The sequence below is a fragment of the Pseudaquidulcibacter saccharophilus genome (assembly GCF_019455445.1).
GTDB classification, from domain to species: Bacteria; Pseudomonadota; Alphaproteobacteria; order Caulobacterales; family Aquidulcibacteraceae; genus Pseudaquidulcibacter; species Pseudaquidulcibacter saccharophilus.
In genome coordinates, this window is the sequence record NZ_JAHWUS010000002.1 from 230,687 (window position 1) to 288,357 (window position 57,671).

Annotated in this window: 57 protein-coding genes and 1 tRNA gene (2 of these 58 running past the window's edge); 35 read left to right on the forward strand and 23 right to left on the reverse strand. The window is 39.7% G+C overall.

What is annotated here, in order from left to right:
• The 3 genes from ychF to KXV15_RS06830 all read right to left on the reverse strand — a co-directional run.
• Nucleotides 1-965 carry the 5' portion of a redox-regulated ATPase YchF gene (gene ychF, locus KXV15_RS06820; RefSeq protein WP_240007762.1) on the reverse strand. Its footprint begins 136 nt before the window's first position, so 965 of the gene's 1,101 nt are visible here — the first part of the coding sequence; its start codon is at nt 963-965; its stop codon lies off the left edge, out of view.
• A 29-nt stretch (nt 966-994) separates the two neighbouring features.
• A complete protein-coding gene (locus tag KXV15_RS06825; protein ID WP_240007425.1) occupies nt 995-1,606 on the reverse strand; it encodes a methyltransferase family protein in 612 nt (203 codons plus the stop codon).
• A gap of 118 nt (nt 1,607-1,724) precedes the next feature.
• Complete coding sequence (locus tag KXV15_RS06830; protein WP_240007426.1) at nt 1,725-2,234, reverse strand: porin family protein; 510 nt, start codon at nt 2,232-2,234, stop codon at nt 1,725-1,727.
• Between the two features lie 302 nt (nt 2,235-2,536).
• On the opposite strand from KXV15_RS06830, the gene KXV15_RS06835 reads away from it, so the two are divergent.
• Both KXV15_RS06835 and KXV15_RS06840 read left to right on the forward strand, forming a co-directional pair.
• Nucleotides 2,537-3,532, forward strand: coding sequence for a hypothetical protein (locus KXV15_RS06835; protein ID WP_240007427.1), 996 nt, complete (start codon nt 2,537-2,539; stop codon nt 3,530-3,532).
• An 85-nt stretch (nt 3,533-3,617) separates the two neighbouring features.
• Nucleotides 3,618-4,376 carry a serine protease gene (locus KXV15_RS06840; protein WP_240007428.1) on the forward strand — a complete coding sequence of 253 codons (759 nt, stop codon included), beginning with the start codon at nt 3,618-3,620 and terminating at the stop codon, nt 4,374-4,376.
• On the opposite strand, the gene msrB is transcribed toward KXV15_RS06840, so the two are convergent.
• Together msrB and KXV15_RS06850 are read right to left on the reverse strand one after the other, a co-directional pair.
• Nucleotides 4,373-4,735: a peptide-methionine (R)-S-oxide reductase MsrB gene (msrB, locus tag KXV15_RS06845; RefSeq protein ID WP_240007429.1), complete on the reverse strand. Its 363-nt coding sequence runs from the start codon at nt 4,733-4,735 to the stop codon at nt 4,373-4,375. The genes KXV15_RS06840 and msrB overlap by 4 nt on opposite strands.
• A 1-nt stretch (nt 4,736) precedes the next feature.
• Nucleotides 4,737-6,008: a DNA polymerase IV gene (locus tag KXV15_RS06850; protein ID WP_240007430.1), complete on the reverse strand. Its 1,272-nt coding sequence runs from the start codon at nt 6,006-6,008 to the stop codon at nt 4,737-4,739.
• 62 nt (nt 6,009-6,070) lie between these two features.
• Between KXV15_RS06850 and KXV15_RS06855 the strand changes: the two genes are divergently transcribed.
• Nucleotides 6,071-6,460, forward strand: coding sequence for a response regulator (locus KXV15_RS06855; protein ID WP_420830571.1), 390 nt, complete (start codon nt 6,071-6,073; stop codon nt 6,458-6,460).
• A 94-nt stretch (nt 6,461-6,554) separates the two neighbouring features.
• Entirely contained in the window at nt 6,555-7,919 is a 1,365-nt protein-coding gene (locus tag KXV15_RS06860; protein ID WP_240007431.1) for a PleD family two-component system response regulator, read from the forward strand.
• Between the two features lie 100 nt (nt 7,920-8,019).
• Here the strand turns inward: KXV15_RS06860 and rpmG are convergent, their stop codons facing one another.
• The 3 genes from rpmG to KXV15_RS06875 all read right to left on the reverse strand — a co-directional run bounded on the left by rpmG (nt 8,020) and on the right by KXV15_RS06875 (nt 10,401).
• Nucleotides 8,020-8,187 carry a 50S ribosomal protein L33 gene (gene rpmG, locus KXV15_RS06865; protein ID WP_240007432.1) on the reverse strand — a complete coding sequence of 56 codons (168 nt, stop codon included), beginning with the start codon at nt 8,185-8,187 and terminating at the stop codon, nt 8,020-8,022.
• Nucleotides 8,188-8,257: 70 nt separating this feature from the next.
• Nucleotides 8,258-9,439, reverse strand: coding sequence for an MFS transporter (locus KXV15_RS06870; RefSeq protein WP_240007433.1), 1,182 nt, complete (start codon nt 9,437-9,439; stop codon nt 8,258-8,260).
• A gap of 38 nt (nt 9,440-9,477) precedes the next feature.
• Nucleotides 9,478-10,401, reverse strand: coding sequence for an isopenicillin N synthase family dioxygenase (locus tag KXV15_RS06875; protein ID WP_240007434.1), 924 nt, complete (start codon nt 10,399-10,401; stop codon nt 9,478-9,480).
• A 106-nt stretch (nt 10,402-10,507) separates the two neighbouring features.
• Here KXV15_RS06875 and KXV15_RS06880 point away from each other — a divergent pair, with 106 nt between their 5' ends.
• Nucleotides 10,508-11,227 carry a glutathione S-transferase N-terminal domain-containing protein gene (locus KXV15_RS06880; protein ID WP_240007435.1) on the forward strand — a complete coding sequence of 240 codons (720 nt, stop codon included), beginning with the start codon at nt 10,508-10,510 and terminating at the stop codon, nt 11,225-11,227.
• Nucleotides 11,228-11,295: 68 nt separating this feature from the next.
• Here KXV15_RS06880 and KXV15_RS06885 read toward each other — a convergent pair whose 3' ends face one another.
• Complete coding sequence (locus KXV15_RS06885) at nt 11,296-11,838, reverse strand: copper chaperone PCu(A)C (protein ID WP_240007436.1); 543 nt, start codon at nt 11,836-11,838, stop codon at nt 11,296-11,298.
• A 574-nt stretch (nt 11,839-12,412) separates the two neighbouring features.
• On the opposite strand from KXV15_RS06885, the gene KXV15_RS06890 reads away from it, so the two are divergent.
• The gene (locus KXV15_RS06890; protein ID WP_240007437.1) at nt 12,413-12,613 is read left to right on the forward strand and encodes a hypothetical protein; all 201 of its coding nucleotides are present in this window, start codon (nt 12,413-12,415) and stop codon (nt 12,611-12,613) included.
• A 102-nt stretch (nt 12,614-12,715) separates the two neighbouring features.
• Here the strand turns inward: KXV15_RS06890 and KXV15_RS06895 are convergent, their stop codons facing one another.
• Nucleotides 12,716-13,414: an HAD-IA family hydrolase gene (locus KXV15_RS06895; RefSeq protein ID WP_240007438.1), complete on the reverse strand. Its 699-nt coding sequence runs from the start codon at nt 13,412-13,414 to the stop codon at nt 12,716-12,718.
• 89 nt (nt 13,415-13,503) lie between these two features.
• Here KXV15_RS06895 and glmU point away from each other — a divergent pair, with 89 nt between their 5' ends.
• From glmU to gor, 3 genes are read left to right on the forward strand one after another with little or no spacing between them, the layout of a single operon-like run.
• Nucleotides 13,504-14,865: a bifunctional UDP-N-acetylglucosamine diphosphorylase/glucosamine-1-phosphate N-acetyltransferase GlmU gene (gene glmU / locus KXV15_RS06900; RefSeq protein ID WP_240007439.1), complete on the forward strand. Its 1,362-nt coding sequence runs from the start codon at nt 13,504-13,506 to the stop codon at nt 14,863-14,865.
• Nucleotides 14,866-14,895: 30 nt separating this feature from the next.
• Entirely contained in the window at nt 14,896-15,597 is a 702-nt protein-coding gene (gene rpiA / locus KXV15_RS06905; RefSeq protein WP_240007440.1) for a ribose-5-phosphate isomerase RpiA, read from the forward strand.
• 36 nt (nt 15,598-15,633) lie between these two features.
• Nucleotides 15,634-16,977 (forward strand): glutathione-disulfide reductase, encoded by a 1,344-nt coding sequence (gene gor, locus KXV15_RS06910; protein ID WP_240007441.1) that lies wholly within the window; start codon nt 15,634-15,636, stop codon nt 16,975-16,977.
• Nucleotides 16,978-17,370: 393 nt separating this feature from the next.
• Here the strand turns inward: gor and KXV15_RS06915 are convergent, their stop codons facing one another.
• Entirely contained in the window at nt 17,371-18,579 is a 1,209-nt protein-coding gene (locus KXV15_RS06915) for a BaiN/RdsA family NAD(P)/FAD-dependent oxidoreductase (protein WP_240007442.1), read from the reverse strand.
• 60 nt (nt 18,580-18,639) lie between these two features.
• Here KXV15_RS06915 and ppk2 point away from each other — a divergent pair, with 60 nt between their 5' ends.
• The 4 genes from ppk2 to KXV15_RS13545 all read left to right on the forward strand — a co-directional run bounded on the left by ppk2 (nt 18,640) and on the right by KXV15_RS13545 (nt 22,520).
• Nucleotides 18,640-19,818 (forward strand): polyphosphate kinase 2, encoded by a 1,179-nt coding sequence (gene ppk2, locus KXV15_RS06920; protein ID WP_240007443.1) that lies wholly within the window; start codon nt 18,640-18,642, stop codon nt 19,816-19,818.
• 83 nt (nt 19,819-19,901) lie between these two features.
• On the forward strand, nt 19,902-20,426 hold the full coding sequence (locus KXV15_RS06925; protein WP_240007444.1) for a cysteine hydrolase family protein: 525 nt from the start codon (nt 19,902-19,904) through the stop codon (nt 20,424-20,426).
• A gap of 101 nt (nt 20,427-20,527) precedes the next feature.
• On the forward strand, nt 20,528-22,303 hold the full coding sequence (locus KXV15_RS06930; RefSeq protein ID WP_240007445.1) for an inorganic phosphate transporter: 1,776 nt from the start codon (nt 20,528-20,530) through the stop codon (nt 22,301-22,303).
• Nucleotides 22,304-22,355: 52 nt separating this feature from the next.
• Entirely contained in the window at nt 22,356-22,520 is a 165-nt protein-coding gene (locus tag KXV15_RS13545) for a DUF7230 family protein (RefSeq protein WP_420830572.1), read from the forward strand.
• Between the two features lie 3 nt (nt 22,521-22,523).
• Here KXV15_RS13545 and bglX read toward each other — a convergent pair whose 3' ends face one another.
• Nucleotides 22,524-24,797 (reverse strand): beta-glucosidase BglX, encoded by a 2,274-nt coding sequence (gene bglX, locus KXV15_RS06935; RefSeq protein ID WP_240007446.1) that lies wholly within the window; start codon nt 24,795-24,797, stop codon nt 22,524-22,526.
• A 160-nt stretch (nt 24,798-24,957) separates the two neighbouring features.
• Between bglX and gatC the strand changes: the two genes are divergently transcribed.
• Genes gatC through gatB form a run of 3 tightly spaced genes read left to right on the forward strand, consistent with a single transcriptional unit; the run spans nt 24,958 to nt 28,230 of the window.
• Nucleotides 24,958-25,245: an Asp-tRNA(Asn)/Glu-tRNA(Gln) amidotransferase subunit GatC gene (gene gatC, locus KXV15_RS06940; protein ID WP_240007447.1), complete on the forward strand. Its 288-nt coding sequence runs from the start codon at nt 24,958-24,960 to the stop codon at nt 25,243-25,245.
• Nucleotides 25,246-25,254: 9 nt separating this feature from the next.
• On the forward strand, nt 25,255-26,715 hold the full coding sequence (gatA, locus tag KXV15_RS06945; protein ID WP_240007448.1) for an Asp-tRNA(Asn)/Glu-tRNA(Gln) amidotransferase subunit GatA: 1,461 nt from the start codon (nt 25,255-25,257) through the stop codon (nt 26,713-26,715).
• A 9-nt stretch (nt 26,716-26,724) separates the two neighbouring features.
• Nucleotides 26,725-28,230 (forward strand): Asp-tRNA(Asn)/Glu-tRNA(Gln) amidotransferase subunit GatB, encoded by a 1,506-nt coding sequence (gatB, locus tag KXV15_RS06950; protein ID WP_240007449.1) that lies wholly within the window; start codon nt 26,725-26,727, stop codon nt 28,228-28,230.
• Between the two features lie 83 nt (nt 28,231-28,313).
• On the opposite strand, the gene KXV15_RS06955 is transcribed toward gatB, so the two are convergent.
• From KXV15_RS06955 to KXV15_RS06970, 4 genes are all read right to left on the reverse strand, one after another.
• A complete protein-coding gene (locus KXV15_RS06955; RefSeq protein ID WP_240007450.1) occupies nt 28,314-29,156 on the reverse strand; it encodes a putative phage abortive infection protein in 843 nt (280 codons plus the stop codon).
• Between the two features lie 157 nt (nt 29,157-29,313).
• A complete protein-coding gene (locus tag KXV15_RS06960) occupies nt 29,314-30,876 on the reverse strand; it encodes a S10 family peptidase (protein WP_240007451.1) in 1,563 nt (520 codons plus the stop codon).
• Nucleotides 30,877-30,984: 108 nt separating this feature from the next.
• Nucleotides 30,985-31,632 carry a lipoyl(octanoyl) transferase LipB gene (gene lipB / locus KXV15_RS06965; RefSeq protein WP_240007452.1) on the reverse strand — a complete coding sequence of 216 codons (648 nt, stop codon included), beginning with the start codon at nt 31,630-31,632 and terminating at the stop codon, nt 30,985-30,987.
• On the reverse strand, nt 31,632-32,048 hold the full coding sequence (locus tag KXV15_RS06970; protein ID WP_240007453.1) for a L,D-transpeptidase: 417 nt from the start codon (nt 32,046-32,048) through the stop codon (nt 31,632-31,634). The genes lipB and KXV15_RS06970 overlap by 1 nt, the downstream gene beginning before the upstream one ends.
• A gap of 183 nt (nt 32,049-32,231) precedes the next feature.
• On the opposite strand from KXV15_RS06970, the gene KXV15_RS06975 reads away from it, so the two are divergent.
• The 4 genes from KXV15_RS06975 (at nt 32,232) to KXV15_RS06990 (ending at nt 35,420) form a co-directional block, all read left to right on the forward strand.
• Entirely contained in the window at nt 32,232-32,477 is a 246-nt protein-coding gene (locus KXV15_RS06975) for a FliM/FliN family flagellar motor switch protein (RefSeq protein ID WP_240007454.1), read from the forward strand.
• Between the two features lie 106 nt (nt 32,478-32,583).
• Nucleotides 32,584-32,668, forward strand: a tRNA-Leu gene (locus tag KXV15_RS06980).
• Between the two features lie 172 nt (nt 32,669-32,840).
• Nucleotides 32,841-34,268 (forward strand): magnesium transporter, encoded by a 1,428-nt coding sequence (gene mgtE / locus KXV15_RS06985; protein ID WP_240007455.1) that lies wholly within the window; start codon nt 32,841-32,843, stop codon nt 34,266-34,268.
• A gap of 90 nt (nt 34,269-34,358) precedes the next feature.
• Nucleotides 34,359-35,420 (forward strand): lysozyme, encoded by a 1,062-nt coding sequence (locus tag KXV15_RS06990; protein WP_240007456.1) that lies wholly within the window; start codon nt 34,359-34,361, stop codon nt 35,418-35,420.
• On the opposite strand, the gene KXV15_RS06995 is transcribed toward KXV15_RS06990, so the two are convergent.
• The 3 genes from KXV15_RS06995 to KXV15_RS07005 all read right to left on the reverse strand — a co-directional run bounded on the left by KXV15_RS06995 (nt 35,417) and on the right by KXV15_RS07005 (nt 38,640).
• Complete coding sequence (locus KXV15_RS06995) at nt 35,417-36,133, reverse strand: hypothetical protein (RefSeq protein WP_240007457.1); 717 nt, start codon at nt 36,131-36,133, stop codon at nt 35,417-35,419. The genes KXV15_RS06990 and KXV15_RS06995 overlap by 4 nt on opposite strands.
• A gap of 102 nt (nt 36,134-36,235) precedes the next feature.
• Nucleotides 36,236-37,945, reverse strand: a complete 1,710-nt coding sequence (locus KXV15_RS07000) for a patatin-like phospholipase family protein (RefSeq protein WP_240007458.1) — start codon at nt 37,943-37,945, stop codon at nt 36,236-36,238.
• A gap of 29 nt (nt 37,946-37,974) precedes the next feature.
• Nucleotides 37,975-38,640 (reverse strand): hypothetical protein, encoded by a 666-nt coding sequence (locus tag KXV15_RS07005; RefSeq protein WP_240007459.1) that lies wholly within the window; start codon nt 38,638-38,640, stop codon nt 37,975-37,977.
• Nucleotides 38,641-38,780: 140 nt separating this feature from the next.
• Here KXV15_RS07005 and KXV15_RS07010 point away from each other — a divergent pair, with 140 nt between their 5' ends.
• From KXV15_RS07010 to dxs, 7 genes are all read left to right on the forward strand, one after another.
• Nucleotides 38,781-39,575, forward strand: coding sequence for an enoyl-CoA hydratase-related protein (locus tag KXV15_RS07010; protein WP_240007460.1), 795 nt, complete (start codon nt 38,781-38,783; stop codon nt 39,573-39,575).
• Nucleotides 39,576-39,639: 64 nt separating this feature from the next.
• The gene (locus KXV15_RS07015; protein WP_240007461.1) at nt 39,640-40,725 is read left to right on the forward strand and encodes a hypothetical protein; all 1,086 of its coding nucleotides are present in this window, start codon (nt 39,640-39,642) and stop codon (nt 40,723-40,725) included.
• Between the two features lie 110 nt (nt 40,726-40,835).
• A complete protein-coding gene (locus tag KXV15_RS07020) occupies nt 40,836-41,654 on the forward strand; it encodes a division plane positioning ATPase MipZ (protein WP_240007462.1) in 819 nt (272 codons plus the stop codon).
• A gap of 128 nt (nt 41,655-41,782) precedes the next feature.
• Nucleotides 41,783-42,457 carry a histidine phosphatase family protein gene (locus KXV15_RS07025; protein ID WP_240007463.1) on the forward strand — a complete coding sequence of 225 codons (675 nt, stop codon included), beginning with the start codon at nt 41,783-41,785 and terminating at the stop codon, nt 42,455-42,457.
• Nucleotides 42,458-42,534: 77 nt separating this feature from the next.
• Nucleotides 42,535-42,786, forward strand: coding sequence for an exodeoxyribonuclease VII small subunit (locus tag KXV15_RS07030; protein WP_240007464.1), 252 nt, complete (start codon nt 42,535-42,537; stop codon nt 42,784-42,786).
• A 25-nt stretch (nt 42,787-42,811) separates the two neighbouring features.
• Nucleotides 42,812-43,699, forward strand: coding sequence for a polyprenyl synthetase family protein (locus tag KXV15_RS07035; protein WP_240007465.1), 888 nt, complete (start codon nt 42,812-42,814; stop codon nt 43,697-43,699).
• Between the two features lie 29 nt (nt 43,700-43,728).
• Nucleotides 43,729-45,669, forward strand: coding sequence for a 1-deoxy-D-xylulose-5-phosphate synthase (dxs, locus tag KXV15_RS07040; protein WP_240007466.1), 1,941 nt, complete (start codon nt 43,729-43,731; stop codon nt 45,667-45,669).
• A 2-nt stretch (nt 45,670-45,671) separates the two neighbouring features.
• On the opposite strand, the gene KXV15_RS07045 is transcribed toward dxs, so the two are convergent.
• Together KXV15_RS07045 and KXV15_RS07050 are read right to left on the reverse strand one after the other, a co-directional pair.
• On the reverse strand, nt 45,672-46,562 hold the full coding sequence (locus KXV15_RS07045; RefSeq protein WP_240007467.1) for a peptidylprolyl isomerase: 891 nt from the start codon (nt 46,560-46,562) through the stop codon (nt 45,672-45,674).
• A 71-nt stretch (nt 46,563-46,633) separates the two neighbouring features.
• Nucleotides 46,634-47,725 (reverse strand): glycoside hydrolase family 5 protein, encoded by a 1,092-nt coding sequence (locus KXV15_RS07050; RefSeq protein ID WP_240007468.1) that lies wholly within the window; start codon nt 47,723-47,725, stop codon nt 46,634-46,636.
• Between the two features lie 188 nt (nt 47,726-47,913).
• Between KXV15_RS07050 and KXV15_RS07055 the strand changes: the two genes are divergently transcribed.
• From KXV15_RS07055 to KXV15_RS07065, 3 genes are all read left to right on the forward strand, one after another.
• Nucleotides 47,914-48,345 (forward strand): ion channel, encoded by a 432-nt coding sequence (locus tag KXV15_RS07055; RefSeq protein ID WP_240007469.1) that lies wholly within the window; start codon nt 47,914-47,916, stop codon nt 48,343-48,345.
• Between the two features lie 100 nt (nt 48,346-48,445).
• A complete protein-coding gene (locus tag KXV15_RS07060; protein ID WP_240007470.1) occupies nt 48,446-50,476 on the forward strand; it encodes an acetyl-CoA carboxylase biotin carboxylase subunit in 2,031 nt (676 codons plus the stop codon).
• A 216-nt stretch (nt 50,477-50,692) separates the two neighbouring features.
• Nucleotides 50,693-51,349, forward strand: coding sequence for an acetate uptake transporter (locus KXV15_RS07065; RefSeq protein ID WP_240007471.1), 657 nt, complete (start codon nt 50,693-50,695; stop codon nt 51,347-51,349).
• Between the two features lie 58 nt (nt 51,350-51,407).
• Here KXV15_RS07065 and KXV15_RS07070 read toward each other — a convergent pair whose 3' ends face one another.
• The gene (locus KXV15_RS07070; protein WP_240007472.1) at nt 51,408-52,031 is read right to left on the reverse strand and encodes a uracil-DNA glycosylase; all 624 of its coding nucleotides are present in this window, start codon (nt 52,029-52,031) and stop codon (nt 51,408-51,410) included.
• A 28-nt stretch (nt 52,032-52,059) separates the two neighbouring features.
• Between KXV15_RS07070 and folK the strand changes: the two genes are divergently transcribed.
• A complete protein-coding gene (gene folK / locus KXV15_RS07075; protein WP_240007473.1) occupies nt 52,060-52,605 on the forward strand; it encodes a 2-amino-4-hydroxy-6-hydroxymethyldihydropteridine diphosphokinase in 546 nt (181 codons plus the stop codon).
• Between the two features lie 3 nt (nt 52,606-52,608).
• On the opposite strand, the gene KXV15_RS07080 is transcribed toward folK, so the two are convergent.
• Nucleotides 52,609-54,603 carry a TonB-dependent receptor plug domain-containing protein gene (locus KXV15_RS07080; RefSeq protein WP_240007474.1) on the reverse strand — a complete coding sequence of 665 codons (1,995 nt, stop codon included), beginning with the start codon at nt 54,601-54,603 and terminating at the stop codon, nt 52,609-52,611.
• A gap of 69 nt (nt 54,604-54,672) precedes the next feature.
• Here KXV15_RS07080 and KXV15_RS07085 point away from each other — a divergent pair, with 69 nt between their 5' ends.
• From KXV15_RS07085 to KXV15_RS07100, 4 genes are all read left to right on the forward strand, one after another.
• Nucleotides 54,673-54,831 (forward strand): hypothetical protein, encoded by a 159-nt coding sequence (locus tag KXV15_RS07085; RefSeq protein WP_240007475.1) that lies wholly within the window; start codon nt 54,673-54,675, stop codon nt 54,829-54,831.
• Nucleotides 54,832-54,947: 116 nt separating this feature from the next.
• The gene (locus KXV15_RS07090) at nt 54,948-55,310 is read left to right on the forward strand and encodes an EF-hand domain-containing protein (protein WP_240007476.1); all 363 of its coding nucleotides are present in this window, start codon (nt 54,948-54,950) and stop codon (nt 55,308-55,310) included.
• Nucleotides 55,311-55,380: 70 nt separating this feature from the next.
• Nucleotides 55,381-55,734 carry a DNA-directed RNA polymerase subunit omega gene (gene rpoZ / locus KXV15_RS07095; RefSeq protein ID WP_240007477.1) on the forward strand — a complete coding sequence of 118 codons (354 nt, stop codon included), beginning with the start codon at nt 55,381-55,383 and terminating at the stop codon, nt 55,732-55,734.
• An 83-nt stretch (nt 55,735-55,817) separates the two neighbouring features.
• Nucleotides 55,818-57,671, forward strand: the 5' portion of a protein-coding gene (locus KXV15_RS07100) for a RelA/SpoT family protein (RefSeq protein ID WP_240007478.1). 333 nt of this gene lie beyond the right edge of the window; the window shows 1,854 of its 2,187 coding nt (coding positions 1-1,854); it begins with the start codon at nt 55,818-55,820; the stop codon falls past the right edge of the window.

Below are 57,671 nucleotides of genomic sequence, written 5' to 3' on the forward strand. Positions count from 1 at the left end.
GCACGAATAAAGCCTTTTTCAAAGTCACCGTGAATAACTCCGGCTGCCTTTGGCGCAGTCCAATTTTTGTGAATTGTCCATGCACGTGCTTCTTTTGGGCCAACTGTGAAATAAGTTGCAAGGCCAAGAAGCTCGTATCCTGCGCGAATAAGGCGATTTAGTCCCGGTTCTTCAAGACCAACTGTGTCGAGATATTCTTTTGCCTCTTCATCATCTAAAACTGCAAGGTCAGCCTCCATTTGCGCACAAATGGTTACGCATTCGGCGTTATGGGTTTTTGCATATTCTTCAACGCGGCGTGAATAATCATTTCCACTTGCGGCGGCATCTTCATCAACATTACATACGAAAAGCACTGACTTTGAAGTCAAAAGTTGAAGCATGTCCCAAGCTTTTTTATCTTCATTGTCAGGTATATAAAGGCGGGCAGGTTTACCTTCATCCAGCAATTTTTTTGCCTCTAGGCATAATTCGAGAGTTTTTTTAGCCTCTTTATCTCCGCCAGACTTCGCCTTTTTTTCAAGGTTTGTGATACGTTTCTCAACGCTTTCAAGGTCGGCAAGCATTAGTTCGGTTTCGACAACTTCCATATCGTCAAGCGGATCAATTTTTCCAGAAACATGGGTGATGTCATCATTGTCGAAGCAGCGCAAAACATATGCAATAGCATCACATTCGCGGATGTTTGCAAGGAATTGGTTGCCAAGTCCTTCGCCTTTTGATGCGCCTTTAACAAGACCAGCAATATCTACAAAGTTCATACGTGTTGGGATTATTTCTTTTGAACCAACTATTTTGGCAAGTTCGTTAAGGCGTGGCTCTGGCATAGCAACTTCGCCAACATTTGGCTCAATTGTACAAAATGGATAATTTGCCGCTTGTGCTGAAGCTGTTTTAGTCAAAGCATTGAATAGCGTCGATTTCCCAACATTTGGTAAGCCAACAATCCCACATTTAAAGCCCATAATAATCTTCCCATCTGGCTGTGATAAACTTATTTCATCGCCTTTAGACAATTAATGGTAAGATTTAAAGTGCTATTGATGCTAAAGCCCAAAACTTCTAGGCCCTCAAGTAAAAGACCTGTACCAAACCAAAATAGTAATTCCAAAATTGCCATTAATAATTCATTTTTATCAAGGCGCCGTGGTGAGCCTTTTTCATATTTTGAAAAATTTGGTATGACGCGAGGAACTTTCTTTTGATATTCACGGAATTCGTCGCCATAAATTAATATCATCAAGTTTTCTTGACGATTAATAATATAGGTAAAGATAACACCCGCCATTATAGGCAAAAAAATCATTAATTGAATACGTGCAGAAATTATGCTTAGGCCAATCATCGCAATATATGCCATTAAGCATTTCGGATGGCGCACTATCGAATACGGGCCCTGTGTACTAATTTGGTCGCGGTAAAAATAAAACTTTGAAAAAAATCTACCGATTGCGCCAATTGCAATTAATAAAGCGCCAATCATATCCATTGTATCGTGTAATATGCTATTATCACGGTAAAGCGGTGCAAAAGCAAAGAATACAACGGTGCTTAATAGCGCACATAGCCAAAATTCTTTAAAACTAAATTGCCTTATTTGATTCATGGCCAATCCCGAATTATCTTCGTTTGCGCTTTATTGTTATGATATTACAATATTATGACAATAAAAAGCCCCCACAATTATGTGGGGGCTTAATTTGTATTAATTTAATCGATAAATATTAGAATTTATGGACATATGAAACGCCAAAGTTGTCAACTTTTTGCTCTGTGTAGCGTGTATAATCTGCACGAATACCGTTATTTGTATCTAGCATATATTGTGCGCCAACACCTGCTGCAAAGCTACCATCGTCATTTTTAACTTTTAGGCCAGCAGCTTTTGCTTCTTCCCATGTGTGGTGGTAGCCGATACGTCCCAAAACGCTAAATTTATCATTTACCGGTGCGGTACCAACCGCATATGCGCCAAGATCGCCTTTGTTTTTATATTTTACGCCTTGATAAGTATCTTCATTAACACCAAAACCACCTTCTGCTTCAACACCAAAGTATGGGTTAATTTGAGTGCCTACTTTACCAGTAATAGATGCGGTGTCAGTATTTTTGGTGTGATGCTGAGTTACACCTGCATTCACATATACATTTTCTTGTGCAGAAGCTGCGCCTGCAACAAGTAAAGTTGATGAAATCAATGCACCGACCATGATTGTTAGTTTGTTATTTTTCATTTTCATTCTCCTTAAAATCGTGGACTTTTCATCCGCGCAAATTGAATTTAGGATTAGTATTTGCACAATTCAAATTGCAATGTGGTAATGTTAAGAGGTGAAAAAGTGTGTGTGGTCAACAAGTTACACAATGTGTCTTAATTGTGTTCTTAAGATAAACAGGAGGTAAATATGCCGTATTTGTGACACAAGTATGGAAATATTTTAATTGTTGAAACGTGCACAATGCAATAAATTCAAGAATTAACGATAGTTACATTTTTAGAAAAGGATTCTTAAAACTTTTCTGATAATCTGTTGTAATGGCATTAAAGATAGCGGTTCCGAAATTAGATAATCCAAAGCTCCAAGCAGTTGGGGCGAAGCTTCGCGCATGGTGGAATGGCGAAGAAAGTATTCCTGTCGAAACTAATGAAGAGGCCACTGAAATAAAGCATGAGCAAAATGAGGCTGCGCCTGAAGAAGCTTTAACCGTAAGCACTGATACAGAAAAAAAAAGCGAAAATAAAAAAGATAATTCTGCTAAGCAGGCTGAACTTATTAAATATGCTGTTTTAGAAAAACTGTTTGGCGAAGGACGTGCCGCGCCTGCTGATGGTGAAGTTGATAAATCAATTATTGAAGGTATGCCATTTACTTATGCCGATAAAAAACAAAAACTATATCTATTTGGTACTGAGCCATGCGCTGCGATTTTTGGTTGGTTGAATCGCTACGAGCTAGAAATTGAAGCTTATGAAGCCAATCCTGTTATATTGCAGCGTGCAAAAGACTTTTTGTCTAAAAAGGGAATAGGATCAAAAATTAAATTTCATTCTTATGATAAAAGCCCAAAATCTCTACCTAAAAATAAAGCATCGCAATTATTAATTTATGCCCAGGCCACAAGCTTTGAGGCAATGGAAGCAATTGCGTTTTCACTTGCACGTATTTTAAAGCCGGGTGGCGAGGCAATATTATTTGACTATTTTGCAAAAGATGGTGAGTCTGAAATTGCAAACGACAAACAATATGGCCGTAGCTTTATGTATGAAAGCGACATTGCACCTTTAATGGATGCTGCTGGCGTTGTTATTGCTGAACAAGAAGATATTGGGGCGCACCTTTTAAATTCTTATAGACAAAGACGAATTAAAACCATTGAAAGCTGGGATGCGATTCAGGCGGATTTGATTAAACTTGGTGGCATTGAGGTTGCAAATCAGGCTCTTGAGGCAACTGCAGCTTGGAATAAGCGTATTGAGGCAATTAAAAAAGGCAAAATGGTTGTAAAAAAATTCAGGCTTATGTTGGACTAGCATAAATTCTGTATTTGTTGAGTTTTTTGCTTTAAAATGTCTATTATATTTGCCAAAAGAAAATAAATTACCTTTTGGTGGGCAAATGGCTGAAGATTTGAATATTGCTGTCCTTAATGCAACTTATAAATTAGAACAAAGCGATAATGAGGGCAGGCGGGTCGTTGGAACGGTTTGGTTGGTCAATCTTGGGAGTAAATCCAATCCCAAAATTGCACTTGTTTCCGCGCACCACGTTCTTGATGGTATGAAACGCAATGAAGCAGTTGTTCATTGGCGTGCCCAAGATGATAATGGAAATTGGCATCGTTATCCAACCCCAATTACAATTCGCGATGATAATGGAAATGGAATATGGCTTCATCATCCTGAAAAAGATATTGCCGTAATGTGGATTAATGCCCCCGAAAGTGTCGTAAATAATGCAATAATGTACGAGAATTTGGCAGGCGAAAGAACCATATCAGACCTAGATATAAATCTTGGTGATGAGATGTTGGCACTTGGGTACCCAAAAGGATTAAGTGCAAATGATCTTGGGTTCCCAATATTGCGTTCTGGTAAAGTGGCGTCTTACCCAATTGTGCCTATCAGGCAATTTCCGAGCTTTTTGATGGATTTTTCTGTGTTTTCGGGTAATTCTGGCGGGCCTGTATATATGTCCGACAAAATATTAAGCCGTACCAAAGACAATAAAAAAGATAAGAGATTTATTGCGGGTCTTTTGACACAGCAGGTCAATATAGACTCTGAACGCCTTGAAATCGGAATTGTACTTCATGCAAGCTTTATCAAAGATATGCTAAAAGAGCTTGAAGGTGATGAAGATGACTTAATCAGTTAGTCTGGTTTAAAGTCTAAAACTGCACCATTTATGCAGTATCTTAATCCCGTTGGTTTTGGTCCGTCTTCAAATACATGCCCTAGGTGAGCACCGCAATTGTTGCAATGTACTTCTACGCGTTCATAGCCAATGTCATAGTCAGTGGATGTGCCAATTATTTCCTTTTTTGCTGGTTTAAAAAAGCTTGGCCATCCAGACCCAGAATCGTATTTTGCGTCACTTGAAAACAATTCGGTATGGCAGGAAGCGCAATAATATATTCCAGCGCGCTTTTCGTAGTTTAAAGGTGATGAAAATGGGCGTTCAGTAGCGCCTTCAAGGGCGATTTTTTGTTGTTCTTTGCTAAGCTTCTTTGTCATTTCAGAACCTTTTAAATATATCTCTACCAAATTTATCAGAAATTTTATCAATAGCACGTTCAAGTTCTAAATTCTTGTCCACTTCCATAAATAAGTCATAATTATTTTGTGAATTTTCATCTAAAAGTTCTGATAAACCTATACCAATGAGGCGAAATGGGGATCTTGCCATTTCTTTTTTCAACATCTCATCTGCAAATTTAAATATCGTCTTTGCGGTTTGAGTTGGGGCTGTACTTATTTGGCGCGTAATGGTTTTAAAGTCATGTGTTTTAAGTTTTATATTTATCGTTTTACCAACTAGCTTTTTAATTCGTGCAGTTCTGGCAAGTTTTTCGCATAGGTTTTTCAAAGCCGTTCTAATATATTCATAATCTTTTACATCTTCAACGAATGTAGTTTCTGTTGAAATACTTTTGGTATTATGTTCACTTTCCACCTTGCGATTATCATTGCCGTTGGCGATGTTATATAACCATTCGCCATGTTCCCCGAATTGGCTGATGAATTTGAATTTATTGGCCTTGGCGATATCTCCAATTAGTTTATAACCTAATTTATTAAATCTTGCAGCCGTTGCTTTGCCTACACCATGTAGAAAGCCTATTTCACGATTCCATAAAAGTTTTGGAACCTCTGCCTTGGAAATAATATAAAAGCCACGTGGTTTATCCATATCTGATGCGGTTTTTGCCAAAAACTTGTTTTCAGATAGGCCTATTGAAATCGTAATTCCAATTTCATCTTCAATTCTATTTGCAATTTTAGCCAAAAGTTGTGCTGGGTTAAGACCATGAAGTTTTTGGGTTCCAGATAAATCTAAATAAGCCTCATCAATAGACACTGCCTCAACTGACGGGGTTATTTCTTCAAAAATTGAACGTATTTTCCTTGCGTTTTCACTATACAGCTTCATATCAGGTTTTATAAAAACCGCATTCGGACATAGTTTGCGTGCCATAAATGTTGGCATTGCCGATTTTACACCGTAAGAGCGCGCAATATAGCATGCAGTTGAAACCACACCACGTTTTCCACCGCCGATAATGACGGGCACATTCTTTAATTCTGGGTTCTCGCGCTTGTGAAGGGCTGCATAATATGCGTCACAGTCAATATGTGCGATATATAGATTATTAAGTTCGTTATGTGAGACTACCCGCCTAGAATGGCAATTTGGGCATTGTTCGGCATAATATTCATGTTTATTGGGGCCTTCATTTCTGTTTTGGCCTTCAAATATGTTAATGCAGTCTCGGCACAGGTTCGGCAATGTAAATTTAACCCAATTCTAATAAAACTGTCTTATAATGTTTTATAATTTGGAGATAGTGTTTGGTGGGCGAGCAAATCATAAAAAATAAGAAAAAAGTTATGATTGTTGAAGACAATGAGCTTAACATGAGGCTTTTTCGTGATTTGCTGCATGCATTTGGCTATGATACTGTTGAAACCAATGATGGTTTAAAGGCATTAGAACTTGCAAAAGATGAGATGCCAGATTTGATTCTAATGGATATTCAGCTTCCACATGTTTCGGGGCTTGATGTTACCCGTTGGATGAAGGCAGACAGTGAGACAGAGCATATACCGATTATTGCCGTGACTGCTTTTGCAATGCGCGGTGATGAGGAGAGAATTAAGGAAGGTGGATGCCAATCGTATCTGTCAAAACCAATCTCTGTTAACACTTTTATAGCAAAGATAAGAGAATTTATTGGTTGATAGTAGATTATGATTCTTTTAATTTATTCTAGCTAGAATAAAACTGGTTTTCTGGGGGTTTATTAGAAGCTTTTGGATGCCATCAGGGTGATGAATGACCGCGCGTGTATTGATTGTTGATGATGTTGCTACGAATGTTCGTTTACTGGAGGCAAAACTCCAGCACGAATATTATACCGTCATTTCAGCAACGTCAGGCGAAGAAGCAATTATGCGCGCCATCGAAGAAAATCCTGACGTTATTTTACTAGACGTTATGATGCCGGGGCTTGATGGTTTTGAAACCTGCCGTCGGTTAAAAGAAGACCCAAAAACTCACCATATACCTGTTGTTATGGTTACTGCTCTTGACCAAAAATCGGATAGGATTCGTGGTCTTTCTGTTGGCGCAGACGATTTTTTATCTAAGCCCATTGACGATACTTTATTGCTTGCACGCGTTCGCTCTTTGGCCAAGTATAAAAGTATTGCAGATGAACTGCGCTCGCGAGAGGCAGTTGGTCGTAGGATTGGCGTTATTGATGAAATGCAACAAGGTGAAAATGGTCTTGGTGCTAGGGTTATAATACTTGAAGATGATGCAAAGCGCGGTGAACGGTTAAAAAGAATCTTAAATGAAGAGCAGCGCGCGCTTTTGATGGAGGAATCTAATCAACTGGGTCCAGACGGTCATTCGTCTGTTGAGCTGTTGATTGTTTCTGCATCAGGAAAGACATTTGACGGCCTACGCTTGGCTGCCCATATTCGTTCACAATTTAATACCCGTAGTCTTCCAATTTTAGCGATTGTTGATGCAGAAGATCGTACAAGGTCCATTAGGGCGTTGGAAATTGGCGTAAACGACATTATTAATCGTCCATTAGATGAGGATGAATTAAAGCTTAGGGTTCGCACTCTAGTGCGTCGTAAACGTTATATTGAGAATTTACGACTTAGCGTGGACGCGACTATGGAAAAAGCTGTCACTGACCAGCTTACTGGACTTCATAATCGTCGTTATATGGAAACACAGCTTAAAGCATTGCTTGAACGTACAAAACGTGGTGGTGCACCGGTATCAGTTATAATTGCAGATATTGACCACTTTAAACGCGTTAATGACCTTTTTGGTCATGATGCAGGGGATGAGGTTATCCGCCAATTCTCAGAAAGGTTAGCATCTAACTTCCGTCCACGTGACCTTGCTTGTCGTTTTGGCGGTGAAGAATTTGTAGTTATTATGCCGGATACTTCTGCGGAAGATGCATACATAATTGCAGAACGGCTTCGGGTTGCCGTATCTGGTGATCCATTCCATATTGGTTCAAATAAAGACCCGCTTGAGGTTACTGTTTCTGTGGGTGTTGCAATCGGCAACCGTGCAGATGATGATACTGATGTGGTTATAAAACGCGCTGACCAGGCGCTATATGCGGCGAAACAAAGAGGTCGTAACCGCGTTATTGCCAACGTGGCATAAATTTAGAATTCAGTGATAATTTAAGAATATTTTTTGTGAAAGATTAAATAAACAAAAAGCCCGCCATTGGCGGGCTTTTCGTATTTAAGTAATGGTAAAATTACTTGATTTTACCTTCAACGAATTCAACGTGCTTACGAGCAACTGGATCGTATTTGTTCATACGAAGTTTTTCGGTTTTAGTACGAGCGTTTTTCTTGGTAACATAGAAAAAGCCTGTGCCAGCTGAAGAGTTCAAACGAATTTTAATAGAGGCCGGTTTAGCCATAATAATCCCCTCCGCGGTTGCGGTGTTGTTAAAACTGAAGGTGCGCGTTGACCATAATTGAGAGCCTGTGTCAAGGTGAGGTTGCAGTGTTTTTAGTGAAAAAGTTTAAAAACAATGGCAAAAGTCCTATAATTGAAAGGATTAGCATAAATCCACTATTGCCAAATGCGTCCATTATATAGCCACCAACTGAAGGCGTTAGGGTCTGTGAAATGCAATATGTTGTGCCAAATGATGCATTTGCGGTGGCGATTTTGTCACCTTTAAAGTTTTCTGCGATTCCCACAAGGCCCATAGTATAAAACCCCGTTATAATTCCCGACCATAAGCATACGATTGCCAATATAAATAATTTTGAGAATGGAAACATAAGGCCAATTGGCAAAACAAATGCAATTATTGCAATTATGTTCAAAACGTTCTTTCGACCGATTCTATCACCCAACATGCCAATTGGAAATTGAAGAATAACATTTCCAATTGCTGCCGCGGTCAATATATGCCCTGCAAATGCATCATCAAAACCTTGTTTGCGGCTCCAGACGGGGAAAAGATTGAATGCTGATGTCTCTAGGCCGCCAATTGCGAACGCAGGCATGAATAGCGCAGGGAATAAGAATATTAGCTTATATATACTGCTAAGGCGCTCCCCAGCATGTGGTTTTGAAGGTTGGAGTGTTTTTAAGAAGAATAATGGCGTACATAAAAAATTTAATATAATTGCGACCAAAATCACATTGTTGCTTTGGTAACCTAATTGGGAGATTAATATGCCTCCAAGTCCAATTCCACCATAAAATATTACGGCATAAAGCCCAAATATCTTCCCGCGAATCGATGGTGGCGATATTTCTAATATCCAACTTTCTGATGCAATAAATAGGAAGGTACCCGTAATCGCGAACCCAATTCTTACAGATGTCCAAATGGTTGGCGTATGGGCAAAAAATAGCGTCACATATAGTAACGCATTTAATATCATTACTATAATCAAAGCTTTTTTTGTAGGAATTATATTTAAAATTTTTGGAATAAATGGCGTCATAAATAATGGGGCAATGCCGATTATTGTTACCAATGCGCCAATTTCTTTTGGTGAAAGCCCATAATCATCCATTCTCAACGCAAATAAAGGCGCCAGAAGGCCGAAGCCAATAGATGATACAAAGCCCGCTGATAGCGCAACAACTAGTCCTGCAATCACGGGAAACGATATTTTTTCTAATTTTGGCTCATGTGTTGTTAAAGGCAATTTAAACTCCTAAAATTGCCTTTAACAAACCTAAGTAATTACATCAATTTTATTTCACTTAATCGTTGTTCTAAGAATGCCTGGGCTGTTATTGGCGCAAACTGGCTATTGCCACATGATGGCAATGTTTCAATTAGATAGTCCGGATTGAAATGTAAGAAGAACGGCGTTGAATATCGTGCAAACTTTGCCCGTTCGGGTTGAGGGTTGATAACGCGATGAATTGATGACGGTAAAACACCATTTGTTAGGCGTGAAAGCATATCACCAACATTAATCGCAAGGCAGCCTTTGGGCGCGGTAACATTTTGCCAATTTGCTTCTTTGTCAAGAAGTTGAAGGCCTGGTTCATCTGCACCTAATAACAATGTTATTACGTTAATATCGCCGTGCGCACCGGCACGAATTGCACCTGGTTCAATATCGCCAGTAACTGGTGGATAATGTAAAAGGCGCAATACCGAATTCCCATTGTCAACCTTGCTTTCAAAGAAATCGGCTTCAAGGTTTAGATAAATGGCGACAGATTTCAAAATTCTTTTACCTAGATCGTCAAATGCATTATAGAAAGTATCAACTGCGTCATTGAAATCATTGACGGCATCAACAATTATGTTTGGCGGCATATATTTTTCATATTTATGATTTTTAGGTAAGTTTCTGCCTTGGTGCCAGAATTCTTTTAAGTCGGCCTTATCGTGACCAACTGCAGTTTCAATACCAAACGGAACATAACCGCGGGCGCCGCCCAAGGTGGCCTTATATTTCATTTTGACTTCTTCAGGTAAGGCAAAGAAAGTTTTAGATTTTTCTAAAACATTATCAATGATAAGTTGATCGACACCATGGTCGGCAACGACCGCAAATCCATATGTTTCAAACCATTTGCCAAGTTCTTGTGCAAAATCTTCCGGGCTTTGTGCCCATGTTTTCATTGAAACTGGTGGAATTATTGAATCCATATTTATCCCCAAAATTGTTTATCTGATATACGGCAATTATTATTTATGATTTAAGGTAAATCTTATAATAAATTATTACATAATAAAACTAGAGAGGTTAGGGTAGATGTCAAACGAGATTGAATTATTCTTCTGGGCAACACCAAACGGTTGGAAAATTTCAATTGCGCTTGAAGAAATGCAATTGCCGTACAAACTTAATTTGGTTGATATTTCCAAAGGTGATCAATTTAAACCAGAGTTTTTGAAAATCAGTCCGAATAATAGGATGCCGGCAATTATTGATCCTACATTCATTGATGGTGCGCCAATATCAGTTTTTGAATCTGGTGCAATTTTACAATACCTAGCTCGCAAGACGGGCAAGTTTTATGGCAAGAATGATCGTGAACGCATTTTAATTGACCAGTGGCTTTTTTGGCAGATGGCAGGGCTGGGGCCAATGGCGGGACAGGCATCACATTATAGGAATTATGCACCCAATTTGGTTGATGACCAAAAGCTCATTGAATATGGGCGAAATAGATATTTTAATGAAGTTAGGCGCCTTTTTGGTGTCCTTGATAACCAGCTTGCGAATTATGAGTTTATTGCGGGCGAATATTCAATTGCTGATATGGCATGTTTCCCATGGATTAGAGCGTATGAGTTTGTCGGACAAGATTTGAAAGAGTTCAAAAAATTGTCAAATTGGTATGAAATCATAAATTCACGCCCAGCCGTTCAGAAAGGGCTTGCAGTTGGAAAAGAGAGTAAGCGTGACCAAACAAAACTCAATAAAGAAGAAATTGAGGAACAGGCGCGCAATTTATTTGGCAAAAAATAACTCCCCCCATTTTCAATAGAGGGAGTGTTTGGCGGGTTTATTTAGTTGATGCGTTGGTGGTGTCCGGGTTAATGGCCGGATTTTTCCATGCCTTTCATGTCACCCATTGTCGCAGATTGACCTGGGTCAACAACTAATGGTGCTTCAAATTTAATTTTTTTGCCATCCGTAGTATTTAGCGTGATTTTAGCAACATCGCCCTCTTTAAGACCTGGTTTAATTTCAAACATCATTATGTGTTTGCCCATAGGTTCAAGCACAAGGTCGCCGCCAGCAGGAACTTCAAAACTGTCAACTTTGCGCATTTGCATCATACCGTCGGCACTTTTTTCGTGAGTATGTAGTTCAGTTCTTTTTGAAAGATCATTTTCACCGCCAACAATCACAACTGCTTTATCGGTTGAATTATGTATTGTTACATAAGCGGCAGTTTTATCTGTGCCACCCATTGGTACTCGAACGCGAGGGTTTTCGAGTTTTAAGCCATCGGTTTCAATTGCAGCTACTTCATTCGTTGCGATTTCATTTGATTGTGTTGCTGGTGAATTAGCTTTTTGTGAACAAGCGCTAATAAATGCTATGGCAGATATTGCTATAATTACTTTTTTCATGAAAACTCCGCTATAATAATTATATCTTATATGCGGCATTAAATAACATGGTGTTATAAAAAGAGCTGTGAATCAGTTTTAATGCAGCAGCTAATTAATCAGTCTTAATGTATGTAATTTAAAGGCATATTATTATAAATTAATATAAAACACATTGCTTTATTATAAAAATGGACAAAATGTCATAGTATGCAAAAATGCAACGCAACTATCTATTTTTGCATTTATTGCTAAATGGTTATAATAAAATGCAACAATAATAGCATTGCGAGGCATAAAATGACTATTATCTATTCATACTTTATCTGCATTGAAAAAATATTTCAATATAATGTCAAAAATGTGAATAATTTGTCCTGAGGTATGTGGAAGCGTTTTCATTTTTTTTATTATAGTCAAATTTTTTTTTATTTTTATGCTTGATTTTATTTTCGATATGCTGTTTAAGCCGCCACCGCACTTAAACATACTGTGATTTGCGACAAGTTTGCAATTTTTTGCAATATGCAAGCACATTATTTTTCAAAAATTGGACTAAGTTAAACTTAGACAATTCACTATTACGAGGATAAAAATGGAAGGTGATTTCTGCACTAGCGAAGGCGCGCGCCGCCTTAAAACCAAAATTCAAGAATACTGGCGTGACCGTGGTTATGACGTAACTGTTGATTTGGTTGATGAAGGCTTTGTTCCTGCAATGCGTTCTGGCAGAACAGATGTTCGTTCAGATATGATAAATGGCTTACCGCGCCGTCGCATCCAACAGGATAGCTAATTTTGCGTTTACTAGCTTTTATTTTTACGCTTAAATTTTTCTAAGAAATTTACATACTAAAAAATTTATGCCACCGTCTCATAAAGATGGTGGCATTTTTTATTATGCAAAATTTTGCAATTTTTGACTTAGTTTAATGATTATATCAAATAATTCATCATAATGATTGAAAAATGCATCGGCGCCAAGGTCGTGTACTTTAATCTCTGTATAACCAAAAGAAGTTACTACAACAGGGATTTTAGCGGACTGCGCGGCAAGAACGTCATTTTCACTATCTCCAACCAAAATTGCCATATCGCGATTGCCACCAACGCCATCAATTGCTGTTAGCAAGTGGATAGGGTCTGGTTTGGTTTTCTTAGTGGATTCTGGCCCATATATGCCGATAAAATCGTCCAGAATTCCAAGCTCTTGCATAACCAATTCAGAAAGGTGTGTAGGTTTATTTGTGCAAACAACAAGTTTTGCACCAGATTCCTTTAGGACCTTGAGGCATTCTTGTACGCCTTCGTAAACCTTACTTCTTAGGGCGATACCTGCCTTATAGGTTTCAAGGAAAAATGGAACGTGCAAATCTAGTTCATCTTCAGTAATTTCATAGCCAGCAACCTTTGCAGCCCTTTTAACTGCAAATCTTGCACCACGACCAATAATCCTTCTCATGTCATCTAGTTCTACATGCGGTAGTCCTAGTTTATCCATCACTTCATTGGTCGCGCGCACCAAATCAGGTGCGGTATCAATTAAAGTACCATCAAGGTCAAAGGCAATTGTAAAATTATCTAAAGGTTTTGACATGATTGTCTTATAGATTTTTGAATAAATAATTGCTAGCAGACAAAATGTAATTTATCGGTCTGGAATCAGACTTGAACAAAGGGCTTACCATGACAGTTTCTAAAGCGCGCGCCGCAATAATTCTTGCAGCTGGTCAAGGCACAAGAATGAAATCTTCATTATCTAAAGTACTTCACAAAGTTGCTGGACGAGCGATGTTGGATTGGGTGATTGCTTTGGCACGTGATTTAGATTGTGAAAAAATTGTCGTTGTAACTGGGGCGCATAACCAAGATGCAACCAAGAAAGTTATAGCGCAATTAGGTGAGGGGGCGCATGCGCTTCAAGAGCCACCAATGGGAACCGGTCACGCTGTTAATTGTGCAAAGGATGCAATGAGCGGTTTTGATGGAAACGTTATTGTTCTTTACGCTGATACACCATTAATCACTAGGGAAACTGCCGTAAAAGCTTTTGAAGCAGTTGAAAATGGCGCTAGCGTTTCAGTACTAGGGTTTGAAGCAAAGATACCTGGCGCATATGGTCGATTAATTGAAAATAAAGATGGCGATTTACTTGAGATTGTCGAAGCAAAAGAAGCTACTGCCGATCAACTTGCAATTAATCTATGTAACTCAGGTGTAATGGCGGCAAATGCAAAGGATTTATTCGCACACCTTGAAAATGTTACTAATGAGAACGCCAAAGGTGAATATTACCTAACTGATGTTGTTGGGCTTGCGGTTAATGCAGGGCAAAAATGTAAAGCGGTTCGCGGCACAGAAGATGAAGTTATGGGGGTCAATTCACGCCTTGAATTATCGCAAGCAGAGGCCGCATTCCAAAGTAAAAAACGTGTTGAGATGATGGAAAAGGGTGTAACTTTAATTGCACCCGAAACCGTATTCTTTAGTCATGACACTGAAATTGAAAACGACGTCACAATTGAACCAAATGTTGTATTTGGAGAAGGTGTTGTTGTTAAAAGCGGTGCAACAATCCGTGCCTTTACCCATATCGAAGGTGGCATAATTGGCAATGGTGCAATTATTGGCCCATATTCACGTATTCGCCCAGGTTCTGAAATTGGCAAAGATGTTCATATCGGAAACTTTGTTGAAACCAAAAATGCCAAGCTTTCAGAAGGGGTAAAAGCAAACCACCTTACATATCTTGGCGATGTTACAATTGGTAAAAAAACCAATATTGGTGCCGGTACCATTACTTGTAACTATGATGGTTATTTCAAATATAAAACTGAAATTGGTGAAGGTGTCTTAATTGGTTCTGACACTATGTTGGTTGCGCCGTTGAAAATTGGCGACAAGGCCATGACCGGTTCAGGTTCAACTATTACTGAAGACATTCCTGCGGGCGCATTATCTTTTGAACGTAATGCACAAACAATTAAGGAGAAATGGGCGGATAATTTCCACGCCCTAAGTTCCGCAAAAAAAGCGCAAATGAAATAATATTAGCAAATTAATATAGGCAAGATGATTATGGATGCAGATACACAAAAGGCGCAAGCTGCTGCCAAGGCAATTGAGTATGTTAAAGAAGGAATGTTGCTTGGGCTGGGAACTGGCTCAACTGCCGCACATTTTGTCCGCCAATTGGGTGAAAAGGTGGCAAATGGCTTCAAGGTTGCCGGTGTTCCAACGTCTATTGCCACCGAAACACTTGCCAAAGAAGTCGGCGTGCCACTTTTGAATATTGATGAAGTAACAACACTTGATTTGGTTGTTGATGGTGCTGATGAGGCCGATGGTGCTTTAAATCTGATTAAAGGTGGTGGGGCGGCGCTTTTGCGTGAAAAGGTTATTGCGCACGCTTCTAAGCATATGATTGTCATTGCTGATGAGAGTAAATTGGTGAATACACTTGGTACATTTGCTTTACCAATTGAGATTATTCAATTCGCAACCTCCATTACAATCCATGAAATTAAGAATTGTTTGAAAACATGTGGTGTTAAAGGGGACGAGGTTGCAATTCGTCAAAAAGACGGTGCGCCATTAATTACTGATAATGGTAATTTCATTCTTGATTGTAAGTGCATTGAAATACCTAACCCTGAATTACTTTGCTTTGAACTAAATAAAATCCCAGGCGTTGTTGAGAACGGCATTTTCCCGAACTTCAAAAACGCAAAACGTACTTTGGTATTGGGAACGCCAAACGGTGCAAAAGTTGTCGAATAGATTGAAATCTTTAACTCAAGTCATTATTTGTAAGTAATGACTTATGATTTTGATTTATTCGTGATTGGTGCCGGTTCAGGCGGGGTTCGTGCGGCGCGTATGGCAGCAAGCTATGGCGCAAAGGTTGCCATTGCAGAGGAATATCGGATTGGCGGAACCTGTGTAATTCGTGGCTGTGTTCCCAAGAAGTTCTTGGTTTATGCTTCTGAATTTACACATAATTTTACGGAAATTGCCCCTTCGTATGGATGGTCAATTGGTGACATAAGTTTTGACTGGAAGACGTTGCGCAATAAAGTGCAGGATGAGGTTGCAAGGCTTTCGGCAATTTATAACCGCAACCTCGGTAATTCGGGGGTTGAAATTTTTGAAACCCGTGCCGAAATTTTGGATAAAAACCATATTAAGCTATCAGATGGGCGTGTGCTAAGTGCCAAATATATTCTTATCGCAACAGGCGGCGCGCCATATATTCCAGATGAAATAATTGGTTCCGAGCATGCCATAAGCTCGAACGAGGTTTTCTTATTAGATAAATTGCCTAAATCAATTGTGATTAATGGCGGTGGTTTTATTGCGATTGAATTTGCCTTTGTCCTAAAGGGGCTTGGCGTTGATGTTACGCTTGTTTATCGTGGTGAAGAAATCTTGCGCAGTTTTGACGATTGTATTCGTGCCGAAGTTCACGAAAATATGAAGAATCGCGGAATTCGTGTTATCACCAAAGCAAACATAAATGAAATAAGCCCGATTGATGATGGGTTTAATGTGCATCTATCAAATGGCGAGATTATATTTGCAGGCAAGGTTCTGCTTGCATTGGGTCGTAAACCATATGTCAAAGGGCTTGGCCTTGAAAATGCGGGTGTCGAAATTGAAAATGACGCCATAAAGGTTGATGAGTATTCAAAAACCAATATTGATAATATTTATGCCGTTGGTGATGTTACCAATCGCATAAATCTTACGCCTGTTGCAATCCGTGAAGGTGCTGCATTCGCGGCAACTATTTTCAATAATAAACCAACCAAAATGAATTATGAAAATGTTGCCAGCGCAGTGTTTTCCCAACCACCTGTTGGCACTGTTGGTTTGACCGAACATGATGCGCGTGCAAAATTCGGACAAATTGATGTTTACAGAACTCGTTTCCGGCCAATGCGCATTGCATTATCAAATGATCAAACGCGGGTAATGATGAAATTGGTGGTGCGTGCATCCGATAATATTGTGGTTGGCGTGCATATCGTTGGCGATGATGCCCCAGAAATGATTCAAATGGCGGCGATTGCGGTTAAAGCAGGGCTTACCAAAGAGCAGTTTGACGAAACCTGTGCAGTTCACCCGACAATGGCGGAAGAATTGGTGACGCTTAAATAAGGAAGTTGAACACAAGTGGACGGAAGGGCGTTTTTACCACCCCGATAACCAAAATATTTTTCAATTAATGTGAACATTTTTAAACAATATTTACAATGTGTAACAGCGATTATTTCTAAAAAAAACAATTGATAATCAATTTGTTAAACCGATTATTAGTGCTTATTTTTTGAATTGCCCCAAAATGTTGACATTTGTTGACATCCACCAAATTTAATACCGGCAAAAACCCTGACATTTCCTGATATTTATCAGGAATGTGTCAAGACTTGTAAAAAATATTATAAGGGCAAAATTGGGGACGGTAATAGTGTTTTTGCTCCCCCACGAATGACCCTATTAGCTTTGGGGCGGTTAGTGTTTTAGATATTTGTTTTTGATTGGTATGGCAATTTAATTAATCCCGTTCGCACACGCCCAAGCGCTTGACCATGCCCATTGGAAATTATATCCGCCCAGCCATCCGGTGATGTCGATACATTCACCAATGAAATAAAGACCGGGAACTTTTTTGCTTTCCATAGTTTTTTGATTCAATTCATCGGTATCAATGCCGCCCTTTGTGACTTCTGCCTTGTAATAACCTTCATTACCGGCGGGCGTAAGTGGGAATGATTTGAGGCGTGTAATGAAATCAGTTATTTCATGGTTTTTAAGGCTATGAAGTTTTCGTTCGCCTAAATCCCCAACTAATTCTTTTGCAAGCCTGCTAGGTAATAATAAGGAAAGCGTGTTTACAAAACTTTGATTTGGGTGCTTTTGCTTGGTGGATAGGATTTTCTTTTCAAAATCATGCCCTGCCGTAAAATCGATATATATTTCTTCGCCTTGATTTATATAGCTAGAGATTTGTAAGATTGCTGGCCCTGACATTCCTTTATGGGTAAAAAGAATTGCCTCTTTGAATGATGCGGATTTACTTGAAACAATCGCTTCACAAGAAACCCCGCTAAGTGATTTAACCCAATCATATTTTTGCCCGCTAAAAACAAGCGGGACGAGGGCGGCGGATGGTTCATTGACGGAAATGCCAAATTGCTTGGCTATATCATATGCAAATCCTGTCGCACCAATTTTGGGAATTGATTTGCCACCGGTTGCTATAATTACATTTCTTGCGAGATATTCACCTTCTGGGGTGGTTATTTTAAAATCTTCATTTTTTTCAATTGAGGTTATTTCAACGCCAGTTTTGATTTTGATGCCTTTGCATGCCTCAGTAAGCATTTGTAAGATATTATTTGCCCCGCCTTGGCGATCAACAAATAATTGCCCCAAAGTTTTCTCTACATATGGAATGTTTGCGCGCTTCACCATTTCAATGAAATCAGCGTTTGTAAATTGCAATAATGCCGAACGCGCAAATTGTGGGTTCTTTCCGTGAAAGTTCTTATAAGACACCTCTAAATTGGTGAAATTGCACCTTCCTCCACCAGATATTAATATTTTTGTGCCAATCTTATCAGATGCTTCAAGCACGAGGGTCTTTTTGCCTTTTTGCCGAAGTTGTCCCGCGCAAAACAGACCGGCAGCACCCGCACCGATTATGATTGCGTCAAAAACTTTAATAGTTTCAGATAGTTTTAATATATTACGCGACATTTTGCCCCAGTGCTACAATTTGTCTCAAAATTTGGCGGGATAAAAAGTTCGATATGTGATATGAATTATCCATTACGAACGCCAAAAAATAAGGATTTATACATGGTTGCAACTACCACAAAAACAAAGACAAATGCCACTAGGACGCGCACTAATGCTGTTACTAGACGCACAAATGCTGCAAAAACTGTTGCACAGGCTGATATCACCGAGAAAGCAGTTGAAGAAAGCGCGGTTACACAAAGCATTGATGCCGCGGTTGATGCTAAACTTGCTGCTACACAGGATATAGTAAAAAATACTAAACCGACGCCTACGGATTCCGACGGCGCATTAAAAGCAATTGAGGCGATTTTGAAAGGGGCATCAGAGGATGATGCAATTGCAATTCGTGCAAACCTTTTAAAGTGGGACAAGTTGGAACGTGGTATTCCAAAAAGCCCGGATGATGATTTGGTCGATGATTGGCGCAATGCAGTTTACCCATATAAAAACCGCATGCTTAGAAAGAATTATGAGAAGCAGAAATATAAGCTTCAAGTAGAGCTTTTAAAGCTTCAGGCATGGGTTAAAGAAACCGGGCAAAAAGTTGTTATCGTTTTTGAAGGACGTGATGCCGCCGGTAAAGGTGGAACTATAAAACGCTTTATGGAGCATCTTAATCCACGTGGTGCGCGTACCGTAGCGCTAGAGAAGCCAACCGATGAAGAAAAAGGTCAGTGGTATTTCCAACGATATGTAAAGCATCTTCCAACACGTGGTGAAATCGTTCTTATGGACCGTTCATGGTACAACCGTGCCGGTGTTGAACGAGTTATGGGTTTTTGCTCAGAGCCGGAATACCGTGAATTTTTGCGTCAAACACCAGAATTTGAACGTCAATTAGTTAACAGCGGCATCCATCTTTTTAAATTTTGGTTCAGTGTTTCCCGTGAAGAGCAAAGAAGAAGATTTAAAGAGCGTGAAATTCATCCATTGAAACAATGGAAACTCTCACCAATTGATAAGGCATCTTTGGATAAATGGGATGATTATACAGCGGCAAAAGAGTCTATGTTCTTTCATACCGATACCTCTGAATGCCCTTGGATTGTTATAAAGTCTGATTGTAAAAAGCGTGCGCGTCTTAATACCATGCGTTATGTCTTAAATAAATTACCGTATAAGGGGCGTTCACAAAATAACATTGGGCACCCAGATCCGCTAATTGTTGGGCGCGCAAGCTTTAATAATGGCTAAAAATGCGGCGGGGAAACCCGCCGTTTTTATTTTAAATGCGATTGTTACTTGCAATTTGATTTCTTTTTTCGTCATAGAGAGGCATGACAAAAGCACTCTTAGTAATTGATGTACAAAAAGCCCCTTTTATTTCTGAGCGGTTTCAGGTTTATCAACCTAAAGAAACATTAGATAATATTAGACTATTAATTAAAAACGCCCGCAATGCAGGTGTCGAAGTTATTTTTTTCCGGCATATTGATAATCGGTTTCCGCATCTTTCAGAAAATTCAGAGGGTGTCGAATTTGTTGAAGGAATTGCGCCTGAAAATGGTGAAAAATCATACTCAAAAGATGTGATTTCGTGTTTCGGTGGAACCAATGTTCATGAATATCTTCAATCAAAAGGTATTGATGAACTTGTTGTTTGCGGCATTCAAACTGATTTTTGCGTTGATACATCCGTTAAAGTTGGTGTTGATTTAGGTTATAAAATCATTGTTGCGTCTGATGCACACACTACATTTGAAACCAAAACTATTGCTGCAAAAGACATTATTGCACATTACAACAAGGTATTGGGCGTGGTGTTCTGTAAGGTTATGCCGAGTGCAGAAATAAAATTCTGAAAAATAAACCGAATATATGCAGTTTTATGACACAAAGTAATTAAAATGTCATATAAGTGTCATGAAAATAAAATATTCGCCCCTCGAAAAAAGGGATAATTATGACTGATACCGATAAGACTGATACGAATTTTACGCCAGAATTTCAGTCAGAAGAAGCTTCAAATTTAGATTCCAGCAGAATAACAATTCCAGGCACTCATAGTGGTGACGAAAAAATTGTTTTGCCTTTACCAGAAAATTCAAATGCTAATGAAGCTGGAAAATCTAAAGAAAACAAAAGATTAAAAAGCGTTCGCGCAATTATGGAAGCCAAGCCAAACCGTGCTGGGCAAATAATCTTTACTACGCTTCTTATTTTTGGTTTGGTTTATACTGCACTTAACGTTTTTACAGACATAAATAAATCGGCAATTTTCGGCGGCCCAGCGGTTACAGCTTGGCTGTATTTCTTATTGGGTACAGGGCTTCTTATTGCCCTTGGCTTTGAGTTTGTTAACGGCTTCCACGACACAGCAAACGCCGTTGCGACTGTTATTTACACCCATTCATTACCACCACACTTTGCCGTTATTTGGTCTGGGGTGTTTAACTTCCTTGGTGTGTTGTTTTCATCTGGCGCTGTTGCATTCGGTATTATTTCCTTATTACCAGTTGAACTAATTATGCAGGTTGGCGGTGGCGCAGGGTTTGCAATGGTTTTTGCGCTCTTGATTGCCGCCATTATCTGGAATTTGGGGACTTGGTGGCTTGGCCTTCCTGCATCATCATCGCATACACTAATCGGTTCTATAATGGGCGTTGGTATTGCCAATGCGCTTATGCGTGGTCGTGACGGGGCATCGGGAATTGATTGGGCGCAGGCAACGAAAATTGGGTGGTCTTTGCTTTTATCACCGCTTGTGGGTTTTGGTGTAGCAGCAATTTTATTACTCGTAATGAAGCTAGTTATCAAAAAACGTAAACTTTTCCGCGAGCCAAAGGGTAAGAAGCCGCCACCATTATGGATTCGTGGGCTTTTAATTATGACATGTACAGGTGTTTCGTTTGCCCATGGTTCAAACGATGGTCAAAAGGGCATGGGGTTAATTATGCTAATATTAATTGGCACAATCCCAACCACTTATGGTCTTAACCGCACTATGCCGCATAGCCAGACTACACAATTTATCGCAATGGCAGAAGTTACGCAGCGCTCGCTTGATAAAATGTCTCCGGCGCCTTTTTCTGGCAATTCGCGCGCAATTCTTACAGACTATATCAGAACCAAGAATTATACTCCGCAAACCTTGCCTGCATTATCTTCAATAATTGGCGAAATTTCTTATAAAGTTAAATTGTCAGGTTCATTGTCAAATGTTCCTGCCGCTTCAGTTACAAACGTGCGCAACGATATGTATTTAGTGTCGGAAACTGTTTCACGTCTTGATAAAGGTGGAAAACTTTCAACTTTTGCCAAAGAGGATCGTGAAAATGTTAAATCCTTCAAAGGAATGGTTGATAAGTCCACCAAATATATTCCAATTTGGGTAAAGGCCGCTGTGGCGATTGCGCTTGGCCTTGGAACTATGGTGGGATGGCGTAGAATTGTTACAACTGTGGGCGAACGTATTGGTAAAACTCACCTTACTTATGCCCAAGGTGCGGCGGCGGAATTAACCGCAATGGCAACCATTATGGCGGCCGATAATTTTGGTTTGCCGGTTTCAACAACACACGTCGTTTCATCAGGTATTGCAGGGACGATGACCGCGAACGGTTCAGGCTTGCAATTAGGAACGGTTCGTAACTTGCTTATGGCGTGGCTGTTGACACTTCCTGCCGCAATTTTGTTATCAGGCACACTCTATTGGATCTTTAGCCAATTTGTGAAGTAATTCATTTAAAATTTAGGGTTCTTGTGATATATGCCGCCTGCTTTGATTAAGTATGGAGGCAAAATTGAAACGAAATCCGATTGCAAAATCCCTGCGTTCCCCGCATTTGCGGTTGCAGGTGGTAAAGAATAAGAAAACTTATTCGCGAAAAATAAAACACAAAAAAGGCGGCTTTGAAAAATCTTCAGCTGCCTTTTTTATTTGTAGTTTTATATAGCCATCACAATAGTTCAAATTCAACCGCTTCGCCCGTTACCGAGCTTGGTGCAATCCATAGTTTGAATTTGCCGGCCTCTGGGTAATGTTTCAAATCATTATGAACAAAACCAAGTTCAGGAGCGCCAATTCTAAATTCAACTTTTTTGCTTTGACCGGCGTCAATTTCTACTAGTTCAAACGCCTTCAATTCACGAATGGGGCGGGTAATACTTGCGACCATGTCATGAATATATAATTGAACGGCTTCACGGACTTTGCGGTTGCCTTTATTGGTAATTATGCAGCTTGCGAATAAATCTTCATTCATCCCGATTTTTGGTGATGATAATTCAACCTTGCCATATTCAATTTCTGAATAAGTCAAACCATGACCAAAGCTATAAAGGGCGGTATTGTCGGTTTCGATATAGCGTGCCTTGTAAAACCTTTCTTGCCCCGGTTGTTGCGGTCGCCCGGTTATGCGGTGGTTGTAATAATATGGTTGTTGCCCTGAAAAATGCGGGAAAGACACGGGAAGGCGACCTTGTGGTGAATAATCACCAAAAATTAAATCTGCCAAGCCATTGCCATGCTCTGACCCCAAAAACCACGCGCAAAGAATCGCATCAGCATTTTTGACAGCACCTGATAATTCTAATGCTCGTCCGTGCGATAAAACTACAACCACTGGCTTTCCGGTTTTTGCGATAGCCTCGGCAAGTTCTTGTTGCGGTTGGGGAATGGTTATTGAAACACGAGATTGTGATTCACCGGAGAATTTTTCAGGTTCACCAACACAAAGTACAACAACATCGGCCCATTTTGCGGTTTGAACTGCTTCTTCAATTCCGCCATCCATTGCTTCTGTTATATGAGAACCTTTGGCAGTTTTTATCAAATCTTGCGATGATATTTGCGCACGTAAGCCTTTTTCTAATGTAACCGCATTGTCAAAATCAGGGAAAATCGTCCACGTACCAAGGGTTTGATATTTATCAGAAGCAAACGGTCCAATAAGCGCAATTTTTTTACCGGTTTTAGGAAGCGGTAAAATATTGTTTTCATTTTTCAATAAAACCGCTGATTTGCGCGCGGCTTCACGCGAAAGTGCGATTGCTTCCTTGGTGCGCTGGTCTTTTAATTCGCGCGCTTCATTTAAAGAGCGGTATGGGTTTTCAAATAGTCCCAAAGCTTGTTTAACCCGTAATACGCGGCGGACAGATTCATCAACCACTTTTAACGGCACTTCGCCTGATTTAACTAAGTCAGGCAGATATTTATTATAAAGCCCGCTTTCCATCGACATATCGCAACCTGCAAGAATGGATTTTTTGGCGGCATCACGACCATCTGCAGCATAACCATGATGAATTAGCTCATCATCGGCCGTATAGTCAGATACTACGAGCCCTTTAAAACCCCATTCATCGCGCAAAATATCTGTTAAAAGGTGAGGGTTTGCAGTTGAGGGAACGCCAGAAATATCGTTGAAAGATGACATCACGCTTAGAGCGCCGGCATCAAAAGCCGCTTTGAAAGGCGGCAAGTGGAGGTCGCGTAATGTTGCCTCGCTCATTTCTGTTGTGTTGTAATCCATCCCACCTTGAACGGCGCCATAAGCGGCAAAATGTTTTGGGCAAGAAAGGACGCTATATTCTGATTTTAAATCATTTCCTTGGAAACCTTTTACTCTTGCTTGTGCTAATTTGATGCCTAGATATGGATCTTCGCCAGAACCTTCGGCAACGCGCCCCCATCTTTGGTCGCGGGCAACGTCAACCATTGGGGCAAATGTCCATTGAATGCCGACTGCTGTGGCTTCAAATGCCGCCATTTTGGCCGTGCGTTCGCAAAGATCTATATCAAAACTTGCGCTTTCACCAAGTGGGATTGGGAATTGTGTTGTACAGCCATGAATAATATCGGCACCAAAAATAAGCGGTATTTTGCTTTTGGTTTGTGTTATTGCGATTTTTTGATATTCACGCGCACCTTTTGCACCTTTCGCGCTAAACAATGCACCAATTTCACCATTTTTAATTCGGGATATTAGTGCATCTTTTCCGACTTTTGCTTGTGCGGGATTAATTGCAATTGAGTTCGAGCGTGTGTTGTCGGCAAAAATGCTAAGCTGTCCAGCTTTTTCCTCTAATGACATATTGGCAATGAGATTATCGATAAAATCTTCATCTTTTGATTTTGCGAAAATAATTTTTGGGCTGAAAACGCCTGCGGCAATGCTGCCCATTAAAAAACTGCGTCTAGAAAATGCTAAATTATTTTCGAGTATTGTCATCATTCATCCCTTAAATGTTTTCTTTGACAATAAAGGCGTGGAAACGTTTCCGCAATATTAAAAGAGCAATAATTATGCTATGAACTGATTTTACACCTTAAGACCTTGCCCAAAACGGCGGCTTGGAGTAGGCGAGAAATCATAAAATACAGGGAATATCATGTCGGTTAGCGAAAAAGACGTAAGAAAAATCGCCCGCCTTTCACGACTTGCCATACAGGACGAAAAAGTGCCTGTAATGGTTGATGAACTGAATGGCATTTTGAATTGGATTGAAATGTTGAATGAGGTCAATGTCGATGGCGTTGAACCTATGACATCTGTTGTGGCGCAGGTATTGCCAATGCGTGATGATGTCGTTTCTGATGGAGATCAACAGGCGGCAGTTTTGAAAAATGCACCCAAGGCAGATTCTGGCTTTTTTGTCGTGCCAAAGGCAGTGGAATAGGGGCAGGACATGACTGATTTAACCAAACTAACTCTAAAATCCGCGCTGGATGGTTTGAGCAAGGGTGACTTTACATCTTTGGAAATCACCGATGCATTTTTGAATAAAATTGATGCCATCAATCCGAAATTAAATGCCTATACATTGGTAACCCATGAAAAGGCACGCGAAGACGCAAAGGCATCTGATGCACGCCGTGCGGCTGGCAACGCGGGGGCATTAGAAGGCGCGCCTCTTGGTATTAAAGACTTGTTCGCGACCAAGGGATATCGCACTGCTGCTTGCTCTAAAATTCTTGGTGAATTTAAACCAGAATATGAATCAACCGTCACAAGTAATTTGTGGCGTGATGGTGCTGTAATGCTTGGCAAGTTGAATATGGATGAATTCGCAATGGGTTCATCAAATGAAACTTCTGCTTACGGTCCGGTTGTAAACCCTTGGCAGGTTGAAAAGAAACTAACCCCTGGTGGTTCATCTGGTGGTTCGGCGTCTGCTGTTGCGGCTGATTTATGCCTTGCGGCAACTGCGACCGACACTGGTGGTTCAATTCGCCAACCTGCATCATTTACTGGTACAGTTGGTATAAAACCAACCTATGGACGTTGTTCACGTTGGGGTATTGTTGCCTTTGCAAGTTCACTTGATCAAGCTGGACCAATTGCCAAAGACGTTACCGATACCGCAATCATGTTGAAATCAATGTGCGGTCACGACATTAAAGATTCAACTTCTTTGAATGTTCCGGTTCCTGATTTTGCTGCCGCAGTTTCACGCGGGGTAAAGGGCTTGAAAATTGGTGTTCCAAAGGAATATCGCCTTGACGGTATGCCAGAAGAAATTGAAAAATTGTGGCAAGACGGCATTAATTGGCTAAAAGAAGCGGGTGCAGAGATTGTGGATATTTCACTTCCTCACACTAAATATGCACTTCCAACATATTATATTGTTGCCCCTGCTGAGGCTTCTTCAAACCTTGCGCGTTATGATGGTATGCGTTTTGGAAATCGCGTTGATGGCAAAGACCTTATCGATACCTATGAAAAGACCCGCGCAGCTGGTTTTGGTGCAGAGGTACAACGTCGTATCCTAATTGGTACTTACGTTCTTTCTGCGGGCTATTATGATGCATATTATCTAAAGGCACAAAAGGTTCGTGCAAGAATTCTTGAAGACTTTACTAAGGCTTGGGAAAAATGCGATGCGATTTTAACGCCAACCGCACCATCCGCTGCATTCCCACTTGGTCAAAAACAAACAGACCCTATTCAAATGTATTTGAATGACGTCTTTACGGTTACTACTAACCTTGCTGGTCTTCCTGGTATTTCTGTGCCTGCTGGCGTTGATGTGAACGGTCTTCCTCTTGGTTTACAAGTTATCGGCAAGGCATTGGACGAAGAAACATTATTCGCGGTTGCTGGCTCTATTGAAAAAGCCGCCAACTTTACCGCAAAACCAAATTTATAAGGTGTTATTATGACAGTAGAAGCAAGCACACCTGTTTTCACCGCTTTCAAAACCGCACGTCCTGACCAATGGGTAAAGGGCGTAACAGGTGATTGGGAAATCATCGTTGGTATGGAAGTCCATGCACAGGTTGCGGCAAATTCAAAATTATTTTCGGGCGCATCTGCATCATATGGCGGCGATCCAAATAGCCATGTTTCATTCATTGATTCTGGCATGCCGGGCATGTTGCCGGTTATCAACAAGTTTTGTGTTGAGCAGGCGGTAAAAACCGGTCTCGGTTTGGGTGCGAAAATTAACCTGTGGTCACGCTTTGACCGTAAAAACTATTTTTACCCAGATTTGCCACAAGGCTACCAAATTTCTCAATATCTTTACCCAATCGTAGGTGAGGGGGAGCTTGAGGTTGAATCCGAAGATAAATCAACAATCATGGTTGGTATCGAGCGTATCCACCTTGAACAGGATGCGGGTAAATCAATCCACGACCTTGATCCTGATGCAACCTATGTTGACCTTAATCGTTCTGGCTGTGCCTTGATGGAGATTGTATCAAAACCTGATATTCGTTCACCAGAAGAAGCAGCAAATTATTTCAAATCATTGCGCTCTTTGGTGCGTTATCTTGGCACTTGCGATGGTAATATGGACGAAGGTTCTATGCGTGCTGACGTTAACGTATCTGTTCGTCGCCCAGGTGGTGAATTGGGAACGCGTTGCGAAATCAAAAACGTAAACTCAACTAAGTTCGTTGCGATGGCTGTTGCCTATGAGGCGCGTCGCCAAATTGAAATTCTTGAAGATGGCGGTTCAATTGACCAAGAAACGCGTCTATTTGATGTGAAAACAGGTCAAACCCGCACCATGCGTTCAAAAGAAGATGCGCATGATTACCGTTATTTCCCTGATCCTGATTTGTTGCCATTGGTAATCACTCAAGAATGGGTGGACGGTATTAAGGCAACCTTACCAGAATTGCCAAGTGCAAAAAAACACCGCTTTATCAATGACTTTGGCTTGTCTGCTTATGATGCGGGTGTTTTGGTTGCCGATAAAGAATTCTCTGATTATTTCGAAGAAGCGGCCAAGGGTACAGATGCCAAAATGGTCAATTCATGGCTAACGGTTGAATTATTTGGTTGGTTAAACAAGAACGGTGTTGAATTTGCCAATTCACCAATTTCTGCCAAGAATTTGGGTGGTCTTGTAAAACTTATTCAAGACGGAACTATCAATGGTAAAATCGCCAAAGATGTATTCGCAAAAATGATTGAAACAGGTGATGAACCTGCGGCAATCGTTGAGCGTGAAGGTTTAAAACAAACCACCGACACCGGTGCAATTGAAAAAGCCATTGACGATTTGATGGCAACCCAACCAGAAAAAGTTACCGAAGCCCGCGAAAAACCAAAAATGCTTGGTTGGTGGGTTGGTCAAGTTATGAAATCCACCGGTGGCAAAGCCAACCCGGCGATTGTGAATGATATTCTTAAGAAGAAATTGGGAATTGAGTAAATTTAACCCCAGATTACGCTCTTAGGTGTTTCGTAATAGAGATAAGAATTTAAAAAGGCGCTTCAATCGAAGCGCCTTTGATATCAATTAAAAGCTGTTTCCAAAAACTTATTTTTTATTTTATCTTTAAATTCTGAATCTATTAAATTATCTAAAAAAGTCGTTTGTTCTATCAATTTTTTTAGAGCCATACCGCCTTTTTTATCGTATGAATGATTAGATAAAGCATTATATATTATCATTCTCAACTGATATTCTGAAGTTTGGGAACGCAATACTCTAACATAGAAAGATTTTACGTTTTTATTTAGATTTGATTCCTCAATAAATTTTAGAATTATGTATATTGTTCTAAAATAATGTAGTAATTCAAAGCCATTATCTCCATTAACTCTTGCTTCTTTGTTATTTTCAGGAATAATTTGTTTTGTTATAAAGCATTTATATTCTTTATTGAATTCAGCATTAAAATTTTTATTGGTATCTGTAAAATCTATATTTTTAAGTCTCATTTCCAATTTATCATAATAAAATACAAATACATCCCTGCCTCTATGTATTTGTTCATGTGTTTTTCTTTTTTTAATATCAAAGTCATTTACGATAGAATTTAATAAATTTATTAAGTTAAAGAATCTGCTTTCATATTCTTGTTCTAAATAGGAATTTCTTGCATTTTTTATTTCTAAAAATTGCAAATAGAAACCCGCAACTAGAAATAGAAATGCAAGTCCTGAAAACAAGGCATTTGAAAATCCAAAAATATCTCCAAATTGTCCAAATATTTCTCTGAATTTTGGATTGTCCGCAATATAAAGCCCGAATTTCCAGTTTTCATAAATTATAAAATAAATAAGAAAAAATACTAATATCATAAAAAAAATAAATTTAAGATTATCAAATGATTTTTTTATTATATATTTCATTTCGAGACTCACTATTTATATTTAATTGTTTGTGCATGCCACAACATAAGGCTTCAAATGCATATCGTAATATTTTATAAAAAAATTTCATTGGTTTACATTCTAAGCTTGGTCGGTCAATTTTCACCACGAAATGTATTTCTATAATTAATAAATTTTACTTTCCCTGTGGGGCAGCCTGATCATAGAAGCCACCTAAATCCTTTACCAATTGGCTTAAGGCTTCGGGGTTTAGATAAATCATATGCCCAGATGGGTAATATTTAAAGCTAACATTTTTAACGGTTTGTGGTTTAAGTGGAATATGCGCAATATCATATTCGGTGGCAAAAAACGGCGTTGCCATGTCATAATAACCATTCAGGGATAGCACTTTCAAGTGTGGGTTTTGACGCATTGCGGCGCCCAAATCGATACCAACGTCTGGCATCATTTGTGTCCAACCTTGTGCGGGTCTATGTTTCCAGTCCCAATCAAAATCAGGTTGCGAATATGCGCCAAGGCGGTAATCCAAATCAGTTTTGTATTGTAAATCTGATGTCAAATATGCCCGAAGTGACGACACGAACACTGAATTAATTCCGGTGTCCGATGCGTCAAAATCAGGGTTTTCGCCGGCATCATCATAATCAACCCCAAGGAAACGTGAATCAAAGCGCCCAACGGTTTCATGGCGATCGCGCAATAATTCTTTTTGGAAGCGATTAAGATCAATTCGTAAATCCGCTTTCATGATATAATCAGCCGAAAGACCGGTGTATTTTGACAATTTTTGTGCAACAGCACTTTTTTCTGCATCGCTTATAGTATTACCTTTTGCAAGGGCGGCGGCATATTCACCACTTGCAAATTTTCTGACTTCGTCAACAAAGACTGATAAATCGGAGGGCTTATTTTCAATTTTGTTATGGTACCATGCGGTTGCCGCATATGACGGCAAATAAGCAATGTAACCAATATCATAGCCTGGTTGTTCGATGCCGTAATTAAGAATACTTGAAAGCAATATTACGCCATTAAAATCCATACCTTGGTTCTGTAAATTATTCACAAGATTGGCCGAACGTGTCGTGCCATAACTTTCACCAAATAAGAACTTTGGTGAGTTCCAACGTTCATTTAATGTCACATAGCGTTTAATTGCACGTGCAAACGCATCCACATCTTGATCAACTCCCCAGAATTTTTTGCCTTCTGTTTTGCCAAGTGGGCGTGAATATCCGGTGCCGATTGCATCAATGAAAACTAGGTCAGTCTTATCAAGCAAACTTTCATCATTCTCACCATAGGTATATGGGGCAGGGCCAGTTGCATCGGGTGAAGTTGTGCGCACCCTTACAGGGCCAAAGCTTCCCATATGAAGCCATAATGATGCAGAACCTGGACCACCATTATAAAGGAAGGTGACAGGTCGGTTTTTTCCAGGATTTGCGGTATAGGCAACATAAAATACGCTTGCTGTTGGTACGCCTTCATCGTCTCGGATGGTTAGAGTTCCAGCCGTTGCGGTATAGTCAATTTTCTTTCCCTTTATTGTGACGCTATGTTTTGTGGCCTTAGTTGTTTCTGTAATAGGTGCAAGCGCGGTTGCCTTGGTGATTTGTTCCGTGACGCTATCGTTTTCAGGTTTTGCATCTTCTTTTTTTTGTGGCTCGGCGGCAAAGGCGATTGAAGAACAAAGTGATAATGCTAACACTGAAATAGAAACAATTTTGCGCATAAATTAGACCTCAGGATTGACGGTTTGTATAAAAGCGCAAATTGAGTGTGAGTCCTTTTGTTTGTGAATAGAAACTATTGCAACAAAATGATTTTAAATAAAAATTCTTTATTTTTTAAACCAGTCGTCAAATGCATTTTTTAATGCATTATCCAATACTGAAATGTCCGATGTGACCCCAAGATTTGCAAGGCTAGTTACACCATATTCTTCTGGATCTATGCCGCACGGAATAATGCCACCAAAATGCTCTAAATTTGGCGAGACATTTATTGCAACACCGTGAAACGAAACCCAACGCCTAATACGCAAACCAATTGCCGCAATTTTTTCTTCACGAATATTGCCGTCAATTTGCGGCACATCAACCCAAACCCCAACGCGTCCATCGCGTATTTCGCCTTTAACGCCAAGTGAGGCGAGGGTGGCAATAACCCATTTTTCAACACGGCAAACAAAATCACGTATGTCGCGACCTTGGCGGTTTAGATCTAGCATAAGATAGACTACGCGCTGCCCGGGGCCATGATAGGTTATTTTTCCACCGCGCCCGGTTTTTATAACTTCTATATCATGTGCATCAATAATATCGTCCTCTTTGCCAGAGGTGCCAATTGTGTAAACTGGTGGATGTTCCAAAAGCCAAACAAGTTCACCCGATACACCGTCTTGAATTTCTTTTACGCGGTTTTCCATAAAATCAACCGCTTCTGAATATGAAATTGGTTCGGGGGATATCAACCACTCGACAGGCATTACTTACGAACTTCTATGAGGGTTTCGTTCATGCCAACTTGACCGACAAGGTCATAGAATTTTTTAGCATTATATGTGTTCAAACGAATACAACCATGTGACGCAGCGCTGCCAAGGCGTTTTACGGCTTCGGTTCCATGAACCGCATAACCTTGATAAAAGAATACAGCATATGGCATTGGGGCATTATCATATGTACGTGAGCGCCACATTTCATATTTTCTTTGTGCATTATAATACCCCGGCGGAGTTTCATAACCGATTTTTCCAGAAGATATGTTCCAATGATAAATTAGCTCTTCATCAAGTGTAACGTCCATGGTTTGATTAGAAAGGGAAATAACCGCAACTAGTCTTTCCGCATGCGCAACACCTGGAAATAGCGCGATTATCATTATTAGTAGAAGTTTTTTCATTATTCGTCCCAGCTGCGAGTTTATTAATTCAAGTCCTTTAATATTTCAATTGGCGGTCGTCATTATTTACTGATTGTGGCAATTTGTTGGAATTGCATAAAATTGATAAAATTATTTTCATTAATAACTTATCATTCATAATTTGAACTTAAACTGAACGGACAAATCAAACAGGGATAAAAGATGCAAATCAAAAAAGTGGGAATTGATATTTCGGTATTGGTTGGACGCTCAACCCTTGCGATGCATCAATTGCTTCGTATGGGTCGTGGCGCAGTTATTCCTCTTAGCGCTAGTCCAGATGATCCGGTTTGGATACTTGCCAATGATCATCCAATCGCACGTGGTGAAATACATCTCGAAGATGATAAAATTTCTGTCGAAATTATTGGTGCGGCAAATGTTTATGACTATTACGCAGGTACATAGTCTTTAAAGTGATGCGTTTTTTGTATTTCTACAAAAGCATCACAAATCATTGTAATTTTTGCTTTTCATTTATGGCAAGCTAAGCTAAGCCAACCTTGCTTTTATTGCGCACGTGGCGGAATTGGTAGACGCGCAGCGTTGAGGTCGCTGTGGGGAGACCCGTGGAGGTTCGAGTCCTCTCGTGCGCACCATTTATTTAAAATGCCGTGTTTGCGATTTTTTAGCGCTTTCAGCATTTTAGTTACATAGTGAAGAGTTTTGAAAACGATTTTCTATAACTTTTCACCAATATTTTATATTTCTTGATGTGTTTATGACACATCATTCGTAGAAGGATTTTAGCAATGACAGGGGATGGCAGTAATGGAAACTTTAACCAAACCCGTAAATCCTTTGGACATTGCGGATAAATCAAACCCAAACTATCCTGATAATAATGGTTTCGACCCTAACGATGACGATTCACAGTTCATCGTAAAGGTTATTGCTGCGGCTGGGGATCATGACCCAATTGCGCTGCGCAAATTACTATTACCGCTTCACCCCGCAGATATGGCAGCGGTTTTGCGCAATATTCCCGAAGAAAGCGCGCGAACCATTATAAAATTCATAGGCGAAGAACTTGATTCTGAAGTTTATGCTGAGCTTGATGAAGATACACGTGAACTTGTATTAGAAGTATTGCCAAAAGCTGCGGTTGCGCGCGCAATTGAAGATCTTGATACCGATGACGCGGTTGCATTCGTTGAAGAGCTTGACGAAGATGACCGTGCTGGCGTTCTTGCGGAAGCATCCGATGAATTGCGTGCCACAATCGAAGGCGCAATGTCATTTGAGGAAGAAACTGCTGGCCGCTTGATGCAGCGGGAATTTGTGGCCGCGCCAGAATTTTGGGACGTTGGGCGTACAATTGACCATATGCGCCAAGTTGGTGAGGATTTGCCGGACCTTTTCTTTGAGATTTATGTCGTCGACCCAACTTTTAAGCCTATTGGTGCAATCGCGGTTTCACGCCTTATGCGTGCGCCACGAGATACAAACCTTAAAGACCTAACTGAAAAGCTTCACGTTATCGTTAGCCCTGAAACTGACCAAGAAGACGTGGCTTTGGCATTTAGAAAATACCACTTGATTTCTGCGCCGGTTGTTGACGATGCGGGGCGTTTAAACGGTATGATTACCGTGGACGATATCGTACAGGTATTACAAGAAGAAAACGAAGAAGACTTGTTGGCACTTGCGGGTGTACGCGAAGCATCAACTACTGATTCTGTTATAAATTCGGTGCAATCACGTTTGCCGTGGTTGATTTTTAACCTGATAACCGCGTTAATTAATTCGTTTGTTATCGGTAAATTTTCCGGTTTAATTGAGCAAGTTGTTGCACTTGCTATTTTGATGCCAATTGGTTCGGCGCTTGGCGGAAACGCAGGCACACAAACTCTTGCGGTTGCGGTTCGTGCGTTGGCTTCACGTGAGCTGACTGATAAGAACTCTGGTAAAATTATTGCGCGTGAGTTTTTTACAGGTGTTTTGAATGGCGTTGCGGTTGCCGCAGTTTTTGGGCTTGTTGCCTATATTTGGTTTAAAAACCCAATAATTTCGATTGCAGCGGCAGGTGGCATAATGATTGACTTTATTGCAGCTGGCCTAGCAGGTATTCTTATCCCGCTTACTTTGAAGAAATTTGGTCAAGACCCTGCTGTTGCATCAAGTATTTTTGTGACTTTTGTTACTGATTGTGTTGGCTTTGCGTCATTCCTTACTATTGCGATGCTATTGCTAAAATAACCTATTTTGGCAAATAAATTGCGATATTCCATCTGAATGTGGATTAGTGCCCCAAAACGGCACAAATTTGATGGAAATAAAATGTCGCGAATGAAAATTTCAAGAAATGGCTTATATCTTATCGAAAGTTTTGAGGGTTTTCGTGCCAAAGCGGTAAGTTTGCCTGATGGAAGATATACGATTGGCTTTGGTCATGCCGCTACGGCGCGTGAAGGCATGATCATTAATCGCGAACAAGCCGAACAATTGCTTTTGTGGGATTTAATACCTGTTGAAGAGGCGGTTCGTTCATTGGTTCATGCGCCGATTAATCAAAACCAATTTGATGCGCTTGTTTCATTTATTTTCAATATTGGCATAGAGAAGTTTAAAGAAAGCGATATTTTAAAATACCTTAACCAAGGACAAATGGTTAATGCTGCACTGGCTATGAATTTGTGGCGACGTTCAATTATTAATGGACGTGAAATTCTGGTTGATGCTTTGATAAGACGTCGTGCCCATGAAATAGCAATATTCTTAGAACCTGTCGGCACGCGACCTGCGGCACCAAGCCCTGTTGTTATTCCATTAGTTGATAATACTCTTGTTTCACATATTCCTAATGCTGAGAATGTTAAAGAAATTAAACCAATTCCACAATCGGCAGCGTTTGAAATTGCAGAAAATGAAACTGTAAAAGAAGGTAAAGAAAAAAACGCAAGCGATCTAGTTGAAGATGATGATCAGTTCACAACTGATTCAGATAATGAATTACTAAATTCGCATGACACAGAAAACCATCTGAAATTTATTGATGATACAAATCAAGATGCGCAGCCTAATGCTGCAAATGTTGTTAAAATTACCGATGACAAAGATGAGGCAATTACAAATGATGTAATTGCAAAAGTCAGTAATGAAAGCGTCACTTCTGACCCTGTTGAAGATACAAAAAAAACTAATTCAAAGCCGTCATCGAATGACATCGCGAATTATTTTATGATTGGTTCGGGTGCAATTGCATTGATCGCAAGTGTCTCAGAATTAATACGATTTGGTGTGTTTACTGGCGGAACTGAATTAACGCCAAATATTGCATTTATCGAGATGATCGCGGCAGTTGGTTTAATTGCAATTATAATCGGCTTATTATCAAAGTTGAAATCTTAGCCGCGTTGTAAAGTTTTCATTTTATCCGTTGCAGCGTCATAGGCAACGCATGTTTGCGGCGCTGTCGGCACTTTGACGCAAATTACAGGAATATTTTTGTCGCGTGCTTTTTGATAGGCTTCGCGTGTGAATTCAGTGCCATATGGCGCATCATCATCACTAATCCAAGCAGGATATGCCGCTGCGTGAATTGCAGAGTCCGGTAAAGATGCTGCGATTGCCTTTTGCAAATTATTTTTATCAACGTTTGGGTCAATGCCAAAATCACGACCCGGTGCAGCCATGGAAAATAAAATCTTTCCTTCTGGTGATTTTATGGCAATTCGAACAATTGAATTATAGCAATCATCGCCGATTGCCGTTGCGACAACTAGACCACTTGTTGACCAATCTCTTATAGGAATTTTTTTGCTAACACTAATGACGCAGCCTGCAACAGCCTGTTGTGCCGCAAGTGCCTCAGCATTTGCATCAACTGGCATGTCTTTATTTGCGGGAATTAAAGTGCTTGTATCATTTCCTTGCCCAGCGAGCATGTTAGACAAATCTTGTTGTGCTTCGCCTGTTTCATTAACGATGTGTGATTGTGTGTCATAATCGTTATTTTGTGAGTTATCAGGATTAATCTTAAGAACAAAGCGGGTAACAACTACGCCAGCGCCAATAAGTGCGACAACGCCCAAAGCAATAGCAGATACAACAACGGCTCTCATAATTTTCCTTAGATTACATTATGAACAAGTTAAATAGATCTAATTAGGCGTAATACACTCAAACATGGGCAAAATATTGACCAAATTTATAAAAATTCTAATTCACTGTAATTGTTGATTCTTCAAGATTTCTTTAACATTATTATATCCAGCCTCTATTGCCACATCGAATGCCTTCCAATCGCGAAGGGCGATATTTCCTAATTCAGGGGTTGCCAATATATCTGGCTGAATTGGGGCTTTTAAATTTGTAATCGGAACAGTTGCCGCACGCATCAAAAGCTCGGCAATAGGTGGAGGGGAATGAATACCGTGTTGAATGACCCAGCCAAAAAAGGTAGGTGGGTTTATGAATTCATCTGGGATTAATGCATTCTGCGCGGTTACATCAACGCCAATGTTAATGCCACGATGAATTGTTGCCATTATATCGACAGGAAAATTGTTTAGTGTCGCACCATCAACCAATATTTCATCTTCATTGGCCACCGGTGGCAATAGGCCAGGGATTGCAATACTTGCCCTTAAGGCATCTCTTAAACGACCTTCGCGATGTATCTTAAGCTTTCCATTCATTAGATTTGCAGAAACGCAAAAGAATGGCCTTCGTAAATCTTCAATAAGCGTTTCGCCAAAATGTTCTTCGAGCCTTTCATCAACTTTATTTCCAGATGCAAAGGAAACGACAGGCAAGACATAATCGTTTAGTGGATTAGATTTAACAAATGCATCCCATATATGTTTTTCAATTTCTTGATCATTCCATCCCATTGCAACACATCCAGCAATAACGCCACCCATTGATGTGCCACTAAGAAAGTCAAAGTCATAATTTTCTTCGCGTAAAGCCCGCACTGCGCCAATATGAGCATATGCCCGTGCGCCGCCGCCACTTAGGATTAGACCAACTGATTTTCCTGCAATGACGCGCGCTAATGATTTTAAGTCGTTATTATCACTTTGCCGCCAGTTGAAAACACGTGCTGCTCCGGAATGTTTTGACCATTCTTGCGCGGTTGATATGTTTTTCTTGCCCATATCGCGGAGTAAGACAATATCCACAAGTTTAAAACGTTGCATGGGAATTGAGTTTTCTGGCAATAATGGAATTGACGGTTTGGCATCAGTTCTACCAAAAATCCATATTCTATCGGCTTGCCTTAGACAAATTTGCGACCAAGAATCTTGCCCCAATTGTGCGGCAAGGATTATGATGTCATGGGTTCGTTCAAGCTCATCAAAATAATCGGAGGTTTCAGCAAGTGCCTCGTGACCCAAAACTATGGTTTTTTTACCAAGTTTTCTAATCTCATCGGCAATCGTATTTGCCCGATATAAAATGTCAATTGAAGGGGACGCAGAGAAAAAAGAATAAACTTTTGAATTTCCAGATTTTCTAATTTTATCTTCTTGCCGTAGGCGGATTAATATTAGCTTTGCAAGACCGCTTATAAGCTCGGGGTAGCGCATAATAAGCTTGTTATATATCTTTTTTTCAAGCCCGAATAATTCACTGTCTCTAAGGGCATAAACCGATGATGAATGCTTTTCACCTGCTATTAGTGCCATTTCACCAACAGGTTCGCCACTTCTAATATAGCCAACTAACTCTGTTTCGCCATTGGGTAATGCGCGAAATGCTCCCAATGAGCCAGTTCGCACAAACCATAACATGTCGGCATCTTCGCCTTCTAAAAATAATGGCATGCCGCCAGGCAATGAATACCACCGCAACTTTTTGGCGATTTCTCTTCTCGTCAGCCAGCCGGTATTTTTTAAAAATGGAATTTTATCAAAATCAATCGGTAGCATTTATTCCCTGATGGTTTAATTATTTAAGGCTAAAATTTCCATCTGCCCATTAATGTAATAGCGGGATAATATTTTGCATTGTCAAGTTTATCTTCTAATTGTGATGTTTCTTTTGCTAAATCTTGTTGGAACGTAGGATTGGACGCAATCGGTCCACTTACATTAGATGCGATTTTTGGGCTGCCTTGATAATATATTCCGCCTTCTAAAACTGTTGCAATTGGCCCCAGTTGGAATTCAAGGCCAAGGCCACCATACAGCGCAGTTTTATTGAAGGTCGCGTGTGAATTTAATGTACCAACTTGTGCGCCTGTATATGTATTGTCACCAATTGTATAAGTACCAGAAGGAATAGCCGTCAAATCCATTTTATTGTCATTGGCATAGATACCGCCTGTAAAATAAAGCGGGATTAGAGGTGGGTGAAAATCAGCTTGAAGGCCATATGAACCAAGGCTAAGTTTGCCATCATAATTAATGCCATCAAGAGTTTTATTATAATTATATTTGTAGCCCTGACCGACACCACGCAATACAAGTGTTGGCAAAACTTCTACGCCAACTTCTGCGCCAACGCCAAGTGTACCTGCGCGCGCACTTAATTGTTCAAGCTCAAATGCATTTGCAATATTTGGCAAAGTTGTAAGTGCGACAAAAGCGAAAATTGTTGGTAATCCGGTTTTTACTACGTTCATATTTCTCCCCTGATATGGTATGGTTTAAATAAAATTACACATAAATTTTAAATAATAATAAAAGAATGAAACCTACATCAGTTTATTGTTATTTTATTGGACTGTGATTAAGCAACGCAAATGTTTGAAAGGATATAAAAATGGAAAATACTAATCCTGTAATTCTCGAAACTACTGAAGAGGGTGTGGCATTTGTAATTTTAAACCGTCCAGATAAAAGAAATGCTTTTGATGAAATGGTGATTTCTGGCTTAAGCGACGTGTTTGAAACCTTGAAATCAAATGACAACATACGACTAGTTTTCATAAAAGGTGCAGGCGGAAATTTCTCATCCGGAGGCGATTTAGAATATATGGAACGTCAGGCACGCCACTCTGCGGAAGATGATGAGATTGACGCCCATGACATGGCTATGATGCTAAATAAATTATATAAATTACCCCAATATACTGTTGCCTTAGTGCAAGGTGGCGCTTATGGCGGTGCAATTGGTTTAATTGCGGCATGTAATTATGCCATAGCAACTGAGAAGTCGCACTTTTGTTTTTCGGAAACCCGCCTTGGCTTGGTGCCATCTGTTGTTGCGCCATATGTTCTGGAGGCGATTGGCGTTAAAAATGCACGTGCTTTTATGCCTTCTGCTATGCCATTTGATGCGCATCGTGCACAGGCAATGGGATTGGTTCAAGAAATTGCAATTGATGCCCAGGATTTGGCAAAACGTGAAGAGATTATTGCAAACCTTGTATTTTCTGCCTGCCCAAGTGCGATAACTGAAACAAATGCAATGATTGATGAGGTTAAAGATAAAGAAATTGATGCAAGGCTTATAAAAGAAACTGCAAAAATCATTGCCCATCGTCGCTCAACCGAAGACGGGCTTGAAGGAATGCGTGCATTTTTGGAAAAGCGTCAACCTAAATGGGCAAAATAATAAGCAAATAACAATAAAGAAGATAATTAATTCAAATTTTACGGATTTATTTTATCTTTTTTATATGAAAAAAATATTTGGCAGTTTGTGTTTATTTGGCGGCTTCTGCGTTAGTGGTGGCGCGTATGCTCAGTCATTGGGGTATTTTGAAACTACGCCTTATTACAATAACACGACAATTATTGTAAATTCACCTTCTGAGCAGGCCAAAGAGCCTGCTCAACAGCCAAAAATTATAGAAAAATCACAAGTTAAATCGCCATATTTGGTTGCGCCAAGTGTTGAAATTACAACGCATTCAGACGTGAAACCAAAAAACACCCCACTTAAAAAATCCCCTGAGAAAAAATCCCCTGAGAAAAAGGCGGTGGCTAAGCCAATTGCTTCCACACAAAAACTTGTGTCTAAGAAGCCGGCGAATAAGAAGTATCACGGGGCTTCCGCTAACGAAAATGATGTGCCATCACGTGTAATTTTATTCTGTGGAACCCCTGCGGAACCCATTAATAAGACTACATATCCTACTGCTGTTGCCAATCAAGCGACCCCAAATATCGTGGAAGATTGGCATGTTCCAGATGTTAATGGACAAAAACCAATTCACGATTCTGTTTCAATTCCTGCAAATGCTAAAAGCAAAATTGTCGGTGGTGAAAATATTGATGTTGCTAAACATAAAACCACGAATTTTAAGCAGGACTGGGACGAGCTTAATCGCCGCCCACAAACCCGTGAAGAATTTGCAACACGTGGTCCAATAAAGGCAATCTATCAAGATACTAAATCTGCTATTGCCAATGATGTGCCACAGGCGCTTGCCGATCATCTTCCATGGGTTGATACCAACCGCAAACAAGAAAATTTTGAAAGTGTTCTCGATAGAGTTTCTGATAATTTACAACGCGCAAGTGCTGCCGACCCTGAATGGGCTTATCCTGCGCAAAGTGAAATTCGTGAACTTGCGCAAAAATTGGATAAATTACCTAGCCCTCCGCAATATCGGGATGAAACAGTCTATAAAGACTATGACCCTAAGCATGAAGATATAACAACTTCAACAGGCTATCATAAGCGCCCAGTATGGGGTGGGGCTAATGCCTCTAGTGCCGAACAACCGCAAAAGCCAGTCGCCCTTAAAAATAATAATTAGCAGCCAATTTGCTTTATAATTCATATTTAATTGCATTTTGAACTTGGCATTTGCAAGTGTCATTTCCTATGTATTGTTCCTTAAAATAAAATACACCGTGATTCTGTTGTATGATTGATATTCAATCGGGGGACGATTTGGGAAAAATTATAATAATCGCCAATGAAAAAGGCGGCGCTGGTAAATCAACAATCGCAACACATCTTATTATTGCTTGTCTTAAGGCTGGTAAGAAAGTGTGTGCGTTTGATATTGATAATAGGCAGCAAACAACAACGCGTTTTATGGAAAACCGAAGAGTGTTCAATGACACACATGGCCTCTCTCTTATATTTCCTGAATTTAGATCAATAGAATTATCTAAAGAAGAAGAAATTAAAGCGCGCCAAGAGGAAGATAGAGAAAGAACTAATAGTGCGCTTAAAGCCGCTGCGCAGGATTATGAGCTGGTTTTTGTTGATTGCCCTGGTGCAGACACGGCACAGGCGCGCGCCGCACATGGTAGTGCAGATGCAATCATCACGCCCGTAAATGATTCTTTTATTGATTTTGACCTTTTGGCAAAGATTGACCCTGTTACTGATGAAATTTCTGCACCGAATTTTTATTCGCAAATGGTTTGGGAAGCGAAAAAAAATAAAGCTATGAAGGAACGGGCGCATCTTGAATGGTTTGTTATTAGGAATCGTCTCTCCCAAATTGATGCCCGCAATAAAAGAAGAGTAGGCGAGGCGATTGAAAAGCTTTCGAAACGAATTGGTTTTACAATTCTACCTGGTCTTTCTGAACGTGTGATTTTCCGCGAATTATTTCCAAAAGGTCTAACCATTATGGATCTTGAAGATGTTGGTGAAGCTAATGGGATGTCGCTAAGCAATGTTGCCGCACGACAAGAAATCAGAAATTTGGTTCAATTCCTAAATTTATAGTGTAATAAGATTAAATCCAAATTATGGATGGCTTTACAAAAAACTGTTACAAAACCCGATTAATGCAATAACTGTGGCAATGGGGGTTTCGGGTGAGAGTTTTTTGTGGCAATCATAATTCGGATTTTATGCAAACGGATATTGATGTTTATTATAAGTCAGTGTCCGATAACAATATTAATAATGTCTTGGAAGTAATTGCAAAATTGAAAAGCCCCGACGCAAAATCAACCCAAAAGACAATAATTGTTGCGCGTCACGGTAAGCCTGCGCTTAACCGTAAGGTTTGGCTTAATTCCGATGAATATATTGACTGGTGGCAAAAATATGATGAGGGCGGTCTTATTCCCGACCAGAACGTCCCTCGTAAATTATTAAATGCGGTCGCCCATAGTGAAGCAATTATTGCAAGCCCACTAAGGCGTGCGGTTGAAACTGCTGAACGCGTTGCTGGCGATAGAAAATTTATGCTTGACGAAGTTTTTGTAGAGGCACCTCTGCCACCGCCAAATTTGCCAAAGTTTTTAAAGCTGACGCCGCGTATGTGGGGTTTTGTTGCCCGCTGTACTTGGTATATTGGCTTGCATGGTGAACAAGAAAGCCATGAAGACGCAAAAATCAGGGCAAAGAATGCCGCTGATAAATTGGTCGCTTTAAATGAAGAAAAAGGCACGGTTTCATTGCTTGCACATGGCTGGTTTAATCGGATGATGCGCCCACATTTAAAGGCTCATGGCTATGAATGTGTATATGATGGCGGCGATTTTCATTGGTCGTATCGCGTATATCAAAAAGGCGAATAATAAAATCCCGAATTTACGAGAAATGTTGCTTGCTCATCATTATTATGCGAGCTAAAAGGGCATTCGGAGTTTTGTTAATGCCTGCAACAGATGAAATTGATATTAAATCATTAAGCTTTGAAGCCGCTTTGAGAGAGCTGGAAGAAATCACCCGCTCATTAGAGACTGGCGAAGCATCTTTGGAAGATTCCATTAAATTATTTGAACGCGGTTCTGCGCTTAAAATGCATTGCGATGAAAAATTAAAATCGGCGCAAATGCGGGTTGAACAAATTGTTGAAACGCAAAATGGCATTAAAACGAAGCCATATAGTGATGACAAAAATTAATCTATAAGCCCGTAAAGGATAAATTGTGAGCAATTTAAAAGTCAGACTTCAGGAAAATGCCGATAGGGTTACTGTTGCGCTTGATGCGCTTATTCCACCTGTCCAAGGACCAGAAGCAGAGCTTCTAAGTGCTATGAGATATGCTGCATTGGGTGGCGGTAAGCGCCTTCGCCCTTATCTAGTTATTGAAACTGGGCGCATGTTTGGGGTTGATGAAAGGTGCTTGCTTCGGGTTGCTGTGGCGCTTGAATGTTTACATTGTTATTCCTTGGTACATGATGATTTGCCGGCAATGGATAATGACGATTTGCGCCGAGGAAGGCCAACCGTTCACCGTGAATATACCGAAGCAATTGCGATTTTGGCTGGCGATGCACTTTTGACACTTGCGTTCGAAATTCTTGCAGACCCGCAAACGCATACGGATTCACATATCAGAGCAACTCTTGTTTCATCACTTGCCAAGGCGTCGGGCGCAAAAGGCATGGTTGGCGGTCAGATGATGGACATGTATTCAAATATACTTGAAAATGATATCGCCGCAGTAACAAGAATGCAGAGACTAAAAACTGGTGGATTGTTCCATTTTGCAGTTGAGGCGGGTGGTTTAATGGGGCATGCTTCTGCTGAGGCGATGAATGCTCTTTTTGGCTTTGCACATGATTTTGGTCTAGCATTCCAAATTACCGATGACATCCTTGATGTTACTGGCACAAAGGAAGTTACAGGAAAAGCAGTAAGCAAAGACGATGAATCAGGAAAGACCACATTTGTGACGTTACTTGGCCTTGAAAATGCCAAAGAGAGGGTCGCAATTTTGTGCAAACAAGCCAAATCACACCTTAGAATGTTTGGCGGCAATGCCCAAATGTTGCTTGAATTGGTTGATAATATCGAAAATAGGCAATATTAGAAAAAACAATAATTTATAAAGAGTCTTTTATGACAACTAATTCTTATGATTTAAAAACACCCCACCTTGATTTAATTAAAAGCCCGGCTGATTTAAAAGGTAAGTCAGCGGCTGAGTTACAATTAATTGCAGATGATTTACGCGCTGAAACTATTGATGCGGTTTCGGTCACTGGTGGCCACCTTGGCGCTGGTTTAGGTGTGGTAGAACTTACAGTCGCACTTCATAAAGTTTTTAATACACCAGAAGATATTATTATTTGGGATGTTGGCCATCAGGCGTACCCGCACAAAATTCTAACAGGACGCCGCGACCGTATTCGTACATTACGTCAGGGTGGTGGTCTTTCAGGTTTTACAAAACGTTCTGAAAGTGAATATGACCCTTTTGGTACTGCACACGCATCGACATCAATTTCAGCTGCACTTGGTTTTTGCGCTTCACGCGATGCGCAAGGAAAAAGCAATAGTGTGATTGCCGTAATCGGTGACGGATCTATTTCGGCTGGCATGGCTTATGAGGCAATGAATCAAGCTGCCGAAACCACCGGCCAACTTACTGTAATTCTAAATGATAATGATATGTCGATTGCACCACCTGTTGGTGGCATGTCAAACTATTTGGCGAAACTTGTATCATCTGGTCATTATAGAAATTTGCGTAAGGTTGGTAAAAAAGTTGCCGGCGTTCTTCCCAAGCCACTTCAGGATGCTGCAAAGAAGGCCGAAGAATTTGCACGCGGCATGGCAACCGGTGGAACATTATTTGAGGAATTAGGTTTCTATTATATCGGTCCAATCGATGGGCATGATATGGAGACACTTCTTGAAGTATTGGAAAATGCAAAACAAATTACCGACCGCCCAGTTTTAATTCATGCAGTAACACAAAAGGGCAAAGGTTATGCCCCTGCTGAAAATGCCGATGATAAATATCACGGTGTTCAGCGCTTTAACGTAATCACTGGTGAGCAGTCAAAATCTAAATCAAATGCACCATCATATACGCGGGTTTTTGGTGAAACCCTTGTTAAATTAGGTGATACGGATAATAAAATTGTCGGAATAACTGCCGCTATGCCATCTGGTACAGGTATTGATATTTTTGGTAAAGCATATCCGGCGCGCGTGTTTGATGTTGGCATTGCCGAGCAGCACGCAGTTACTTTTGCGGCCGGTCTTGCTGCCGATGGCATGAAACCATTTTGCGCAATTTATTCGACATTCTTGCAACGTGGTTATGACCAAGTTGTTCATGATGTGGCGTTACAGCATTTGCCAGTTCGCTTTGCGATTGACCGGGCTGGTCTTGTTGGTGCTGATGGTCAAACCCATGCGGGTTCATTTGATATTGGCTTTATGGGCGCATTGCCTGGTATGGTATTAATGGCGGCTTCCGATGAGGCAGAGCTTGCATTGATGACTAAAACCGCGCTCGAAATTAATGATCGCCCTTCCGCCTTCCGTTATCCACGTGGTGAAGGGGTTGGCGTTGAAATTCCAGAAATTCTAACACCTCTAGAAATTGGTAAAGGCCGTATAATTCAACAAGGCAGTAAGATTGCGTTATTGTCATTTGGAACACGCCTTCAAGAGGCTCTTAAAGCCGCAAATAAACTTGGCGCATTGGGGCTTTCAACAACTGTTGCTGATGCGCGTTTTGCGAAACCTCTTGATACAAATCTTATAAATGATCTTGTTAAGAACCATGAAGTTCTAATTACCCTTGAAGAAGGGGCAATGGGCGGTTTTGGCGCATTTGTTTTGCAATATTTAGCGCAAAGTGGACAACTAGATGGTGGCGTCAAAATTAGAACGCTACATTTGCCAGATATTTTCCAGGATCATAATAGTCCTGAAATGCAATATAAAGAGGCTGGTCTTGATGCGGATAGTATTATCCATACAGCATTAACCGCGTTGGGAATGGACGAAACCGAACAGGTGAAAATTCTTAATACAATAAAATAAACTTATTTTGCTTTTCTAATTGGTGGCAGTGAGTTGCATATATCAACTGCCCCGGCTGGCTTAATAAAGAAAGGCCCACCACGATTTGCCCGCGCATTAATATATGCGTCAAAGCTTTTGCTATTAGTATCAATTATTTCGTATTTTGGTCTTTCATTTTCAGGTAATTGAGAGGCCAATATTGACGATTTAAATGCAATTTTTTCGGCATCATTTTCATAAAATCCCATCTGACCACTACCTCGTTTGCGTGCTGATAGATTTTCCATGCCATCGATAATGCGACCAACTGTTGTGATATTGCGGTCAAGATGGCGAGGGGAGTGGCCAATAACAACATATAATTCTTGCCCGGTTCCAACATCTGGTGCCATATCGCGCCCAACACCTACCATCGAATAGCAATGTGGCAGCCATATGTTTTTTCCATCACCCGCAACCGCCCAAGAATTAACAAAGCCAACTTGTGCGGCATAGGCATCACGATATTTTAGTGGTTTGAATCTATATTTTTGGGCGGTAAATTCATATTCAGCAGGTGGTTGCTTTATTACGCTATTTGGGATTTCAGTACCTTCTTCACGGCCCCATTGTACTACATAATTATCCTGAACTCTTACAATTTTTGCTTTATCAAACCAGCGTGAGTTGGCAAGGTTTTTGATGTTTGCGGTATGCACTTGTGGCATAAAATCATTTAGATAAACAATAAATTGTGTGCCATCACTAAGTGTGTTGATTAATAAATTATCTGGGTTGATTGTGTGCCATTCATTGGGCGTGCTTTGTTCAAGAACTTCACTTGGCGATTTATTTGGCGATTTTGGCGCCTCTGCCGCAATAGAAGTCAATGGAATGAGTGCAAGCGAAATTGTAAATGCAAATAATTTCATAATCAAATCCCGTTTTTAAAAGAGATTGGATTAGGTTTTTGTTTTTTACAAGCCAGAAAATGATAAATTAATTACCGGCGTAATTTTAGTTCATCCTGTGGTTGGTCAATTATACTATCCAAAATCAATTTGTCCCAACCAGATTTTCGGTCATATATCCCAAATCCAGCGTTATAATTAAAGTAACACGCGGGAATTTGCGCCATTTGTAATTCGCGCGTTACTTCACCTGCCCAACGTGCGCGAAGGTGACGTGGGACGGATTCGCTTGTTCCGTATTCACCTACGAATACAGGAATTCCAAGATGCGTGCGCCATTGCGCAATTTTTTGAACGTAATTGTGAAGATCTTTTTTATCACTTCCGATTGGGAAATCGCGCCCCATAGGTGGTGCTTGTGCCCCTAACCATTCGGCACCTTGATGAGTAAATTCGAATGGTAAATAATGGTGGACTGTCGCCACAATATATGGGTCATTCGGGATATTAAGGTTATACATACCGCCAATTGTACCCCAATTATCACCGCTGAATATAACTGTCCGTGTAGGATTTGTTTTCCTAATTTCTAAAAGTGCACGATATTGTGCCTGATTCATTTTATCGCCAGAAAATGCATCGCGTGGCTCGTTTATAATTTCAAACATTAAATTCTGTGGGGCATTTCTATAATGCTGGGCTATTTGTGACCACAACGCTACAAGACGGTTAGTGTTTTCATCGGGGGCTTGATATATTTCCTCATAATTATGGACGTTTATTATTATGTTTAGTTTTTGATTTAAACCCCATTTGATAATCTCATCGGTGCGTTTAAAAAAGTTATTGTCAATTTGGTATGGTGATTGTTTTGATGCCCGACTAGACCAATCGATTGGTATTCTAACCGTATCAAATCCCTTGTTTTTAATATTTGAAAAATCGTCTTCCTGAAATTTAAAGCCCCATTCACCCTCGATTGGTGCTTCTAAACCGCCAGCCATATTGATACAGTTTTTTGTCGGGAAATATGCTTGATTAGCTACTTTGGTTTTATAATTTCCAAGCCATATGCTTTGCGCAACGGCTGCGCCAACCCCAATAAGGCTAATAGCGGCGATAATTGCACAACTAAATCGGTGCCTTGTGCAAAATGCAATGATTTTTGATAAAGAGTTTTTCAATTTAATGCACCTTTAGTTTTTATCTGCTAATTGTATTACCAAATATAAAAATCACAATTCTCAAACAGTAATTTTAAAAAGTTAAATTTCAGTAGGTCATGATAATGTATGATAACAATATTATTTCGCATTTCGGTTTAAATTTGTTAATTGCGACAATACTGATTGTGACCACTGTAATTATACATTTGACTGCTTTATCTGTTTTAACCTTTATTTTAAGGGCACGAGAATGGCGTCATGAAGCCAATCAATTGGTGGCGCACCCATTAAAAGAAGTTGTAACCATTTTGTTTGTTGTTATGGGCATATTTGCTGCTCATAGTATTGAAATTTGGATTTATGCAATTGTTTATCACTGGGGGTTTGGCGTTTTCCATGACATAGAAGAAGCGCTTTATTTCTCTATCGAGAACTTTATTGCTCTTGGTTACGGTGATTTATTTTTGCCTAAGCAATGGCGTGTTGTTGGCGCTATTGAATCTGTAAATGGCCTTGTGCTTGTTGGTTGGTCAACTGCATTTTTAGTTACAGTGGTTGGACGGGCAAGAATTATGGAACATGAGTGGGTAGAAAGTATAATTAAAAAACATCTTTCAAAAGAAATTGAGAAAAAATAATTAGACTTTTGACCAATGGACATGCTAAAAACCCGCTTGTATATGGTGATTGTTGCAGTATCACTTGTATAACTAAGTGTAATAATTCTGGGGATATTTGATGTTTAACAAAATTCTTATTGCCAACCGTGGTGAAATTGCGGTTCGGGTAATTAAAACCGCACGCAGAATGGGAATTAAAACAGTTGTTGTTTATTCTGATGCGGATGCCGGTTCTTTGGCTGTTGAAATGGCGGATGAAAAAGTTCACATCGGTCCTAGCCCTGCGGCACAATCATATTTGGTTGCCGATAAAATTATTGCTGCATGTAAGGAAACTGGTGCTGAGGCTGTTCACCCTGGTTTCGGCTTTTTGTCAGAGAACCAAGGTTTTGCACAACGTCTTAAAGATGAGGGGATAGTGTTTATTGGCCCTAATCCATATGCGATTGGTGCAATGGGCGATAAAATTGAGTCTAAAAAAGCTGCTCAGGCGGCGGGTGTTTCATGCGTTCCTGGTTTTATTGGTGAAATTCGTGATACTGAACACGCTTTAGAAATTTCTAAAGATATTGGCTACCCAGTTATGATTAAAGCTTCTGCTGGTGGTGGCGGTAAAGGTATTCGTATCGCATATAATGACCAAGAGGTTTTAGAAGGCTTCCCAGCGGTTAAAGCAGAGGCAATTGGTGCATTTGGCGATGACCGTATCTTTATTGAAAAATTTATCACTGCGCCACGCCACATTGAAATTCAGATTCTTGGCGATAAACATGGCAATGTTGTTTATCTTTTTGAGCGTGAGTGTTCAATTCAACGCCGTAACCAAAAAGTTATTGAGGAAGCACCATCTCCATTACTAGACGAAGTTACCCGTAAGAAAATGGGTGAACAGGCGGTAGCACTTGCCAAAGCGGTTAATTACGATTCTGCTGGTACTGTTGAGTTTGTTGCCTCTGGCGTAGATAAATCTTTCTATTTCCTTGAGATGAATACCCGACTTCAAGTGGAACATCCTGTAACAGAAATGATCACTGGTCTTGACCTTGTTGAGCAGATGATACGTGTCGCTTATGGCGAAGCATTATCATTCAAACAAGAAGATTTAAAAATAAACGGTTGGGCAATGGAATCCCGTGTTTATGCCGAAGATCCATATCGTGGTTTCTTGCCTTCAATTGGTCGCTTGCGTACTTATAAACAGCCTGTTGAGGGTGAATTATTAGGTGGCAAAGTTCGTGTTGATTCTGGTGTGCGTGAAGGCGATGAAATTTCAATGCACTATGACCCAATGATTGCGAAACTTATTTGTTGGAACAAAGATCGTATTAGCGCGATTGAAACTTCACTTGTTGCACTTGATGAATTTGCCATTAAAGGCATTCAGTCAAATACACCTTTCGTATCTGCAATTATGGGGCAGGATTTGTTCCGTTCTGGCGATATTACAACTGCATATATTGGCAAAGAATTTAAGGACGGTTTCCACGGGGTCCCTCTAACGGATAAAACCGCTAAATTATTTACTGGTATTGCTGCGCTTGTGCATACACAAAAACGCAAAAAAGAGATGTCAACCGATGTTGCATTGCATTCACTTGCAATTTCAACACGTTCGGCGCGCAAAGATTGGGCTGTGGCAATTGATGGCGATTATCATCAAGTCCATGTTGAACCAAATGCCGAAGGTGCAGTGATTACATATGATGATGGCAGCACACTTGAAATTAAATCTAATTTCAAAGCTGGTGAAAAAGTTATTCGTGGTTTTGCATCATCTAAAGGTCTTTATGATAATGAGGCATTTACAATTAATTTTGAAGATTTGCCGCAAGGGTTTAAATTCCACTATCGTGGAATTACTGAAACCGTAATCGTTGCAACTCCAAGAATGGCTGAATTACACGCCATGCTTCCGGAAAAAGAAGCGCCAGATACTTCTGGTCTTGTAATTTCACCAATGCCGGGCCTTGTGGTTTCAATTGATGTTGCTGTTGGTGATGCAGTTAAGTCTGGGCAAGCTATCGCAATCATCGAAGCAATGAAAATGCAAAATATCATCCGTGCCGAACGTGATGGCACAATTAAGGCAATTAAAACCGCTGCAGGTGCAGCAATTGCCGCAGATGAAATTATGATTGAACTCGATTAATTAAGTCAAATATCTAATAAAGAGGGCGGCAGTTTTGCCGCCTTTTTTTGTAATAAAACCTATATAAATCAGTGTCTCATGAAAAAATGCATATCTAAAGTCTAAAAACGACTTAGGTCTAATTGTTATTATCTTTTACCCGTGGAATTACGCCCACGGGAGGAGCGCCCATGACACGCTCTTAATAAAAATATTTATAGTAAAAAGGTAGTGACTATGACCATTCAGAACCCGATTAATCAATCGAATATTACGGAAACTAAAATTATCACTGAAACCAAGATTATGATGTCTGACCCAACTGCTTTGGGCGTATTTGGTCTTGCAATCGTTACATTTGTTGCAGCTAGTCAGAAACTTGGTTTGACTACTGGAACAACATTCTTAATACCATGGGCCTTGTTCCTTGGCTCTGCGGCACAAATTTGGGCGTCAACGGTTGATTTCAAGAAAAACAATTATTTCGGTTCAATTGTACTTGGTGCTTACGGCCTATTTTGGGCAGCGGTTGCGCTACATTGGTCAATTTCATTAGGTTGGTTTGGCGCGGTTGACCCAACAAAGGCGGATCCAGCACAGCTTGGATATGCTTGTTTTGGTTATTTCTTCTTTTCATTATTTATTATGATTGCATCATTCGAAGCCAATAAAACCTTTGCGGCAATCTTGGTTCTAATTAACGTATTATTGCCATCGCTTGGTTTTTCTTTAATTGGCTTCCATAAAGAATTTTTCCATACTCTTGCGGCATATTCAGAGCTTGGCATTTCTTTACTTGGTTTTTATGCTGCTGGTGCAATTTTCTTGAACCAGTTCTTTGGACGTCAAATATTGCCTCTTGGCAAACCATTTGGCTTTATCAAAAAGAGCTAGTATAAAATAACTAGGATTTAATCACTTACAAAAGGCCCTCGCAAAATTGCGGGGGCTTTTATTGTTTTGCAATTGCAAACACGTTTTCGAACATTTGCGTTGTTAGGCGGTTGGTTTGTGTGTTGTAGCGCGAGCAGTGATAGGAATCGATAAGTTTTAAATCACCCAATTTATGAACCGCAGCGTGGCCAAATTTGAATTGGCTCTTCTTATACCCAAGTGCCTTTAATGTCGCGTCATGCGAGACCAAGCCAAGGCAAATAATAGTTTTAAGGTTTTTCATTGCCGAAATTCGGGCTTTTAAAAAATCATTGCACAACTTAATTTCATCGGTTGTAGGTTTATTTTCAGGTGGTGCACAGCGTACTGCATTAGTTATCATGGCGTCATGCAATATTATGCCATCATTCGGATCGGCACGATATTCACCCTGTAAATATCCAAACTTTTTCAATGTATCGTAAAGTAATTGTCCTGCAAAATCACCCGTAAATGGGCGCCCTGTGCGATTTGCACCTGTTCTTCCTGGTGCAAGACCAATAACTAAAAGTGATGCATCTTCGTCGCCAAAGCTAGGGGCGGGGCCATTAAACCAATCAGGATTTTCTTTTGTATTTTTATCGCGATATGCAACAAGGCGCGGACAAAAATTACAATTTTTCGGTGCTTCTTTTAAAATCATCAGAATCTAATATTGATTATGTTTAAGCATGACAATAGATAGACTCATGGGCAATGTGACAAAAACAGCTTTAATTGGTTTGGGGTCAAATCTTGGTTTTAACGATTTGGATAAAGCTGAGGTGATTGAGGCTGCGATTGAGGATATCTCTCGATTTGCTTATCTCAAGAAATCTTCGTGTCTTTATGTTTCGCCGGCTTGGCCTGAAGGAAATGATTCCCCCGACTATTTGAATTGTGTGATTGCAATTGAAACGGGCCTTTCTCCCAAAGATATTCTTGAAAAATTGCGCCATATTGAAGAAAAATATGGGCGCGTTCGTGATAAGCAAAATCGTTGGGCGGCACGCACCCTTGACTTAGATATAATTGCAATCGACGATATGGTTTTAAATGAAAAAGACCTTAAAATTCCGCATCCTCGTATGGAAGTTCGTGATTTTGTGATATTGCCGTTGAGTGAAGTTGCCCCTAATTGGGTGCACCCAATAAGTGGTGCATCATTAGTGGAAATGATTGCTTCATTAATTTTTAGCGGTAAACATATTTTGGCTAAACCTGTTGTTAATGCTTGAGAATTAAAAACGTTGAGCCAAAGTAATTTTTATTGCCCTATTGCTTCGTGTTGTAATGGCATGTTTTTTATAATTATCCGCTATGAAATAACTATCTTGTTTATTACTTGATAAGAAATCAATGGCGGCTATATCCATCGATAGGTTATTTCTAAAATCATGAGTATATTTGATACTTGATGAAATTTTACTTGATGTGGTTGAGTTCACAGAACCATTTTTCCCTGATTGTTGCACCATAAAAAGTATGGAATTATCTTTATCGATTCTGTATGTACTATTTAATTTCCAGTCAAAAACAATAATCTGATGTAATGATTTTTTTGTGTCGATATACCATTCCTGCTTCTTATTATAGAAATTTAAGTCAATCGAATAATCGAATTTATCGCTAATATTATGCTTGAAGTTAAGGTTTATTCCTTTATTTATCAATTGTTTGATGTTTATGTGTTTTATATAATAAATATTGTTTCCACCATATTCAAAATAATTTTCAATATTATTATCATAATTACGCCAATAAAGCGTAGTAAGAAAGCTGAACTTTTTATTTAGGAATTCATAAGATGTTTCATAATTATCTATTGTCCCATTAATTAAATCCTTATTCCCAACCTCGAATATATTATATTTTTGTGCAACTTGATTGGGGTTGAAGTTATTGTAATTAATATCCTGAGATTTTCTTGCAAAGCTTATTTTATAGTTTCCTAATTCTCGAAATTTTATTCCAAAATGAATTGAAGGCAAAAGCATTCTATAATTATTGATATTATTTAAATTATATATTTCATAACGCAGGCCAGGCTTAATATCAAATTTTCCAAGAGTAGTGTTATATGCAATATAAGCGGCATCTTCATTACTGATAATTCTAAAATTATTTAACTTAGCTTGTTCAAAGTAATAAATGTTATCAAGGTCATTATATCTGTGCCTGTAACCGTATTCAAACTTTTTCCCATCTATGTTATATTCGTTATCAATATTGAATGTAATGATATTATTGTGAGTATTAGTTTCATAAAAATAAGATTGGTTATTTACCAGATTATAATTTTTCGAAGCTTTATTTTGCGCATCAAATTGCAACATATATTTTTCTTTTGAATTATCACCATAATTACTAAGTGCTGCAACATAAGAGATACTGTTGTTTGTAGAATTACTTTTATAATCAACTATGTCATCGTATATATCTACATCATTTTGAAATGAATATTTTTCCTTTGAATGAATTTGACTATCATATGAAGTTGGCACCATTCCTAAGAGAAGTTTGTTGCTGTTATTTTTTAAAGTATGTTCAATTGTAAAGAAATTAACAAATAGCCTTGTTTTTATAGTCTGATTAATGCCTCGATATCCCATTCCATCATTTATGTAATCTTCATATTGTTGTTGGCCAGAATTTTCATCCAAAGATCTCATAAAGCTAAAAAAAGAATATTTATTATTATTGGTCTCATGGTCATAATTTGCATTGACATTTATATTTTTAAGGGTGTCCCCGGTAATTCTTAACAGTATGTTTTGGGGATTACGTGCCTTTTTATTGCTTATCAGGTTGATTATTATTTCGTCGCCACTGCTACTTTTTGCTCCTGGATTAGTAGTTACTTCAATTCTTTCAATTTGAGAGGCAGGAATTTGGGTTGCAAGATCCTGTGGGAAATAGCTGCCATCGAGCTGATATGAAATATTGGTTCGTCCCAAAATGCTGATTTTGCCATTTATGTCTTTTATTGCCCCTGGAAGCCTTGTTACCACGTCTTCAGCAGTTATGGTTTTTGCATCTGGATTAGTTTTTATATCATAATATCTGGTATCAACAGAGCCGCGTATCTTTGAAGCCCTTACAATAATAACTTCACTATCTTCAGTAGTGTTAATTCCTTGGTTGTTAATATCCTGAGCCTTCAACGATTGCGGAATTGTTACATAGGCAAAGGTTATAAAAGTTATATTTGCAAGCACTTTAAGCTTGTTAATCATAAAACATCACCGAAATTTATAATTAGCTGGCACATAATAAATTAAATACTAGCTAATTGCGTTTTCTTGTTGAAAGATAATCATCCTGCTTTTTGGTTATCTTCTTCTACTGATACACAAATCGTAACAGTTCTTATTGTTACATATATTGTTATGGTGCTTGCGTATGCCGCCAATGGTGCGAAGACAGTTGTTGTAAAGATAGTTGATAATACCATGATTTTTTAAAGATTCATAATAAGCCACCTAAAGCCCTAAAGTTATATATAACTGCAACAGTAACTTTACATTAAGCGTTTTTGCCGTCAACAATAAATTGTATTATCGGACGTGGAGATTTTATATTGTTTAAATTCGCAAGAGTTAATAATGTGGTTTTTACTGTTATAATTTGTAATATTGTAGTTTTAACTTCTGCCTTTGCCGATGATAATGCAAATAATTCAATTAAAAACAGAAAGCTTGATAATAATATTAATGAGTTCATGAAGAATGATGCTAATCATGATGGTTTGGTATCATTGGAGGAAGTGCGGGCGATGATAAAAAAACAAAATCCAGCATCACCTGATTTTATGATTAACCTTCTTGCCGATAAAGTAATGAATTCTTTTGATGCGGATAAAAATGGATTTATTTCAAAAGTTGAGGCAGCGATAGCACTTTCAAAAGAAATGAACAATCTTTCATGTACTAAGTGTAAATAGTTTGTTTTATAGTACTTGATATATTCATTTCAATTTGATATTCCCCGAACATAACTAGTTAGGAATAAAAATGGCTCGTGTAACTGTTGAGGATTGCGTAGAACGCGTTCCTAATAGATTTTCTTTAGTGCTTTTTGCCGCGCATCGCGCGCGTCAAATTTCAGGTGGTGCGCCACTTGCTGTTGACCGTGATCGCGATAAGGATCCGGTTGTTGCATTGCGTGAAATTGCTGAAACTGCGGTTGAGGCACCTGATTTGCGTGATGGTTTGATTGCGTCACTTCGTGAATATCGTCCACAAGCTGTGCGTGAAGAAGAACAATCAGATTTACTTGCACTTGAAGCACCTGTTATTGTGTCAGAAGATGACGTTTTGCGTGCTTTACAGCAAGAACAAGAAGCTGTCCGCGAAGACCCTTATTAATATTCGCGTAATTTTTCTGTATTAGGTGTGAAAAGTGGCAATTATACAATTGTCAAATTTCACACCTATACTATCTTTATTAGATGTTAGCAGAGCAACAAAAAAAATCGCGCATTTTACGCCAGTACGAATTATTAGACTTAATTCGTGCCTATAATCCCAACATCAATGAGGATTTGGTGAATCGTGCTTATGTTTATGCAACCAAAATGCACGGTTCACAGCTTAGGGCATCTGGCGATCCATATTTTGCGCACCCTGTTGAAGTTGCGGGTATTCTCACACAATTAAAAATGGACGAAGCGGCGATTGTCACCGGTCTGCTGCACGATACCATTGAAGATACAGAGGCAACCTTTAACGAAATTTCCGAGCTTTTTGGCGAAGAAGTTGCCACATTGGTTCATGGTGTAACAAAACTTACTCAGCTTGAGGTTACTGCCGAACGTACAAAACAGGCTGAAAATCTTCAAAAATTTGTTTTGGCACTTTCTAAAGATATTCGCGTGCTATTGGTCAAACTTGCTGACCGATTGCACAATATGCGCACATTGCATTTCATTAAAAAACCAGAAAAGCGGCAGCGGATAGCAAGGGAAACAATTGATATTTATGCCCCATTAGCAAGGCGTATTGGTGTCAATAAATTCGCATCTGAGTTGGAAGATTTGGCGTTTCGCCATCTTCATCCCGATGCCTATGAGGCAATCTACGAACAGCTTGAAACAAATCGTATAAAATATGCCCAATCAACCGAAGATGTCGTTAGCAAAATAAATTTATTACTTTCTGAAAGTGATATGCATGCTGATGTTTCGGGTAGAGAAAAACGCCCGTTTTCCATTTGGAAAAAGCTTGATAAAAAATCGGTATCTTTTAACGAGATTTCTGATATTTATGGGTTTAGGATTATCGTTGATACAATGCTTGAATGCTATAAGGCTTTGGCGTTGGTTCATACTCGTTGGCGCTATGTGCCAGGACGGTTCAAAGACTATATTTCTGTACCAAAAACAAATGGTTATCAGTCTTTGCATACTTCAATCGTAACTAGTAGCGGTATGCGTCTTGAAATACAAATCAGGACTGAAGAGATGGATAAAATCGCCGAACTTGGGGTTGCGGCGCACTGGAAGTATAAAAACCACTCATATGGTTATCACCCTGACGAAAATTCACCGGCAGACCCAATTGAAGCATTGCGGAATATTTTCTCAATTCTTGAAGATGGTGGCGACCCTGAAGATTTCTTTGAAAATGCCAAATTGGAAATGTTCCAAGATCAGGTGTTTGTATTTACTCCAAAAGGCGATCTTCATGCTTTGCCGCGTGGGGCGACTTCGGTTGACTTTGCTTATGCGGTTCATACCGGAATTGGTGATACAATAGTTGGTGCAAAGATTAATGGCATAAATGTTCCACTTAGAACGCCATTAAGAAGTGGCGATATTGTTGAAATTCTTCGCTCTGATGTTCGCAAACCGCCACCCAATTGGGAATCTTTGGCAATTACTGGCAAAGCGCGCTCTGGCATTCGCCGTCTTGTGAGAGAGTTTGAACGACAAGAGTTTTCAACACTTGGTAAAAAGCTTGCGGGACATGCCTTGCGCCGTCTCGGCCTTAATCCAGAAGATATCGATTTAAAAGTTGCATGTGAAAAACTGAAATTTAAAAATATTGAAGAATTACATGAAGCATTAGGTCGCGGAAAGCTAACAGGGACTGCACTTGCGGAGGCTGCTGTTCCGGGGTTTGTGCGTAAAAATGCACTCGGTGAGGCAAGAATTTCAATTGATAACGAACACGGTAGTAACTTCTTAAAAGGCGATGGCTTGACAGATGGGGTTGCAATTCATTTTATGGAATGCTGTTCACCTTTACCTGGGGAAAGAATTGTTGGTATTCAAAAAGGTGAAAAAGGCATAGAAGTTCACACG

What these genes read in the sequence shown, in the direction of transcription:
- KXV15_RS06860 (WP_240007431.1), top strand. Translation starts at nt 6,555, where the DNA reads ATGACCGCGCGTGTATTGATTGTTGATGATGTTGCTACGAATGTTCGT.
- KXV15_RS07065 (WP_240007471.1), top strand. Translation starts at nt 50,693, where the DNA reads ATGACCATTCAGAACCCGATTAATCAATCGAATATTACGGAAACTAAA.
- KXV15_RS07000 (WP_240007458.1), bottom strand. Translation starts at nt 37,945, where the DNA reads ATGCTACCGATTGATTTTGATAAAATTCCATTTTTAAAAAATACCGGC.
- KXV15_RS13545 (WP_420830572.1), top strand. Translation starts at nt 22,356, where the DNA reads ATGGAGGCAAAATTGAAACGAAATCCGATTGCAAAATCCCTGCGTTCC.
- KXV15_RS06975 (WP_240007454.1), top strand. Translation starts at nt 32,232, where the DNA reads ATGCAAATCAAAAAAGTGGGAATTGATATTTCGGTATTGGTTGGACGC.
- gatB (WP_240007449.1), top strand. Translation starts at nt 26,725, where the DNA reads ATGACAGTAGAAGCAAGCACACCTGTTTTCACCGCTTTCAAAACCGCA.
- mgtE (WP_240007455.1), top strand. Translation starts at nt 32,841, where the DNA reads ATGGAAACTTTAACCAAACCCGTAAATCCTTTGGACATTGCGGATAAA.
- KXV15_RS07030 (WP_240007464.1), top strand. Translation starts at nt 42,535, where the DNA reads ATGCCTGCAACAGATGAAATTGATATTAAATCATTAAGCTTTGAAGCC.
- gatA (WP_240007448.1), top strand. Translation starts at nt 25,255, where the DNA reads ATGACTGATTTAACCAAACTAACTCTAAAATCCGCGCTGGATGGTTTG.
- rpmG (WP_240007432.1), bottom strand. Translation starts at nt 8,187, where the DNA reads ATGGCTAAACCGGCCTCTATTAAAATTCGTTTGAACTCTTCAGCTGGC.
- KXV15_RS07070 (WP_240007472.1), bottom strand. Translation starts at nt 52,031, where the DNA reads ATGATTTTAAAAGAAGCACCGAAAAATTGTAATTTTTGTCCGCGCCTT.
- KXV15_RS07045 (WP_240007467.1), bottom strand. Translation starts at nt 46,562, where the DNA reads ATGAAATTATTTGCATTTACAATTTCGCTTGCACTCATTCCATTGACT.
- KXV15_RS06930 (WP_240007445.1), top strand. Translation starts at nt 20,528, where the DNA reads ATGACTGATACCGATAAGACTGATACGAATTTTACGCCAGAATTTCAG.
- KXV15_RS06830 (WP_240007426.1), bottom strand. Translation starts at nt 2,234, where the DNA reads ATGAAAAATAACAAACTAACAATCATGGTCGGTGCATTGATTTCATCA.
- KXV15_RS06840 (WP_240007428.1), top strand. Translation starts at nt 3,618, where the DNA reads ATGGCTGAAGATTTGAATATTGCTGTCCTTAATGCAACTTATAAATTA.
- gor (WP_240007441.1), top strand. Translation starts at nt 15,634, where the DNA reads ATGACTTATGATTTTGATTTATTCGTGATTGGTGCCGGTTCAGGCGGG.
- folK (WP_240007473.1), top strand. Translation starts at nt 52,060, where the DNA reads ATGACAATAGATAGACTCATGGGCAATGTGACAAAAACAGCTTTAATT.
- ppk2 (WP_240007443.1), top strand. Translation starts at nt 18,640, where the DNA reads ATGAATTATCCATTACGAACGCCAAAAAATAAGGATTTATACATGGTT.
- KXV15_RS06955 (WP_240007450.1), bottom strand. Translation starts at nt 29,156, where the DNA reads ATGAAATATATAATAAAAAAATCATTTGATAATCTTAAATTTATTTTT.
- KXV15_RS06960 (WP_240007451.1), bottom strand. Translation starts at nt 30,876, where the DNA reads ATGCGCAAAATTGTTTCTATTTCAGTGTTAGCATTATCACTTTGTTCT.
- KXV15_RS06895 (WP_240007438.1), bottom strand. Translation starts at nt 13,414, where the DNA reads ATGTCAAAACCTTTAGATAATTTTACAATTGCCTTTGACCTTGATGGT.
- KXV15_RS07015 (WP_240007461.1), top strand. Translation starts at nt 39,640, where the DNA reads ATGAAAAAAATATTTGGCAGTTTGTGTTTATTTGGCGGCTTCTGCGTT.
- KXV15_RS06890 (WP_240007437.1), top strand. Translation starts at nt 12,413, where the DNA reads ATGGAAGGTGATTTCTGCACTAGCGAAGGCGCGCGCCGCCTTAAAACC.
- KXV15_RS06925 (WP_240007444.1), top strand. Translation starts at nt 19,902, where the DNA reads ATGACAAAAGCACTCTTAGTAATTGATGTACAAAAAGCCCCTTTTATT.
- rpiA (WP_240007440.1), top strand. Translation starts at nt 14,896, where the DNA reads ATGGATGCAGATACACAAAAGGCGCAAGCTGCTGCCAAGGCAATTGAG.
- KXV15_RS06885 (WP_240007436.1), bottom strand. Translation starts at nt 11,838, where the DNA reads ATGAAAAAAGTAATTATAGCAATATCTGCCATAGCATTTATTAGCGCT.
- msrB (WP_240007429.1), bottom strand. Translation starts at nt 4,735, where the DNA reads ATGACAAAGAAGCTTAGCAAAGAACAACAAAAAATCGCCCTTGAAGGC.
- dxs (WP_240007466.1), top strand. Translation starts at nt 43,729, where the DNA reads ATGACAACTAATTCTTATGATTTAAAAACACCCCACCTTGATTTAATT.
- KXV15_RS07060 (WP_240007470.1), top strand. Translation starts at nt 48,446, where the DNA reads ATGTTTAACAAAATTCTTATTGCCAACCGTGGTGAAATTGCGGTTCGG.
- KXV15_RS06880 (WP_240007435.1), top strand. Translation starts at nt 10,508, where the DNA reads ATGTCAAACGAGATTGAATTATTCTTCTGGGCAACACCAAACGGTTGG.
- glmU (WP_240007439.1), top strand. Translation starts at nt 13,504, where the DNA reads ATGACAGTTTCTAAAGCGCGCGCCGCAATAATTCTTGCAGCTGGTCAA.
- KXV15_RS07020 (WP_240007462.1), top strand. Translation starts at nt 40,836, where the DNA reads ATGATTGATATTCAATCGGGGGACGATTTGGGAAAAATTATAATAATC.
- KXV15_RS06875 (WP_240007434.1), bottom strand. Translation starts at nt 10,401, where the DNA reads ATGGATTCAATAATTCCACCAGTTTCAATGAAAACATGGGCACAAAGC.
- KXV15_RS07010 (WP_240007460.1), top strand. Translation starts at nt 38,781, where the DNA reads ATGGAAAATACTAATCCTGTAATTCTCGAAACTACTGAAGAGGGTGTG.
- KXV15_RS06825 (WP_240007425.1), bottom strand. Translation starts at nt 1,606, where the DNA reads ATGAATCAAATAAGGCAATTTAGTTTTAAAGAATTTTGGCTATGTGCG.
- lipB (WP_240007452.1), bottom strand. Translation starts at nt 31,632, where the DNA reads ATGCCTGTCGAGTGGTTGATATCCCCCGAACCAATTTCATATTCAGAA.
- bglX (WP_240007446.1), bottom strand. Translation starts at nt 24,797, where the DNA reads ATGACAATACTCGAAAATAATTTAGCATTTTCTAGACGCAGTTTTTTA.
- KXV15_RS07005 (WP_240007459.1), bottom strand. Translation starts at nt 38,640, where the DNA reads ATGAACGTAGTAAAAACCGGATTACCAACAATTTTCGCTTTTGTCGCA.
- KXV15_RS06970 (WP_240007453.1), bottom strand. Translation starts at nt 32,048, where the DNA reads ATGAAAAAACTTCTACTAATAATGATAATCGCGCTATTTCCAGGTGTT.
- gatC (WP_240007447.1), top strand. Translation starts at nt 24,958, where the DNA reads ATGTCGGTTAGCGAAAAAGACGTAAGAAAAATCGCCCGCCTTTCACGA.
- KXV15_RS07025 (WP_240007463.1), top strand. Translation starts at nt 41,783, where the DNA reads ATGCAAACGGATATTGATGTTTATTATAAGTCAGTGTCCGATAACAAT.
- KXV15_RS06995 (WP_240007457.1), bottom strand. Translation starts at nt 36,133, where the DNA reads ATGAGAGCCGTTGTTGTATCTGCTATTGCTTTGGGCGTTGTCGCACTT.
- KXV15_RS07080 (WP_240007474.1), bottom strand. Translation starts at nt 54,603, where the DNA reads ATGATTAACAAGCTTAAAGTGCTTGCAAATATAACTTTTATAACCTTT.
- rpoZ (WP_240007477.1), top strand. Translation starts at nt 55,381, where the DNA reads ATGGCTCGTGTAACTGTTGAGGATTGCGTAGAACGCGTTCCTAATAGA.
- KXV15_RS06915 (WP_240007442.1), bottom strand. Translation starts at nt 18,579, where the DNA reads ATGTCGCGTAATATATTAAAACTATCTGAAACTATTAAAGTTTTTGAC.
- KXV15_RS06835 (WP_240007427.1), top strand. Translation starts at nt 2,537, where the DNA reads ATGGCATTAAAGATAGCGGTTCCGAAATTAGATAATCCAAAGCTCCAA.
- KXV15_RS06990 (WP_240007456.1), top strand. Translation starts at nt 34,359, where the DNA reads ATGAAAATTTCAAGAAATGGCTTATATCTTATCGAAAGTTTTGAGGGT.